The organism is Pseudoalteromonas sp. CNC9-20 (assembly GCF_022347875.1).
GTDB classification, from domain to species: Bacteria; Pseudomonadota; Gammaproteobacteria; order Enterobacterales; family Alteromonadaceae; genus Pseudoalteromonas; species Pseudoalteromonas ruthenica.
In genome coordinates this window covers 1-56,675 of record NZ_JAKRFS010000008.1, presented here as the reverse complement: position 1 = coordinate 56,675, position 56,675 = coordinate 1, and the positions used below count along the sequence as shown (strand labels likewise).

At 47.6% G+C, this 56,675-nt stretch carries 60 protein-coding genes (1 of these 60 running past the window's edge); 38 read left to right on the top strand and 22 right to left on the bottom strand.

Annotation, left to right across the window (positions count from 1 at the left end; translation table 11 throughout):
* From MHM89_RS17770 to MHM89_RS17725, 10 genes are all read right to left on the bottom strand, one after another.
* Positions 1-1,239 carry the 5' portion of a sensor domain-containing diguanylate cyclase gene (locus MHM89_RS17770; protein ID WP_239409382.1) on the bottom strand. It extends 549 nt beyond the left edge of the window, so the window shows 1,239 of its 1,788 coding nt (coding positions 1-1,239); the start codon lies at positions 1,237-1,239; its stop codon lies beyond the left edge, outside the window.
* A gap of 2 nt (positions 1,240-1,241) precedes the next feature.
* Positions 1,242-2,015 carry a TatD family hydrolase gene (locus MHM89_RS17765; RefSeq protein ID WP_239409381.1) on the bottom strand — a complete coding sequence of 258 codons (774 nt, stop codon included), beginning with the start codon at positions 2,013-2,015 and terminating at the stop codon, positions 1,242-1,244.
* A 9-nt stretch (positions 2,016-2,024) separates the two neighbouring features.
* Positions 2,025-2,576 carry a hypothetical protein gene (locus MHM89_RS17760; protein WP_045980264.1) on the bottom strand — a complete coding sequence of 184 codons (552 nt, stop codon included), beginning with the start codon at positions 2,574-2,576 and terminating at the stop codon, positions 2,025-2,027.
* A complete protein-coding gene (gene tatC, locus MHM89_RS17755; RefSeq protein WP_022943903.1) occupies positions 2,573-3,313 on the bottom strand; it encodes a twin-arginine translocase subunit TatC in 741 nt (246 codons plus the stop codon). Before tatC ends, MHM89_RS17760 begins: the two co-directional genes overlap by 4 nt.
* Complete coding sequence (gene tatB, locus MHM89_RS17750) at positions 3,306-3,626, bottom strand: Sec-independent protein translocase protein TatB (RefSeq protein ID WP_022943904.1); 321 nt, start codon at positions 3,624-3,626, stop codon at positions 3,306-3,308. Before tatB ends, tatC begins: the two co-directional genes overlap by 8 nt.
* Before the next feature lie 6 nt (positions 3,627-3,632).
* Entirely contained in the window at positions 3,633-3,875 is a 243-nt protein-coding gene (gene tatA, locus MHM89_RS17745) for a Sec-independent protein translocase subunit TatA (protein ID WP_138510096.1), read from the bottom strand.
* A 70-nt stretch (positions 3,876-3,945) separates the two neighbouring features.
* A complete protein-coding gene (gene ubiB, locus MHM89_RS17740) occupies positions 3,946-5,544 on the bottom strand; it encodes a ubiquinone biosynthesis regulatory protein kinase UbiB (protein ID WP_022943906.1) in 1,599 nt (532 codons plus the stop codon).
* A gap of 11 nt (positions 5,545-5,555) precedes the next feature.
* Positions 5,556-6,179 (bottom strand): SCP2 sterol-binding domain-containing protein, encoded by a 624-nt coding sequence (locus tag MHM89_RS17735; protein WP_053911686.1) that lies wholly within the window; start codon positions 6,177-6,179, stop codon positions 5,556-5,558.
* Positions 6,180-6,188: 9 nt separating this feature from the next.
* Positions 6,189-6,944: a bifunctional demethylmenaquinone methyltransferase/2-methoxy-6-polyprenyl-1,4-benzoquinol methylase UbiE gene (gene ubiE, locus MHM89_RS17730; protein ID WP_022943908.1), complete on the bottom strand. Its 756-nt coding sequence runs from the start codon at positions 6,942-6,944 to the stop codon at positions 6,189-6,191.
* A 90-nt stretch (positions 6,945-7,034) separates the two neighbouring features.
* Positions 7,035-7,985: a diguanylate cyclase gene (locus MHM89_RS17725; protein ID WP_130145027.1), complete on the bottom strand. Its 951-nt coding sequence runs from the start codon at positions 7,983-7,985 to the stop codon at positions 7,035-7,037.
* 232 nt (positions 7,986-8,217) lie between these two features.
* On the opposite strand from MHM89_RS17725, the gene MHM89_RS17720 reads away from it, so the two are divergent.
* From MHM89_RS17720 to MHM89_RS17705, 4 genes are all read left to right on the top strand, one after another.
* A complete protein-coding gene (locus tag MHM89_RS17720; RefSeq protein ID WP_239409380.1) occupies positions 8,218-10,005 on the top strand; it encodes a DUF885 domain-containing protein in 1,788 nt (595 codons plus the stop codon).
* Between the two features lie 45 nt (positions 10,006-10,050).
* Positions 10,051-11,106, top strand: coding sequence for a potassium channel family protein (locus MHM89_RS17715; protein WP_138547900.1), 1,056 nt, complete (start codon positions 10,051-10,053; stop codon positions 11,104-11,106).
* 403 nt (positions 11,107-11,509) lie between these two features.
* Entirely contained in the window at positions 11,510-12,022 is a 513-nt protein-coding gene (locus MHM89_RS17710; protein WP_130145033.1) for an RNA polymerase sigma factor, read from the top strand.
* 11 nt (positions 12,023-12,033) lie between these two features.
* Positions 12,034-12,414, top strand: a complete 381-nt coding sequence (locus tag MHM89_RS17705) for a DUF6768 family protein (RefSeq protein WP_022943914.1) — start codon at positions 12,034-12,036, stop codon at positions 12,412-12,414.
* Positions 12,415-12,494: 80 nt separating this feature from the next.
* On the opposite strand, the gene MHM89_RS17700 is transcribed toward MHM89_RS17705, so the two are convergent.
* Together MHM89_RS17700 and speE are read right to left on the bottom strand one after the other, a co-directional pair.
* Positions 12,495-14,528, bottom strand: coding sequence for a glycoside hydrolase family 97 protein (locus tag MHM89_RS17700; protein WP_239409379.1), 2,034 nt, complete (start codon positions 14,526-14,528; stop codon positions 12,495-12,497).
* Between the two features lie 185 nt (positions 14,529-14,713).
* Positions 14,714-15,574, bottom strand: coding sequence for a polyamine aminopropyltransferase (speE, locus tag MHM89_RS17695; protein WP_239409378.1), 861 nt, complete (start codon positions 15,572-15,574; stop codon positions 14,714-14,716).
* 160 nt (positions 15,575-15,734) lie between these two features.
* On the opposite strand from speE, the gene speA reads away from it, so the two are divergent.
* The 4 genes from speA to MHM89_RS17675 all read left to right on the top strand — a co-directional run bounded on the left by speA (position 15,735) and on the right by MHM89_RS17675 (position 20,718).
* Positions 15,735-17,615 (top strand): biosynthetic arginine decarboxylase, encoded by a 1,881-nt coding sequence (gene speA, locus MHM89_RS17690; protein ID WP_045980273.1) that lies wholly within the window; start codon positions 15,735-15,737, stop codon positions 17,613-17,615.
* Between the two features lie 96 nt (positions 17,616-17,711).
* Positions 17,712-18,605, top strand: a complete 894-nt coding sequence (locus MHM89_RS17685; protein WP_053911680.1) for an acyltransferase — start codon at positions 17,712-17,714, stop codon at positions 18,603-18,605.
* Between the two features lie 2 nt (positions 18,606-18,607).
* On the top strand, positions 18,608-19,528 hold the full coding sequence (locus tag MHM89_RS17680) for an acyltransferase (protein WP_053911679.1): 921 nt from the start codon (positions 18,608-18,610) through the stop codon (positions 19,526-19,528).
* Positions 19,525-20,718 carry a mechanosensitive ion channel domain-containing protein gene (locus tag MHM89_RS17675; protein WP_045980275.1) on the top strand — a complete coding sequence of 398 codons (1,194 nt, stop codon included), beginning with the start codon at positions 19,525-19,527 and terminating at the stop codon, positions 20,716-20,718. Before MHM89_RS17680 ends, MHM89_RS17675 begins: the two co-directional genes overlap by 4 nt.
* A 7-nt stretch (positions 20,719-20,725) precedes the next feature.
* On the opposite strand, the gene chrA is transcribed toward MHM89_RS17675, so the two are convergent.
* Positions 20,726-21,865, bottom strand: a complete 1,140-nt coding sequence (chrA, locus tag MHM89_RS17670; protein ID WP_235420072.1) for a chromate efflux transporter — start codon at positions 21,863-21,865, stop codon at positions 20,726-20,728.
* 33 nt (positions 21,866-21,898) lie between these two features.
* Between chrA and MHM89_RS17665 the strand changes: the two genes are divergently transcribed.
* Positions 21,899-22,723, top strand: a complete 825-nt coding sequence (locus MHM89_RS17665) for a transporter substrate-binding domain-containing protein (RefSeq protein ID WP_082342272.1) — start codon at positions 21,899-21,901, stop codon at positions 22,721-22,723.
* Positions 22,724-22,806: 83 nt separating this feature from the next.
* Entirely contained in the window at positions 22,807-23,439 is a 633-nt protein-coding gene (locus MHM89_RS17660) for an OmpA family protein (protein ID WP_045980297.1), read from the top strand.
* On the opposite strand, the gene MHM89_RS17655 is transcribed toward MHM89_RS17660, so the two are convergent.
* The gene (locus MHM89_RS17655) at positions 23,429-25,216 is read right to left on the bottom strand and encodes an ABC transporter transmembrane domain-containing protein (RefSeq protein WP_239409377.1); all 1,788 of its coding nucleotides are present in this window, start codon (positions 25,214-25,216) and stop codon (positions 23,429-23,431) included. The genes MHM89_RS17660 and MHM89_RS17655 overlap by 11 nt on opposite strands.
* Before the next feature lie 139 nt (positions 25,217-25,355).
* On the opposite strand from MHM89_RS17655, the gene MHM89_RS17650 reads away from it, so the two are divergent.
* Complete coding sequence (locus MHM89_RS17650; RefSeq protein ID WP_130145051.1) at positions 25,356-25,760, top strand: DUF3224 domain-containing protein; 405 nt, start codon at positions 25,356-25,358, stop codon at positions 25,758-25,760.
* Positions 25,753-26,298 carry a PH domain-containing protein gene (locus MHM89_RS17645; protein ID WP_022943927.1) on the top strand — a complete coding sequence of 182 codons (546 nt, stop codon included), beginning with the start codon at positions 25,753-25,755 and terminating at the stop codon, positions 26,296-26,298. The genes MHM89_RS17650 and MHM89_RS17645 overlap by 8 nt, the downstream gene beginning before the upstream one ends.
* On the opposite strand, the gene MHM89_RS17640 is transcribed toward MHM89_RS17645, so the two are convergent.
* The 3 genes from MHM89_RS17640 to MHM89_RS17630 are packed head-to-tail and all read right to left on the bottom strand — an operon-like array spanning position 26,295 to position 28,666.
* The gene (locus MHM89_RS17640; protein ID WP_239409376.1) at positions 26,295-28,073 is read right to left on the bottom strand and encodes an alkaline phosphatase D family protein; all 1,779 of its coding nucleotides are present in this window, start codon (positions 28,071-28,073) and stop codon (positions 26,295-26,297) included. The genes MHM89_RS17645 and MHM89_RS17640 overlap by 4 nt on opposite strands.
* Positions 28,074-28,131: 58 nt before the next feature.
* The gene (locus tag MHM89_RS17635) at positions 28,132-28,476 is read right to left on the bottom strand and encodes a rhodanese-like domain-containing protein (protein WP_138510120.1); all 345 of its coding nucleotides are present in this window, start codon (positions 28,474-28,476) and stop codon (positions 28,132-28,134) included.
* Position 28,477: 1 nt separating this feature from the next.
* Positions 28,478-28,666 (bottom strand): DUF2892 domain-containing protein, encoded by a 189-nt coding sequence (locus tag MHM89_RS17630; RefSeq protein WP_239409375.1) that lies wholly within the window; start codon positions 28,664-28,666, stop codon positions 28,478-28,480.
* Positions 28,667-28,802: 136 nt separating this feature from the next.
* On the opposite strand from MHM89_RS17630, the gene MHM89_RS17625 reads away from it, so the two are divergent.
* Genes MHM89_RS17625 through MHM89_RS17615 form a run of 3 tightly spaced genes read left to right on the top strand, consistent with a single transcriptional unit; the run spans position 28,803 to position 33,417 of the window.
* Positions 28,803-29,099 carry a metalloregulator ArsR/SmtB family transcription factor gene (locus tag MHM89_RS17625; protein ID WP_022943931.1) on the top strand — a complete coding sequence of 99 codons (297 nt, stop codon included), beginning with the start codon at positions 28,803-28,805 and terminating at the stop codon, positions 29,097-29,099.
* Positions 29,100-29,102: 3 nt separating this feature from the next.
* Entirely contained in the window at positions 29,103-32,372 is a 3,270-nt protein-coding gene (locus MHM89_RS17620; RefSeq protein WP_239409374.1) for an efflux RND transporter permease subunit, read from the top strand.
* A complete protein-coding gene (locus MHM89_RS17615) occupies positions 32,362-33,417 on the top strand; it encodes an efflux RND transporter periplasmic adaptor subunit (protein ID WP_239409373.1) in 1,056 nt (351 codons plus the stop codon). The genes MHM89_RS17620 and MHM89_RS17615 overlap by 11 nt, the downstream gene beginning before the upstream one ends.
* Here the strand turns inward: MHM89_RS17615 and MHM89_RS17610 are convergent.
* On the bottom strand, positions 33,412-34,098 hold the full coding sequence (locus tag MHM89_RS17610; protein WP_239409372.1) for a nitroreductase family protein: 687 nt from the start codon (positions 34,096-34,098) through the stop codon (positions 33,412-33,414). The two genes, MHM89_RS17615 and MHM89_RS17610, sit on opposite strands and share 6 nt — an antisense overlap.
* Before the next feature lie 162 nt (positions 34,099-34,260).
* Between MHM89_RS17610 and MHM89_RS17605 the strand changes: the two genes are divergently transcribed.
* Both MHM89_RS17605 and MHM89_RS17600 read left to right on the top strand, forming a co-directional pair.
* The gene (locus MHM89_RS17605) at positions 34,261-35,145 is read left to right on the top strand and encodes an ABC transporter ATP-binding protein (protein WP_239409371.1); all 885 of its coding nucleotides are present in this window, start codon (positions 34,261-34,263) and stop codon (positions 35,143-35,145) included.
* A gap of 8 nt (positions 35,146-35,153) precedes the next feature.
* A complete protein-coding gene (locus tag MHM89_RS17600) occupies positions 35,154-38,738 on the top strand; it encodes a M1 family aminopeptidase (RefSeq protein WP_239409370.1) in 3,585 nt (1,194 codons plus the stop codon).
* Here MHM89_RS17600 and MHM89_RS17595 read toward each other — a convergent pair.
* Positions 38,733-39,542, bottom strand: a complete 810-nt coding sequence (locus MHM89_RS17595) for an endonuclease/exonuclease/phosphatase family protein (protein WP_239409369.1) — start codon at positions 39,540-39,542, stop codon at positions 38,733-38,735. The genes MHM89_RS17600 and MHM89_RS17595 overlap by 6 nt on opposite strands.
* 71 nt (positions 39,543-39,613) lie before the next feature.
* Here MHM89_RS17595 and MHM89_RS17590 point away from each other — a divergent pair, with 71 nt between their 5' ends.
* Positions 39,614-40,501 (top strand): aldo/keto reductase, encoded by an 888-nt coding sequence (locus MHM89_RS17590; protein ID WP_053911666.1) that lies wholly within the window; start codon positions 39,614-39,616, stop codon positions 40,499-40,501.
* Positions 40,488-41,213, top strand: a complete 726-nt coding sequence (locus MHM89_RS17585) for a transporter substrate-binding domain-containing protein (RefSeq protein ID WP_239409368.1) — start codon at positions 40,488-40,490, stop codon at positions 41,211-41,213. Before MHM89_RS17590 ends, MHM89_RS17585 begins: the two co-directional genes overlap by 14 nt.
* Positions 41,214-41,260: 47 nt before the next feature.
* On the opposite strand, the gene MHM89_RS17580 is transcribed toward MHM89_RS17585, so the two are convergent.
* The 3 genes from MHM89_RS17580 to MHM89_RS17570 all read right to left on the bottom strand — a co-directional run bounded on the left by MHM89_RS17580 (position 41,261) and on the right by MHM89_RS17570 (position 44,035).
* Positions 41,261-41,947 (bottom strand): TorF family putative porin, encoded by a 687-nt coding sequence (locus tag MHM89_RS17580; RefSeq protein WP_152440104.1) that lies wholly within the window; start codon positions 41,945-41,947, stop codon positions 41,261-41,263.
* A gap of 288 nt (positions 41,948-42,235) precedes the next feature.
* Positions 42,236-43,393, bottom strand: a complete 1,158-nt coding sequence (locus tag MHM89_RS17575; RefSeq protein ID WP_045980287.1) for a hypothetical protein — start codon at positions 43,391-43,393, stop codon at positions 42,236-42,238.
* A 117-nt stretch (positions 43,394-43,510) separates the two neighbouring features.
* Positions 43,511-44,035, bottom strand: a complete 525-nt coding sequence (locus tag MHM89_RS17570; RefSeq protein WP_239409367.1) for a GNAT family N-acetyltransferase — start codon at positions 44,033-44,035, stop codon at positions 43,511-43,513.
* An 86-nt stretch (positions 44,036-44,121) separates the two neighbouring features.
* On the opposite strand from MHM89_RS17570, the gene MHM89_RS17565 reads away from it, so the two are divergent.
* From MHM89_RS17565 to rplQ, 19 genes are all read left to right on the top strand, one after another.
* Positions 44,122-45,546 carry a PLP-dependent aminotransferase family protein gene (locus MHM89_RS17565; protein WP_239409366.1) on the top strand — a complete coding sequence of 475 codons (1,425 nt, stop codon included), beginning with the start codon at positions 44,122-44,124 and terminating at the stop codon, positions 45,544-45,546.
* Between the two features lie 68 nt (positions 45,547-45,614).
* Complete coding sequence (locus tag MHM89_RS17560; RefSeq protein ID WP_239409365.1) at positions 45,615-47,552, top strand: AsmA family protein; 1,938 nt, start codon at positions 45,615-45,617, stop codon at positions 47,550-47,552.
* 318 nt (positions 47,553-47,870) lie between these two features.
* Complete coding sequence (gene rplN, locus MHM89_RS17555) at positions 47,871-48,239, top strand: 50S ribosomal protein L14 (protein WP_022943945.1); 369 nt, start codon at positions 47,871-47,873, stop codon at positions 48,237-48,239.
* Positions 48,240-48,249: 10 nt separating this feature from the next.
* Positions 48,250-48,564 carry a 50S ribosomal protein L24 gene (rplX, locus tag MHM89_RS17550; RefSeq protein WP_022943946.1) on the top strand — a complete coding sequence of 105 codons (315 nt, stop codon included), beginning with the start codon at positions 48,250-48,252 and terminating at the stop codon, positions 48,562-48,564.
* Positions 48,565-48,579: 15 nt separating this feature from the next.
* Entirely contained in the window at positions 48,580-49,119 is a 540-nt protein-coding gene (gene rplE / locus MHM89_RS17545) for a 50S ribosomal protein L5 (protein WP_045980290.1), read from the top strand.
* 10 nt (positions 49,120-49,129) lie between these two features.
* Positions 49,130-49,435 (top strand): 30S ribosomal protein S14, encoded by a 306-nt coding sequence (gene rpsN, locus MHM89_RS17540; protein WP_022943948.1) that lies wholly within the window; start codon positions 49,130-49,132, stop codon positions 49,433-49,435.
* Positions 49,436-49,456: 21 nt separating this feature from the next.
* On the top strand, positions 49,457-49,849 hold the full coding sequence (rpsH, locus tag MHM89_RS17535; protein WP_022943949.1) for a 30S ribosomal protein S8: 393 nt from the start codon (positions 49,457-49,459) through the stop codon (positions 49,847-49,849).
* Between the two features lie 12 nt (positions 49,850-49,861).
* Positions 49,862-50,395, top strand: a complete 534-nt coding sequence (gene rplF / locus MHM89_RS17530) for a 50S ribosomal protein L6 (RefSeq protein WP_022943950.1) — start codon at positions 49,862-49,864, stop codon at positions 50,393-50,395.
* A gap of 9 nt (positions 50,396-50,404) precedes the next feature.
* A complete protein-coding gene (gene rplR / locus MHM89_RS17525; RefSeq protein WP_022943951.1) occupies positions 50,405-50,758 on the top strand; it encodes a 50S ribosomal protein L18 in 354 nt (117 codons plus the stop codon).
* Positions 50,759-50,767: 9 nt separating this feature from the next.
* The gene (gene rpsE / locus MHM89_RS17520; protein ID WP_022943952.1) at positions 50,768-51,274 is read left to right on the top strand and encodes a 30S ribosomal protein S5; all 507 of its coding nucleotides are present in this window, start codon (positions 50,768-50,770) and stop codon (positions 51,272-51,274) included.
* Positions 51,275-51,280: 6 nt separating this feature from the next.
* Complete coding sequence (gene rpmD, locus MHM89_RS17515; protein WP_081604373.1) at positions 51,281-51,460, top strand: 50S ribosomal protein L30; 180 nt, start codon at positions 51,281-51,283, stop codon at positions 51,458-51,460.
* 5 nt (positions 51,461-51,465) lie between these two features.
* Entirely contained in the window at positions 51,466-51,900 is a 435-nt protein-coding gene (gene rplO, locus MHM89_RS17510) for a 50S ribosomal protein L15 (RefSeq protein WP_022943953.1), read from the top strand.
* Between the two features lie 11 nt (positions 51,901-51,911).
* The gene (secY, locus tag MHM89_RS17505) at positions 51,912-53,240 is read left to right on the top strand and encodes a preprotein translocase subunit SecY (RefSeq protein ID WP_022943954.1); all 1,329 of its coding nucleotides are present in this window, start codon (positions 51,912-51,914) and stop codon (positions 53,238-53,240) included.
* Positions 53,241-53,262: 22 nt separating this feature from the next.
* Positions 53,263-53,376, top strand: a complete 114-nt coding sequence (gene rpmJ, locus MHM89_RS17500) for a 50S ribosomal protein L36 (protein ID WP_002959476.1) — start codon at positions 53,263-53,265, stop codon at positions 53,374-53,376.
* Positions 53,377-53,506: 130 nt separating this feature from the next.
* Positions 53,507-53,863, top strand: coding sequence for a 30S ribosomal protein S13 (rpsM, locus tag MHM89_RS17495; protein WP_022943955.1), 357 nt, complete (start codon positions 53,507-53,509; stop codon positions 53,861-53,863).
* Positions 53,864-53,876: 13 nt separating this feature from the next.
* Positions 53,877-54,263 carry a 30S ribosomal protein S11 gene (gene rpsK, locus MHM89_RS17490; protein ID WP_022943956.1) on the top strand — a complete coding sequence of 129 codons (387 nt, stop codon included), beginning with the start codon at positions 53,877-53,879 and terminating at the stop codon, positions 54,261-54,263.
* A gap of 21 nt (positions 54,264-54,284) precedes the next feature.
* Positions 54,285-54,905 carry a 30S ribosomal protein S4 gene (rpsD, locus tag MHM89_RS17485; protein ID WP_022943957.1) on the top strand — a complete coding sequence of 207 codons (621 nt, stop codon included), beginning with the start codon at positions 54,285-54,287 and terminating at the stop codon, positions 54,903-54,905.
* 24 nt (positions 54,906-54,929) lie between these two features.
* Complete coding sequence (gene rpoA / locus MHM89_RS17480) at positions 54,930-55,916, top strand: DNA-directed RNA polymerase subunit alpha (protein WP_022943958.1); 987 nt, start codon at positions 54,930-54,932, stop codon at positions 55,914-55,916.
* A gap of 40 nt (positions 55,917-55,956) precedes the next feature.
* Positions 55,957-56,358, top strand: a complete 402-nt coding sequence (gene rplQ, locus MHM89_RS17475) for a 50S ribosomal protein L17 (RefSeq protein ID WP_022943959.1) — start codon at positions 55,957-55,959, stop codon at positions 56,356-56,358.
* The last annotated feature ends 317 nt before the right edge of the window (positions 56,359-56,675 follow it).

Genomic DNA, 56,675 nt, shown 5'->3' with positions numbered 1-56,675 from the left:
GGTAATTTGTAGCTCTATGGTGCGCTCTTCTACTTTATTTTCTAGTTCTTCTTTAGTTTGTTCCTCTAGTGCCAGCTGCTGAGCCAGTAATTGGTCTCGTGTTTGCTGCTCCGCCAGTGCTTGTTGCTGCGCGCGCATGCGTTCACTGTGCTGGCTTAACAAGTTGCGAATAACTACAAAACAGACAAGTAAGGCACTGCTCGCAGGGGGCAAGAAAAGCCACCAACTGGTTTTGTTAATCGGCAATGCGAAACCAAAATAGTTGAGACAAAAATAGCCCATCAGCGCGAGTAACATCAGATTGGCAATACTGAGTACCCATAACTGTTGTTGTTGCTTACGATACCCCTGCCAAGCACTATAGACCGCGCCGAATAAACAAAATAAGGTACTCGCAACAACTACGATCGGGTCGGCAATAGCGGCAGGTAATAGGTTTGGAAGTAGGCCGATAACCACAGTAATGAGCATGACAGTAATCGACGTTTTACGTTTTATTGGCGCTATCAGTGTTTGATTCAAAGCAACTAAGAGGCTTGGTGCAGCTATCAGTAGTAGGGGCAGCACCGCCGTTTGTAGCCAAGGTGTATCGGGGTGCAAATAGCGATAGCCATAGCCAAATACGTAAATACCTATCAGTGCCAAAGCACTAATGTATGCCGTGGCCAATAAAAAGCGGGCTTGTCGTGACAGAATAAAAAAGAATAAGGTGGTCAATATCAGCGTTGCCGCGAGGCCCATCACCGCCCCGAATAGGCTATTGAAGCTGCTTTTGTATTCAAAGTAGCTCTTCAGAGTATGCACCTGAACCGGCATTCTAAAGCCGTCACTGGCGATCACTTCGATGTAGACCCAGTGCTCCCCAGGGCTACGGGTATCAATATAAAAGGACAGTGATTCATCTTTAAAAAGTCGATCTGCACTATCAACTTGACTACCTATAGTACGCGTATTGATTAGCTTATTATCACGTAAATGAAACGCTTTGAGGCTATCTATTAATGGGTTATCGATGGCAATAATATATACGCTGGGTGGGTGTTGGTGAGAGCTTAAATTCACCCGCAGCCAGCCATAACGCACTTTGTTGCCCAAGTTGATAAACGGCTTATTAAGGGGTTGCCAATGGGGTGAATTTTGCGCTGTTGCTAAGGAGTCTGCTTCGGTATTGATACTCATGCTTGAGGCGAGCGCTGAGCACGACCACAGCAGCATCATCGCCCAAGCAAGCACACGCATAACTAACGCAGCTCCACATTAAACAATTGGCTAAAATTATGTTTGGTCTGCGCGATGATCTCTGCCTCAGTGCATGCGTAGCGTTGAGCTAAGTGGGTGACTACGTAGCCAAGGTGATGGGGTTCACAGCGCCGTGACTTTGGTTTTGGCCGTATTGTCCGAGGCAGGAGGTAAGGAGCGTCAGTCTCAACTAGTAATCGCTCCCTAGGAATATGCGCCAAGGCTTCATTGAGCGCTTGCGAGCGACGTTCATCACATACCCAGCCTGTGATCCCTAAATACAGGCCCAACTCAAGATAGTGCTGAGCCTGTTCAGCATTGCCGGTAAAGCAGTGCACAATTCCACGCGGTTGGTACTCTCGCAGCAGTGCTAGCATATCCGCACTGGCATCACGTTCATGTAAATACACGGACAGCGCTAATTCATTTGCCAAAGCTAGCTGGCGAGCAAAAATCTCGCGCTGTACAGGTCGCGGTGAGAAGTCGCGGTTGTAGTCGAGGCCGCATTCACCAATAGCCAGTACTTCACTTTGACTGGCTAGCCGGGCGATAACTTGCTCGAACTCGGCGCTTGCATCTTTTGCATTGTGGGGATGAATACCGGCGGTGCAAAACAACTGATGGCGACGTGCCAGCTCAACTGCATGCTGGCTATCGCGCTCGTCACAACCAATCACTACCATATTGGTGATACCTGCGTCGCGCGCACGAGCAACCACAGCGTCAGTATCTGCTGCAAATTGGCTGCTTGTGAGATTGACTCCGATATCTATCATGGCAGCTACTTAATCAACGCGTTTAACACGGATAGACTTATTTGCACCTTGTTTTTTCAGTAGGAAAGAGTTGAACATGCCACGGCTAATAATCACTGTATCATTGCTATTCAAACGAAAATGTTCGGTGCCAATTTGGCGCCATTTTTGGCCGTTGTCTAGAGTCAAAATAAGCTCACCATAAGGGGCTTCATCAACTTGGCTTACACGCGCGCGAAGCTCGTTATTATCGTCTTTTTGTTCTTTTTCTTTTTTATGCTCTAGGCCAAAGTCTGCTTTATTGGCTTTGCTATGTTTTGCTGGCGCACCGGCAACACTTGCGGCTTGCGCTTTTTTATTACTTTGCGGTGCAGCGTTGGTGTTTTTCACTTCGCCTTTAGGCATAGCATCAATAGGTTTGCCGGCCATGATGTTGTCGTAGCACAGCAGGCGACGAAAATCATTTTCAATAAAGCTACAGGCCTTTAGCGCTTGAATATTCACGCCGTCATTGGCTATGGCTGCGGGAGAAAGTGTTCCCACCCAAGCGGTGAGCACGGCGGATACTAAATATTTTTTCATTGTTTTTCTTCCTGTGGTGATTTAGCGCTATAAAAGGCGGCCAAAATCAGGCCGAGCTCAAATAATAACAGCATCGGTAAGGCGAGCAAGGTCTGTGATAACACATCGGGGGGCGTTAGAAACATCGCGACCACAAAAGCCCCAACCACGATATAAGGGCGCTTTTGCTTTAAACTCGCGGTGGTCGTTGCCCCACTCCAACAAAGCAGCATGATGGCTACCGGGATTTCAAAGGCAATACCAAAGGCGAAAAATAGCTTTAATGCAAACCCTAAATAGCTGCTGATGTCTGGCGTAAGCGTCATAACCTCAGGGCCAATACCGGTAAAGAAGCTGAGTACGATGGGGAGGACAACGAAGTAACAAAAAGCGATACCACCGTAAAAAAGTAAGACGCTTGAAAGCAAGATAGGGATCAGCATGCGCTTTTCGTGTTGATACAGTCCCGGCGCAATAAAAGACCATACTTGATGCAAGATAAAGGGGATGGCAGCAAATATGGCAACAAAAAGTGTAAGCTTAAAAGGCGTAAAAAACGGTGCGGTAACATCGGTGGCGATCATCTGGCTGTTTGCTGGCAAATGTGCAAGCAGAGGCGCTGCAACAAAGGCGTAAATGTCGTTAGCAAAATACACGAGCGCAACAAACACCAACAATACGCAAAGCAATGAGCGCATCAAGCGATTACGTAATTCGACCAAGTGGGCAATAAAGCCGCTCTGTTGGGGTTCACTCATCTTTGTTACTGCTGTCTTTTTTTGGTGCGTTGTCATAACTGCGAGTGACTGATTGCGCCGCTTTATGCAGCTCTGCCACCGAGTCTTTTACATCGTCAGGAAGGTTTTCCATATTTTGCTGCTCAGCCTTTTTAAGGTTCTGATGTAGCTCATGTACACGCAGTTCCTCGTTGACCTGTGCAGAAATATTGTTGGCCATGCCTTTGGCTGTTTTTACCCAGCGGCTTACCGTTCGAATGGCCACAGGTAAGCGTTCGGGGCCAAGTACAATAAGACCTACAACGAACACCACCAATAATTCCCACATGCCCATGGGTGGCTACACCTTATCTTTGTCTTTTTGACTTGGGTTTTCTTCAGCCTGTTGTTTCGATTCAGAAATTTTAGCGTCATCTGACTTTGCATCGGGCTTATTATCGTCATCCGATACCGCTTTTTTAAAGCCTTTTACTGCATTACCTAAATCACCGCCTATATTACGCAGCTTTTTAGTGCCAAAAAGTAGCACGATGATCGCCAATACGATCAACAACTGCCAAATACTAATACCGCCAAAACCCATAACTGTCTCCGAAATGTCCTACTAAACTGTGGCGAAGTATACCGCGCACAAAGATGATGTCATAGTGCTGTTAGCCTTTACGCCAAGCAGCAAACAGCGCTGCAAACCCGGCGACGGCACTGACTGCTGAAAATACGGGATGTTGCGCAAGCGCGACTAAACAAGCAACGATCAGTCCTGTGCAGCCAGCTAACGCTAAAATAATCGCTTTGTGATTGGCCGCTGGTGGCGCAGGAGGATGCTGTTGACGCCTCAAATTATGGTAGATCAGATCCGGTAGCTCAGGAAACTTCTCTGCCCAAAATGGTAAGTTGGCGTACATTTGTTTGGCGACTGCCCAAGGCCCTACTTGCTGTTTAACCCAGTCTTCTAAGAAGGGTTTGGCGGTTTTCCACAGATCTAGCTGAGGGTAAAGCTGTCGCCCTAATCCTTCGACATAAAGCAGTGTTTTTTGCAGTAGTACGAGCTGTGGCTGCACTTCCATATTAAAACGTCGAGCGGTATTGAATAAATTAACCAATACATGACCAAACGAAATTTCCGCTAGCGGCTTGTTAAATATGGGTTCGCAAACAGTGCGAATAGCGAATTCAAACTCTTCAATACTGGTATCGGCAGGGACCCAGCCGGAATCCACATGCAGCTCAGCAACCTTACGATAATCACGATTGAAAAAGGCGATAAAGTTTTCCGCTAAATAGCGTTTATCTTCTTTATTTAAGGTACCAACAATGCCACAGTCGATGCCGATATATTGCGGGTTATGAGGGTTATCAAAGGAGACAAAGATATTGCCAGGGTGCATATCCGCATGGAAGAAGCTATCGCGAAAAACTTGCGTAAAAAAGACCTCAACGCCACGTTCCGCCAATAACTTCATATTGGTACCTTGCTTTAATAAGGCATCGGTGTCGGATACGGGAATGCCATATATACGTTCCATAACCAGCACATTGGTGCGGCTAAAGTCGCTATACACAAAGGGGATATAAAGTGATTCCGAGTCTTCAAAATTACGTCGTAGCTGAATCGCATTGGCGCCTTCGCGCATCAGATCGAGTTCATCGAGAAGGGTTTTCTTATACTCCTTAACAACCTCCACCGGACGTAAACGGCGGCCTTCTTTAAGCAGTTTGGCGACAACTCGGGCGCATTGCTGCATCAGCGCTAAATCGGCATCTATTTGCTTTTTGATGTTAGGACGAATGACTTTAACGACCACATCTTGGTGGTCACCGTCGTTGTCAATGAGAGTGGCCGTATGCACCTGCGCAATTGATGCGGAAGCCAAGGGAGTCACATCAAACTCACTGAACACGTCGCTGATATCATTAACTTCCAGTGCTTGCTCGATAATGGCTTTGGCCTGATCACCTGCAAAAGGAGGAACTTGGTCTTGTAGCAGAGCCAGCTCACTGGCGATTTCCGGTGGTAGCAAGTCACGACGGGTAGAGAGCATTTGCCCAAACTTAATCCACACCGGCCCTAATGTTTGTAGCGCTAAACGTAAACGCACGCCTGCGGGTTTATCCTTATGGCGATTACGTAACCAAAAAATACTGCGTCGAGCCAATTTGGCAAACCAAGGAAGCTTCTGCTGTGGCAGCAGTTCATCGATGCCATACTGCAATAAGGTTTTAGTGATGAAATACAGTCTTGCCGCAGACAAAGGGCACCTCTTTACTGTGTTTGCTGAACGTGCGTCAACAACGCATCTATACGTTGTTCAAGATGCTGGACGTCGGATTTTAGCTGGCGACTCTGGCGCGTGAATTGTTCTAATTCTAGCGGGTGAATACTCACTTTAAGCTCATCCTGCAAGAGCGTGAGCACGATATGGTCGAGTTTAGTGAGGCTCTGCTGAGCTTGCGCTTTACCTTTACTGAGAGTTTGCCATAGCAACTGTGCTGGAGCATCACCGATATATTTAGACCAGTGCTCGGGCCAATCAATATCCAAATCATTAAAGGCTTGGCTGTAGGCTTGGGCCAGATGAATATCGCCTTCAAGGTCGAGCTTATCTTGGCGGATAAGCTGGGTGAGCAAAGAGGGATCCTTTAGCTTCATTAATGTATCAGTATCAGCGCTAATAAAGCATTGGTGTTGCTCGGGTGCTTCATTATGGGCTTGCAGCATTAGCCCTGCATCACCATAGTGAACACTTACATACTGCTGCCAGTCACGAATGTGCAGTACCAGCACTTGAGTGTTTATCTGTTGCAGCCTTTGCTGCAACTGCGGATCAAGCAGTATCAGTCGATTAGCCAGCTTTTCAGCGCTGGCTACAGCAAAGTGAGAGAGCATATTTGCCTCTTAAAATTTAAAGCCACGGTGGAGGGCAACAATGCCCCCGGTCATATTTTGATAACTGGTTTGCTCAAAGCCCACTTCTTTCATCATGGCTTCCAAGGTGTCTTGGTCCGGGTGCATACGGATTGATTCTGCTAGATACTTGTATGACTCACTGTCATTGAGTACCGCTTTACCGACCTGCGGTAAAATGTTGAATGAGTACATATCATACAGTTTAGTAAGCACTTCATGTTCAGGCTTGGAAAACTCAAGAATCAGTAATCGTCCACCGGGTTTTAATACGCGAAACATCGAAGCGAGGGCTTTGCTCTGATCAGTCACATTACGTAAACCAAACGCAATGGTGATCACATCTATGCTGTTATCGGGAAATGGCAGCGCTTCGGCGTTCATTTGTACATATTCAATGTTGCTGACTAGGCCTCGGTCGCGCAGTTTATCGCGACCCACTTTAAGCATCGAGTCATTGATGTCGCCGAGAATCACCTTGCCAGTCTCTCCCACTAGTTGGCTAAACTTAGCGGTTAAATCGCCTGTACCACCGGCCAAATCTAGTATGGTTTGCCCTTTGCGGGCTCCTGAACTGGCAATGGTAACCCGTTTCCACAAGCGGTGGATGCCAAAAGAGAGCAAGTCATTCATTAAATCGTATTTGGCAGCAACAGAGTGGAAGACATCCGCTACATGGTTAACTTTGTCGCTTGTAGCAACCGTTTTATAGCCAAAGTGGGTGGTTTTTTGCTCAGCTTCTTTCATCTAATTTAAGCCCAGAGGGAGAGTTTGCCATAGTGTACTTGAGGCCCTGTAACAGCTCAAGGATTAAGCCGTTTTTAGCAAGCGCAGAAGCTAATGAGTGGATGAGACGAGGGCGCTAAAGTTAGGTTCTTGCTGGCGATGTATGGTTTGGCATTGAAACGCCACACCAGGGAGCTGTTTACCACTGCGTGAACTTACAAAGCGAAGCTTACTGATGCCGGCTTGTACTTTTTCGGCAATGAGGTCCACGGTTTGTGCCTCGACGTCGGCCATCATAATGGTAAACTGCTCATTTTGGGTGCGCCCGCAAAAACCACTTTCTTTGACATATTTGTCTATTTTGGTGGCCACTTTTTCGAGCATTAAATTACCAATGCTGTCGCCGTAGTCATGACAAAACTGTTGATAGTTTTCGACATCAATACGGATCAAAGAGATTTGATGCTGCTTCTTGGCCCAATACTGAAATTTTTTATCGAGATAATGACGGTGATAAAGGCCGGTGAGTGGGTCGAGATGGTGTTTGTCTTTAAGGCGTTTTAGTTGCGATTTAGTACTAAGGTATTGCTGTTTTATTTGCTCCAGTAGTTGCTTAAACTTTTGCATTTGCCCTTTTAACACTAGGGTATGCTCGGCTAACTTACGCAGCTGGTGTCGGCTTTTATCAACATCATGTTCATCTAAAGCGCGAGCACAACGATCAATTTCGAGGTGGTAATGGTCGATGTGTTTTTGATTGCTTTTGCTATTGCGCTCTAGATTACCTATCAATTCGCTAATACGTTCAACCATAGCGGTCTGCTTTTGATGATCCGGTGTGAGATGTTGTATATACAACTCTTCCATTAACACTGAATCAATGATGCGGCCTTCGGTTACAGCAGCTTGTAAGGCCTCACTCAGTGCACTTTCGCCTTCACTCACATGCTGGTACAGCACATGGTAATTTAAAGGTGTTGGCGGCAGCGCATGCAGTTCGAGCAAATGACAGACTTGGGTCATTTTCTCTTGCGCGTTGGCCATGGAGTCATGGAACATCATAATCACAATCACCAGGTTGAAATAGAGGTGCAGCCAATCCTAGCTTGCTTATACATCCCTTGGCGGTATTAAAAAGCAAATTGTTCTCTTTTGGAATACTCTGGTTACATAATTGCGACCAAGCGCCCACTTTATGCGCAGAACCGACATTTGGACGCTGGTCGCAAGCGGTTGGCTCGCGCGCTGTGGTAGGCTAGAGTATGGCGAAATGCACAATCAATGAGAATAAAGCATGAACCTAGGAACACATATTAAGCAACTGGCATTGGCCTGTGCGATTCCCCTTGCTTTGGGTGGCTGCGCAAGCTCAGCACACAAGACCAACACCAATAACCAGTTCACCACATTGGCTGAGCAGGTTGTCAGTTATCGAGAAAGCGTCAACCCGTATAAGCAAGAGGTTGACGGGTATTTGCTCCCCAATTTATCGCCTGAATTCTTAGAGCAGCAATACCAAGATAAAACAGCATTATTGAATAAGCTTAAAGCTATCGATAAAAGCACGCTCAGTGAAGAGAATCAGATCAATCTGCAAATTTTGACTGCGCAGGTGCAAAACAGTGTCGATGAGTATGTGTTCAATACGCACTATATGCCCCTTACCTCCGAATATGGTTTTCACTCATCCTTGTCATTTATGGTGCAGCGTGGAGATTACAGTTCTGCTCAAGGGTTTGAAACCTACTTAGCGCGCCTGCGCCAAGTGCCTCGGTTCTTTGAGCAAAACATCTATTGGATGAAAAAAGGGCTCGAAACAGGGTTAACGCAACCTAAAGCCGTGCTTGCCGGCTATGAGGAGTCGATAAGCGCGTACTTGGTCGATGATGTCACCGAGTCTGCGTTTTATGCTCCTTTCAAGCGTAACACCGCAGGGGTGAGTGATGAGGCCTTTGCTGAGCTGCAAGCCCAAGCTAAGCGCGTTATCGGTGAACAGGTACTGCCAGCATACCAAGGCTATTACGATTTCTTTACGCAAACCTATCAGCCAGGTGCACGTGAATCGATAGGGATTTCTGAAGTGCCAAATGGCAAAGCTTATTATGCTAATCGAGCGCGTCATTACACCACCACGCAGATGACTGCGAAAGAAATTCATGAACTCGGTCTGCAAGAAGTGGCTCGTATTCGCGGCGAAATGCAGGCGATTATTGATGATTTAGGATTCGAGGGCAGTTTTGCTGAGTTTATTGAATTTTTACGTACCGACCCTCAATTTTACGCTAAAACACCGGAAGAGCTATTGAAAGAAGCCTCATTCATCGCCAAAAAGATGGATGCGCAGCTGCCTAAACTATTCAAGCAGTTACCACGCAAACCTTACGGTGTCGCTCCGGTGCCAGCGAGTATTGCGCCAAAATACACCACAGGTCGTTATGTGGGGGCAAGCAAAGAGGATGAGCCTGGTTACTATTGGGTTAATACCTATGCACTGGATAAGCGGCCATTATATGTTTTAGAAGCTTTGACCCTACACGAAGCCGTACCGGGGCACCATCTACAAATTGCCCTCAATGCTGAGCTTGATTATCTACCTAGCTATCGACGCGACGCCTATCTATCGGCCTTTGGCGAAGGTTGGGGGCTGTACAGTGAGTATTTAGGCTTAGAAGCGGGCTTCTATCAAGATCCATACAGTAATTTTGGTCGTCTTACTTATGAAATGTGGCGTGCAGCGCGTTTAGTGGTCGATACAGGCATGCACATGTTCGGTTGGAGCCGTGATAAAGCGCTGAACTTTATGCGTGATAATACCGCGCTGTCGCTGCATAATGTGAAAACCGAGACTGATCGCTATATCTCATGGCCGGCCCAGGCGCTGTCATACAAAATTGGTGAGCTCACCATTAAGCGCTTGCGCGCTAAAGCGGAAAACGCTTTAGGCCATGATTTTGACTTGCGCGAGTTCCACTATCAGGTCTTGCGCCATGGCTCAATTCCTCTTAATGTACTGGAACAACAAATAGATAACTATATCGACGAGGCACTTGCTAACAACCAAAACGGTGCCAAAGCGAAGTAAGGGAAGGGCGCAACTGCGCCCATAAGTATACTAATAAGGCGAGCTATGCCGATTATTTTAAAGCGTGTGCTACTGACGATACGCAATCATATTGACCAACTTAGTTGGCAGGTTGTGGTGTTTGTCACCTTGGCACATATGGCACTCACTTGGGTGCTATTGTCAATTGCTGGGGAGCATGCGCTTACCTCTGCGAATACCTTTTTTTATTATTATGTCGTGACTACCTCAACGGTGGGTTACGGCGACTTTAGTCCGACTACAGAGATGGGCCGCTTATTGGTGGCTTTGGTTCAGATCCCCTTCGGTTTGGCCTTGTTCGGCATGTTGCTGGGTAAAGCAGGGCAGTCCATCACACATTTAATAAGGCGCGCTATGACAGGTGAAAAAGACGTGACTCATTTTGCTAATCACATCATTATTTTTGGTTGGCACCCAGTGCGTACCAGAAAAATGGTGCGCTATATTCTTGCTGATGAAAAACGGGTAAAGCGTGAAATTGTACTCGCGGTAACCGATGATATGGAGCACCCGTTTTTCTCTGAGCCCGATGTCAGCTTTGTTAAGCTCAGTAGTTACACCGATGAAGAGCAACTTAAACGCGTAGGCATTGCCACAGCAGATAAAATAATTGTTGAGGGAGCCGATGATAACCAAAGCTTCACTACGGCGCTAAAGATTAGCAAGCTGGTAAAGGAAAGTGCCCATATTTGTGCTTATTTTGATGATGAAAGCAAGGCACAGATGCTAGGTGAACATTGTGCTAATGTGGAGTGCAGCTCTAACCGCACAGCGGAAGTCTTAGTGCGCTCTATGGAGGACCCAGGGGCGAGTCGGGTGCAACAGGAAATTATGTCTAGCCTGCATGGGGATACCCACTTTTCTATGATGATCCCCAATGATGTCGGCCAGTTTACCTACAACGATATTTTTACGGTATTCAAACACCAATACGACGCCACTATTTTAGGGATTGCTCATAATCGCAGCGCCTTAGATATGGATTTAAATCCGCCGTTGGATTATGCCATCCAAGGTGGCGATATCATTCACTACATTGCCCCCGAGCGGGTGTTGGCATCCGAGGTTAAGTGGCCTTAACGATTGCTTTGTACTCATAGCAGTTCTCGCTGTTGTACAAGTAAATAGCTGCCAATATTGGACTGCGGGCCCGGCCCCATGGGCTCGCGGTTGACGCTCTTTCCCCTAATGCGCTGAGCTGTATCGCTTGCTGTGAGAAGGGATGTATTTTCATCGCGGTGATAAAGCTCACTGCAACTCGCACTTTCGCTAAATAAAATGATGTCTACGAATACCGATATTAGCCCTGCACCCCATGCTTTGTTAGCTGAGTGGGCCGACATGGCTGATGTGCGTGCGTCCTATTGGCTTTTGCGCTACACGTTTATATGAGCGATAGCGGCAATCAAGTGTTATTTATTTTCAATATACGTGAACCTTTGTAAGTCATAGCGCGTCTTGCTAATAAACACCTGGAAAGGCTATGAAACAATCCTATACGGCATTGCTGGTCTTGGCGGCGCAGGGCGGTGATAAGCAGGCGTTTAACCAATTATGCGAGCTACACTATCAAGCGAGTTATCGTTTTGCTTATAAGCTGTGCCAATCTCCCCAAGATGCTGGTGATATTACTCAGGAAGTATGGAGTAAGGTAGCCAAAGATATACGTTCGTTGCTGGAGCCCGGAGCATTTAAAGCTTGGTTATTTCGTGCTATTTACCGGCGCTTTATTGATGTAATACGGCGTCAGTACAAAGAGCAGGGTATAGCCGAAGCACCGTTAGTAGCGGCGCAACCTATAAGTTTGGAGCAAAGCCTAGATATGTTGAGTCTGATAGCCAGACTGCCTTGGGGGGAGCGTCATACAGTGTATTTGTTTTACCTTGAAGAGCTAGCCATTAGCGACATTGCTGTGGTGTTGGATATTCCTCAAGGCACAGTGAAGTCACGCTTGCACAAGGCCAGAAAAAGATTAAGCCAATGGGCACAGCAATAGGAGAGAGCGTTATGAGTGTTGAGCAACAAATTAAAGCGAGTTTACACAGTGAGCAAGCACAGTTAGATCAGATTTTATCTCGTGAACAGGGCTTATTTAATCGCCTTGGGCACATCTATAGCGGCTCTATGCGCCGCTGGGTTTGGCTTTCGACGTTGCTTGCACTACTCGCGACGGCGGCTTTTATTTATGCTGGTTACCGATTCTACATGGCCACCGTTATCAACGAGCAGGTATTTTGGGGAGTGTGGTTTATCGCTGGGCTGTTGGTACAAATAGCCATCAAATTGTGGCTATTTATGGAAATGAACCGCACTTCAATATTACGTGAAATAAAGCGCAGCGAGTTAAACTTGCAGAGCGCGGGCGCGGCGTCGCGACAATCAAGCTAATCACTATGCATGCGTCGGCAGGGCATGTGTGAACGGTTCAGGTAATACAGGCCGACCGGGGCGTCGGCCTGTGAGTGCGGTTAGTCTAGTGCTTTAAAGCGAATGGCGGTGCCGCCGCTTGGCGCCAAGCGCAGGGTTAAGCTATCTTGGCTGCTCACGTTTTCGGTGTGAATGTCCATGCTGTAGGGGTTGTTTACCCACTCGGCATCTTCACCATCGGCATATATCTGCGCTTCAAAACGCTTTCCTGGCTCGAGGAAGTCAAGTTTAATGGTGATGTCTCGAGCTTGCCCATCGGTGATAGCACCGAGGTACCAATCCTTGCCAGAGTAGTTATCGCGTTGACGCTCTTTACGAGCAAAAACCACATATTCACCCATTTCGCCAGCAATGGCTTGGCTCTTTTCCCAGTCGGTTGGTACATCTTGGATAAATTGAAATGCTGCTGGTTTGGCGAGATAGTTCCGTGGCAAATCGGCGGCCATTTGAATCGGGCTGTATAACACCACATACAGTGCTAACTGCTTTGCCAGCGTTGTTTGCGGACGATTAGTGTCAGCCCCTAAGCCGTTGAAGCCCATATCGAAAATGCCCGGTGTAAAATCCATAGGTCCGGCGAGCATACGCGTATAAGCCAGCATCGGCGTGTGCGCGGGGGGGTTGGGCGGCGTTCCCCAGGCATTAAACTCTTGGCCTCGGGCTCCTTCGCGAGTGATCCAGTTTGGGTAGGTACGGCGCAAGCCGGTTGCTTTAATTGGCTCATGGGTATTGATACTGAGCTGATACTCGGCGGCAAGTTTAATATTGTGGAGATATTCATTGACCATAAATTGGCCGTCATGCCACTCATAGCGAGCAATGCCTTGTTCATCAAGGCGCTTGATATTGCCACCATCGGCAACATAACCGGTTTTGATCTGGCTAACACCATGGCGCTGATAGAGGGCGAAGGCGGCGTCCATTTGTTGGCGATAGTTACTGACATTGCCGGAGGTTTCATGGTGACCAATTAATTTTACGCCACGCTTTTCGCCGTATTTGGCAATGGCCTCAATGTCAAAATCATCGTAGCTCTCGGTAAAGCTAAATAAGTCACCGTTATAGAACCAATCACCATCCCAGCCTTGGTTCCAGCCCTCAACCAACACTCCATCAAAGCCATACTCACTGGCGAAGTCCATATATTTGCGGGTGTTTTCGGTGGTGGCTCCGTGCTTGTCGCCACTGCCCCAGGTGTTTTCATTGATGTGCATGCCCCACCAAATACCGACATATTTACCGGGTTTAACCCAAGACACATCACCGAGTTTATTGGGCTCATTGAGGTTTAAAATCAGGTGTGAGTTGAGTAGTCCAGTGGCTTTATCAGCAATTTGGATGGTCCGCCAAGGAGTGGTGAAACCATTTTTTGTTTTCACAGCGATGCCATCGGACCAAGGAGTTAAATCGGCCTTGAACGTGCCTGGTCGACGCTGGTTTAAAGTCATGCCCGCGTAGTCGACCAGTGCTGCCTCGTGAATACTGATGTGAACACCGTTTTGCATTTTTACGGTAAAGGGGGTGTGTACATGGGCGGCTTCAGCAGTGTTAGTGCGGTTGTAAACATATTCATAGCGATTCCAGCCTCGAGCTGGGATCCACAGCGCTTCATTGTCTTGGCCAGCAAGGGCAAATTCGGTGAGCTCATCGGTAATACGGTAATCGGGGCGCTCTTTACCGGTAAGCTCATAGCGAAATCCAAGGCCGTCATTAAACACCTTTACGCGCACGGTATAAGACTGCTCAGCTGCTTCTGGGTCGCTAAAAGTAACCGCCAACTCATTATGATGATCGCGAATTAAACGTTGCTCACCCCAGGGTTGTTGCCAGGTGATGTCGGCACTGTGGCGTTCGCTGTGGCTAATAGTTAAGTCATCACCTAGCGGGGCGGCATGGGCAAAATAAAAACCCAGTTTAGATGGGTTAATCACCGCTTTGCCAGCGTAACTCACATGATAATGTGGCGCCCCTTCGTCGCTTAGTGTAAGCGTGATTTTGCCATCGGGAGAGCTAACATCGACTGTTTTTGCCAACGCCAAAGGTGAGGCCAGTAGTAAGGGAAGTAATAATCGCATCAACCTATCCTGCTTGTTATACCCGAGGCTAAAGCGATGGCTGTCACGTGTGCTGGCAAACGCAGGCCTACAGGTACTTGTATTGGAAGCATTAAGAGTAAGGGGGTTAGCGATGAAATACACGACTCTGCATACGTATTCACATATTACATAGCGAGAGTCAGGGCGAATAGTCGCCCATCTGATTAGACTTGCTGATTGAAGGCCTTGGTCATAAAAGGTGGCTCCGCGAGCGCACCTTGGTGTACGCCCGGCGTGTAATATAAGGTGTTGAGGGCGTCAGGGTCACAGGCTCTAAAGCCGTCAAAACCCAGGCCTTTGCGTGCTAAGGTGACTGACCACAGCCCCGATGGGTAAATCGGCTGTGGAAAAGGCAAGGTTTGCAACGCGCCGAAACCAACCTGCTTGATGGCCGCTCGCATTTCCAGCAGCAATGGCATATGCATAAGCGGGCTTTCACTTTGTTGCACCAGCACACCGCCTGGACGTAATGCTGCGAGGCAACTTTGATAAAAAGCATGATTAAACAAGCCTTCGCCGGGGCCTACAGGATCAGTGCCATCGACAATAATGACATCAATCGACTCGGCTTGCGCATCGCGCATGTATTTGATGCCATCATCAAAGAGCAAGGTGGCACGGGGGTCATCATTGGCACTGCACAACTCAGGGAAATATTTCAGCGACATCTCAGTGACAACTTGGTCAATGTCGATTTGCGTGACAGTTTCAACACTGTCGTGTTTTAGCACTTCGCGCAGGGTTCCGCAGTCGCCACCGCCGATAATCACTACGTTTTTTGGGTTCGGGTGGCTAAATAGCGCTGGGTGGGCGATCATTTCATGATAAAAGAAGTTTTCTCGGCTACTGACCATAGTGCAGCCGTCGATCACCATCAGGTTACCAAAATCGGTGGTTTCATACATTGCCACGTGTTGAAACGGAGACTGTTGCTGTTCAAGCAACTTATTAATACGCAGTGAGAATGCGCTACCGTCACGGTCGCTTACCTCGGTAAACCAGTGGTTTTTATCTAAACTTGTCATGTGCTCAATAATCGCCAGTAAAGTGGAGGGACAATTTTGCCAGTGAGCGTCATAATGCTCAATGAAATTTTAGCCCAATCCGTACGATTTTCTATTCGCTAGGAACACTTTAAGGTATTACACTAGCGGCAAATTCACAGGTCAATATTGAGAGTGCTTTATGCAATGGGGTTACCAGGCTGCTCAGGCCGTATATAACGTAAGTCACTGGAGCGACGGTTACTTTGATATTAATCCGCAGGGCGAGCTCGTGGCGTACCCGGATGGCGATCATAGTCGCCCAGGTTTGCCTTTAAATAAGCTGGTGGAAAGCTTTAAAGAGCAAGGTCTGACGTTACCGGTATTAGTGCGCTTCACCGATATTCTGCAGCACCGAGCCTCACGGCTTATTGGTGCATTTGCTAAGGCGAATGAGGCGAAGCAGTATCAAGGCGGCTATACCTGTGTTTACCCAATTAAAGTGAATCAACAGCGCTCGGTGGTGCATAAGTTATTGGCCCATGATAGCAACCAAGTCGGTTTAGAGGCGGGCTCTAAGCCAGAGTTAATGGCGATATTGGGACTGGCACAAAAAAATATCACCATAGTGTGTAATGGCTATAAAGATAGTGAGTTTTTGCGTCTCGCATTAATTGGTCAAGCCATGGGCCACAAGGTTAATATTGTTATCGAAAAGCTCTCTGAATTGGATGCCTTACTCAAAGAAATGGCGGCCATGAACCTAGAAGCAGCAATAGGTATACGTATTCGCCTCAACTCTGTGGGTAAGGGCAAGTGGCAAAATACCGGCGGCGAAAAAGGCAAGTTTGGCCTGACCGCCTCGCAGGTACTGCAAGCTGTCGAACTGCTACGTCAACAAAGCAAGTTACATTTGCTGGAACTCGTGCATTTTCATATTGGCTCACAGGTTGCCAATATTCGCGACATTCAACGCGCGCTCAAAGAGTGTGCACGCCACTACGCGCAACTATCGCAAATGGGCGTACCGCTACAAACGGTTGATGTCGGTGGTGGTCTAGGTGTGGACTACGAAGGTTCGGGGTCGCGCAGCAGCTGTTCTATGAACTACACCGTGGAAGAATACGCGCGCAATGTGGTGGCCGCATTTAGTGAGGTAAGCGACAGCCATGATTTAGCACATCCACATATCATTACCGAGTCAGGACGAGCGCTGACGGCTCATCATGCCGTGCTGATTACCGATGTGGTGGATGTGGAGCGCATCCCAAATAACGATGTAGCCATCGACCAGTACCAAAATTTGCCTTCTGTAGTGATAGAAATGCGGCACACTTGTGAAGCGGTGAGCAGTCGTATGGCGTTGGAGAGCTATCACGATGCCATGCACTTATTTAGTGAGGCTCATAGCCAGTATGTTCATGGCATGTTGGGTATTATGCAATGGTCGTTAGTGGAGCAGCTTTACTTCCGCACCTTACATAAGGTACGTGATTGTTTGCGGGATTCGGTGCGTGCCCATCGCGAGGTATTGGACGACCTTAACGAAAAGCTCGCTGATAAGCTATTTGTGAATTTCTCGCTGTTCCAATCACTGCCCGATGTCTGGGGGATTGGCCAATTATTCCCGGTACTACCCATAGAAAACTTAGATAAGCCATTGGAGCAGCGTGTGATTATCCAAGACATCACTTGTGATTCCGATGGTCAAATTCGTGATTATGTTGACGGGGCGGGGATTGAAACGAGCCTGCCGATACCGCGTTATGAATTCGGCCAACAGTATCATGTCGCTATGTTTATGGTGGGTGCGTATCAAGAGATTCTTGGCGATCTCCATAACCTTTTCGGTGATACCGACTCGGTGCATGTGCACAGTGATAATGGCGAGTTTAAATTAAGTCATAAACTCAAGGGCGACAGTGTTCAGGACGTATTAAAATTTGTGCATTACGATAGCGATGACTTAGCAGCAGTCTATCACCAGCGTATCAACGCGCTTGATATCGATAGTGACATCAAAAAGGCGTATATTGAACAGCTACAACAAGGCTTGAGCGGATACACCTATTTCGAAGATTAACTTTGTTGTTAGTAACATCAACAGATCGGTTTTCTGTTGTCGATAAAAAGCGCTATTATTAGCGCTTGTTTTTTATACCTATATAGGAAAGTCGTTTTGCGCGCTGTAGTAGCTGTAGTTAGGCAAGTTTTAAGTGTTAGTTTGTACACGATTAACACCCTGTTTTGGTTTTTCCCCATCGTGCTTTGCGGGTTACTGAAATTATTGCCAATCAAGCCTTGGCAAAAGTTAATGAGTGCGGCGGCAAAAGCCATGGCAGGGTTATGGGTGGGTGGTAACTCATTGAATCAAAAATTGCTCACTCCCTATAAGATGACAGTGAGTGGCCTTGATAAGCTACGCAAAAAAGATTGGTATCTCGTGATTGCCAACCATCAAAGTTGGGTCGATATTTTGGTGATGCAGCGCATCTTTCGGGGCCGCATTCCATTTTTGAATTTCTTTTTGAAAAAAGAGCTACTGTACGTGCCTTTTTTAGGCCTAGCTTGGTGGGCATTAGATTTTCCTTTTATGAAACGCACCAGCAAGTCGCAATTAAAGAAAAACCCTAAACTACGTGGCAAAGACATCGAAACCACACGCAAAGCCTGCGAAAAGTTTAAAGAAATGCCGGTGTCTATTGTCAACTTCGTAGAGGGAACGCGCTATACCGAGGACAAGCATCAGCGCCAACGCAGTCCGTTTAAGCATTTACTGAAGCCTAAAGCGGGTGGTGTCGCGTTTGTGCTGCAAGCGATGGGAGAGCAGATCAGCAAGATAGTGAATGTGACCATTCATTACCCCGGCGGCATCCCCACATTTTTGGACTTGGCTGCAGGCAAAGTGAAAGAGGTTGCTGTGCATGTTGAGGTACTCCCGCTTGATAAAAAGTTGGTGGGCGACTACAGCAATGACAATGAATTTCGGGTATCTTTTCAGCAGCAACTTAATGATATGTGGCATGACAAAGACCGTGTATTTGACGATTTAGCAAAGCATAACAGGAGTTAACTATGCTCAAGCGATTTCTACCCAATTGGTTAGCAGGGATTTTAGCTGGCTGTGTGTTACTAGTGAATACACTGGTGTGGGGAGTAATCGTATTCCTCTTAGGCTTAGTGAAGTTAGTGTTGCCTCTGCATGTAGTGACCGTCTTATTACATAGCGCCTACAATGGCTGGCGTGGTGGTAATCGTTTAGGGTTAAAGATCGGCTGTGAGAACTTTGATGTGTCGTTCAACGGTGAAGTGCAAAAAGGCGCTTGGTATTTACTGATATCTAATCACCTCAGCTGGCTTGATATCGTTGTTCTTAGTGCGGTGAATGAGCTACCCGCACCGAAGTTCTTCCTCAAAGATGAGTTAAAATATGTGCCACTCATTGGCAGCGGTGCATGGGCTATGGGTATGCCCTTTATGAAGCGTGCTAGCAAAGAGCAAATAGCCAAGAACCCAAAGCTCAAAGGTATGGACGTAGAGCGAACCAAACGCAGTTGCCATAACTTTAAACAGTATCCATCGTGTATCGTTAATTTTGTCGAGGGTTCACGTTTCACGGCCAGTAAACATCAACGCCAAGAGAGTCCATTTCGCCATTTGCTCAAGCCCAAGGCTGGCGGTATCGCCTTTGCACTGCAAGTGCTAGGGGAGCAATTTGACGGTCTCTTAGATGCAACGTTGCACTACCAATCACAGGGCAGCCATATCTGTCGCGACTTTTTAACTGGCCGACTTACTCATATTGAACTCTCCGTAGAGGTGCGAGAAATTGCGCCACAACTAGTGGGGGATTATCAGCAAGACAAAGCCTTTCGCGTTGAGTTTCAAAAACACCTCAATGTTATGTGGCATCAGAAAGATGCGTTGATTGCTCACAATCATGCACCTGTCACTGAGGTGTGTTCTGACGTTGCGAATTCAACAGGTGAACTATGAATGAGAGCCAGTTACAAACCCTAGTCGAGCCTTGGTTTGAGGGCATGGAGCAAGCCAGTTTATTCAGTGCGATTACCGCGACAGGTTTGGGGATGCTGGCGATTCTGTTGCTGTATTTTTTCCTGCGCAGCTTGATGTTGCCAGGTGTACAGTCGCTGGCCGCCAAGTTATCACCAGAGCGCATTACTATGCTGGCGCCGTTGCTACAAAAGCTGAATCGTCGCGTCGCCGGTATTATTTGCTGTGTGGTGTTTTTAGCCTTTTTCCAGAACGTTTTTCCAAGCACCGAGCTGGTGGGTGGCGTTGTACGGACCTTAGCGCAAATAGCGCTTATTGTGTATGGCGGCTTTATCGTCAGTAGTGTCGTCAGTGTTGGTGGTGCTATCTATAATCAGTTTGAGTTTGCCCGAGAAGTCCCGATTCAAGGCCTTATCCAGCTGGTAAAGCTGGTGACTTTTATAATCTGCGCCATCTTAATCTTCTCATTACTGCTGGAGAAGTCTCCCACCTATATTATCTCTGGTTTTGGTGCTATTGCAGCGGTCACTATGTTGGTGTTTAAAGACACGATTTTGGGCTTCGTTGCCAGTATTCAAATTGCCGCTAATCGCTTGGTTACCTACGGAGATTGGATTCAGGTTGATAACTACGGCGCTGACGGTGAAGTAATCGATCTTGGCCTGAACACCGTTAAAGTGCGCAATTGGGATAACACTATCACCACAATTCCAACTTATATGCTGGTGGCCGGCTCATTTAAGAATTGGCGCGGTATGCAAGAGTCTGGTGGTCGCCGGATAAAGCGCTCGCTGAATATCGATATGAACAGTATTCGCCTCGCCGACGAGGCATTGCAGCAACGTATCAGCGACAGCATTAATATTGATGATTATGTCAAAGCCAGTAACTTGCCGGAGCAGGTCACTAACCTCGGGTTATTTCGCCGCTATGCCGAGGGCTACTTGAAGCAGCATGAGCGCATCAACAATGAGCTGACCTTAATGGTGCGCGAGATGCAGCCACTAAACCACGGTCTGCCTATTGAATTTTACTGCTTCAGTGCCGATAAACGCTGGATCTCTTATGAGCACTTGCAGGCTGAGATTATGGATCATCTGCTCGCGATGCTGCCTGTGTTCGAATTACGCCCATATCAGAGTATTACTGGGCAAATGAGTAGCCCTAACTAATCGGCGGTTAGGGCAACTTTGCCAGCAGTAGCCCTAGCGCTGCAAAACTGGCGATTACCATAAGTATTGGCGGTTTATACTGGCGCAACACCCACAGCCCGATAATGGCAACAAGACCATACCACCATTGGCTTACGCCTGCGGGGATGATCGGGTTGTATAAAGCGGCAGCAATAAAGCCCACCACTGCAGCATTAATGGCTTTACTCACGCCAGCAACGAGTGGGTTGCTCAATAACGACTGCCAGTGGCGATGAAAGCCGATAACCAACAAAAAACCAGGCGTAAAAATGGCTAAGGTGGCTAAGGTAGCACCTAGCAAAGGCGCATGCGGTGTCATGATAGCACCAAGGTACGTAGCAAAGGTAAACATCGGCCCAGGAATAGCCTGAGCGGCTGCATAGCCGGATAAAAATGCATCGCTGTCAACATCCGTCAGAATAGTGTCTAACAGCGGTAACACCACATGGCCGCCGCCAAATACCAAAGATCCCGCTTGATAGAACTGCCCAGCCAGTTGCCAATAGCCAGAAGCAGCGCTAAAGGTAAGTAAAAACAGCACTGAAAAGAGCAGTAAAGCCGGCCAGTTAAGTCGTGTAGGTGACTCGGACTCGGCGCACTCCATCGGTTTTAATAACCAAGCACCGGTTACGCCAGCTACGGCTAAAATGGCCAGTTGAGTGTAAAGGGAAGGAACAAAAATAAGTGCCAAGGCACTGAGCAATGCTAACGCTTTTGTTTGCCAGTTAGGGCAAAAGCTTTTAGTCATCGTTATCAGTGCATCAGTAACAATGACGACTGCGAAAAGTTTTAGGCCAATGATCAACCCAGACAGCCCCCAGCCTAATTGCTGCGCGCCAACAGCCAATAACACCATAATCAACATAGAGGGCAAGGTGAAGCCAACAAAAGCAACGATGCCACCAAGCACGCCCGCATGGTGTAAGCCAATTGCGAAGCCTACCTGCGAACTGCCGGGACCTGGTAATAGCTGGCTGAGCGAGATCAAGTGCCCGTACTGCTGCTGTGATAACCATTGCTTGTTTTCAACGAAGTGGCGTTGAAAGTAACCTAAATGTGCTGCTGGGCCACCAAAGCTAGTGCAGCCGAGGAGGAAAAACTGGTAAAATAACGATAAAAGTTTCATCGCTAAACTATACTTCGATTAGTTGTCATTAATATGACAGTACAGGCACAGCGGTGTTGGTTGCAAGGGGCACAGGTGGTAGTAAGAGCACGCGTCTTTTTTTTGCTGATAGTTACGTTGGTATATTCGCTTTGTGCCAGTGCTCGCACGGTTGTTAGTGTGGCCGTCGATCATGCGCCGCCGTATAGCAATACCGAATCGAGCGCACCTAAAGGGCTGATTATTGATATCCTGCGCCCGATAGCACAAGAGCTAAACTTCGATATCAACGTAATTGCATGCCCGTTTTCTCGCTGTGTTTACTTACTCACTCATAATGAAGTCGATATAATGGGCGGGCTAATACGTACCCCTGCTCGTGAACAACAACTGCAGTTTGTCACGCCAGCTTATATGGCATTGCACTCATCATTTAGCTTTTATTCACTAAAGACACCCAGCTTTAACATTGAGCACTACAACGACTTGTATGGGAAACGTATTGCGGTGATGCGCGGAGCGGCGCACTTTGCGCGCTTTGACAATGATGAAAAGCTGATAAAAGTACCAGTGACGTCAGAGCAAATCGCTTTAGATATGTTACTTAAAGACCGCGTAGACCTGTTTATTGGCGTCGAAGCGACGGCAGAACATGCCATGGGCGTACTGCAACGTCCGGCACATCAACTTATGAAGCACCCATATAGGTACCAAGACGCCATTTATGGTCATATGGCGTTTGCATCGCGTTTTGCTGGCAGCACACTGGCTGAGAAAATTAATCAGCAGTACCAGAAAATGCTTAACAGTGGCGAGTTAAGTGCGTTGGTCAAACCTTATGCGCTACCTCCAGTGATGCCTCAAAACGGAATTAATTAGCACGGTTTTAACCTCTAGTTCATTAATCTTTGCTAGTATCACCTGCATACTCAACTATTTAGGAATTCACAATGGTTAAACGTATGACTCGTTTTTCTACAGTGGCTACAGCAGTAGCGGTAACAGTGGTGTTGTCAGGTTGCCAAGCAACCAATACACAAAAAGGTGCAGGTATCGGTGCCGGTATTGGCGCCGTACTAGGTAAAGCGACGGGCGATCATGACGACAAGCGTATTTTTATCGGTGCCGCCATTGGCGCCTTAGCGGGTGCTGCGGTAGGTGACTACATGGATAAGCAGGAGCAGGCTTTTCGAGATGAATTAGCGGGCTCGGGCGTGGAAGTGGTACGCGAGGGCGATAACATCCGTTTAGTGATGCCTTCAAATATTACCTTTGCCACCGATCAATCTTATATCTCTAGTGGTTTCCACCGTACTTTAGACGCAATTGCCAGTGTTATGAACAAGTACGAGAAAACCTACCTGAGCGTTCAAGGTCATACCGACAGCACCGGCGCCAGTGATTATAACCAACGTTTATCTGAGCAGCGTGCTCAGAGCGTTAAAAATTACTTGGTGAACAAGCAAATTTTAGCGGCGCGTGTGAGCACTCAAGGCTTTGGCGAAAGTCGCCCGGTTGCGGATAATTCCACGGCTAACGGTCGCGCCTTGAACCGTCGTGTAGAAATCCAAATCGTGCCTAACGTTAAGAACTAGATAACTGCGAAGGCTGATTAAATTGCAACTCGCATAGGCGCTGATACAGCGCCGATTGTTGCAATAATGTCGGGTGGTCACCAACGGCCACCACTTTACCTTGGTCCATGACCACGATGCGATCCGCATGCATCACCGTACTTAAACGATGGGCAATAATTAGCGTTGTGCGGGATTGCATGAGTCGGGTCAGCGCGGCTTGCACATGAAACTCACTTTCGGCGTCTAAAGCGCTGGTCGCTTCGTCTAAAAGTAAAATATTAGGGTCTTTTAAAATCGCACGAGCAATGGCAATGCGCTGTTTTTGCCCTCCCGATAGGCGCACCCCCCGCTCCCCCAAAAAGCTACTGTAGCCATCAGGTAAGTCGTTTATAAATTCATGTGCATAGGCTTGTTTCGCGGCAGCGATAACTTGGGCTTGTGTGGCGTCTTCGCGCGCATACGCGATATTGTGATAAACATCGGCGCTAAACAGCACTGGATGCTGGGCCACCATAGCCATTTCGTCACGAAGCGCGTGTAAAGACAAAGTGCTAAGTTCTTTGTTGTGCAACTTAATTTGGCCACTGCTCACGTCATAGAAACGCTGTAACAACTCAAACAAGGTGCTTTTCCCCGCCCCCGAAGGGCCGACAATTGCAATGGTCTCGCCAGCGTTAATGGTTAGGTTAAATCCATTAAGGGCGGGTTTATCTGGTCGCGAGGGGTAGCAAAAACTCACCTCATTAAAAGCTAAAATGGCCGTTTCGCTTTGGTTGTTGTCAAAGCGGGCCGGATTCGTTGGGTCGATTATATCGCTGCGTACTTGCAGTAGCTCTACTAGGCGCTTAGCGGCCCCTGCCGCGCGTTGCAGTTCGCCATATATTTCCGCCACTGTGCCTACCGACATCGCCACCACCACAGCATAAAAAACAAAGGCTGCCAGCTCACCGCCAGTCATAGCGCCATTGAGAACATCCACGCCGCCGCTGTAGAGCATAAAACTGATCCCCGAGAAGGTGATAAAAATCACGAGGGCTATCAGGATGGCGCGCTGAAGTATTCGTCGTTTGGCGACTGAGAAAGCTTTATCTACCTCACCATTAAAAGCGTTTTGCTCCATCGCTTGGCGGTTAAAACTGTGAACAGTTTTGATGTTTTGCATGACCTCGCCAGCATAGGTGCTGATATCAGCGATAGCGTCTTGGGAGCTACTTGCTAACGTGCGTACGCGGCGGCCGAATAACTTCATAGGTAAGAGCACCAGCGGTACACACAGCAGTACGATCAACGTCAGCTTCACATTAGTGATAAACAACATAATGATGCCGCCGACAAGCATCAACGCACTGCGCAGTGCCATGGATAAAGACGAGCCGACGATGCTTTGCAATAGGGTGGTATCGGTGGTTAGGCGCGACATAATTTCGCCGCTGCGATTCTCTTCAAAGTAACTTGGGTGCAGGGAGACGATACGCGCGAACACCGCCTTGCGAATATCGTTACTAACGCGCTCACCTAGCCACGACATCATGTAAAAGCGGCAGAAAATTCCCACCGCCATGATCGCGATTAGCGCAATAAGCACCATCACAGATTGTCGTAGCTGAGTAATTGAACCAGCAATAAAGCCGTCATCAATCACTTGCTTGAGCCCCTGTCCCAACGAGAGGTTAATACCTGCGGTCAGTAGTAGCGCTGCGAGGGCGGCGATAACCACCCACTTATAAGGCCACACAAATTTAAAAATAGGGCGGAGGTAGCGCAAAGCGCTTTTTTCGTTACCGGCTGTGTTCATATGCGTACTTTGCTGCGGATTAAGTGCTCAGTGTATCAAACCTATGCACTGGCGCCATGGTTGCTATGATACCAACGTTGCGTTGTTGGTGGTTTTTCTATACAACTAGAGTACAAGGACTAACCAACAGGAAGCCACCATGCAAGCAACAGGAACTTTTACCGTTAAATTAAACCCGCAACAAAGTTATGCCACTGGGGTAGACGGTATTGATTTAGGAAGAATGTCGATAGATAAAACCTTTAGTGGTGAGCTCCACGGTATTAGTCAAGGTGAAATGCTCAGTGCCCGCACGCCAGTGCAAGGCTCCGCTGGTTATGTTGCCTTGGAGCAGGTCACTGGGACACTGGGTGACAAAAAAGGCAGCTTCGTACTCCAGCACTTCGGTACCATGAACCAAGGCAAAGATACACTGATCCTTGAGGTGGTGCCGGATTCAGGTAGCGGCGAATTGCGAGGCTTGAGTGGGAAAATGACCATCAATATGGACAATGGTGCTCACCATTACGTATTTGACTACCAGCTAGGTAGTACTAATGAGTAGTGAAACGATTTTACACAGCGCGCAATTTAACCCCAAAGTGAAACAATACTGGTTGGTCTTGTGGTTATTGGTTGCTACCGTGACCTTGTTTGGTATTGTTTTTATCCCCGTTATTGCCATTGTTGTGTGGCTTGTATCAGGGCGTATGTTGGCGGCCATGTCGGCAACCTTGAGTGAAAAAAAGCTGTTTGTTAAACGCGGTATTTTGGTACGCACTGAAAAAACCATTCCCCTTGATAAAATTACCGATGTGGGGTTAACGCAAGGGCCATTGATGCGACTGTTTGGTATTCATCAATTGAGCTTTGAAACAGCGGGCCAGTCGGGTACCGGTGCGTTAGTGTCACTCATTGGAGTAGTGGATGCACAGCAGTTCCGTGAGGCCATTTTGGCGCAAAAAGAGCGGTTAGCTGAGCACCAACAAACACAATCAGAGTCTATGTCACAACCTAGCGACCAAGCGCTGTTGGCACGCTTGGTCGAAGTTGTAGAACGGATTGATACGCGACTCAAGCATCTCGAGCAGCGTTCAGATTAACTTATCAGCTGACGACTACCGGCATTCACCGATAACTGCTTTGAACGTGTTGAAAGCACTTGATAATTGTTGTCTTTTACCGTGTTGATGTAATGCCACTGCGCCTGTGCCTGCTCGGCGGTGAACGTCACCGTAAGATAACCCCGATCCACTAAGTTATTATAGGTAAGGTCGTCAATCAGCAAGGTGATGACCTGCTCTATTTGTGCTACTGCCTGCGGATCCTGAGTGTTCAGGGATAAATAACTTTCAAGTCCAGGGGAAGAAACCGAAGCGGTGGCAAACTCAACGCCAGCCGCTTGGTTAGCAGCAATGGGATTAGTGGCGTCGGTTCGCAATTGACCTGCCCAACCATTATGGGTATCGCCAGCAAGTACAACTAAATCCTTTTGCGCAGCTACGGCGCTGGCGAGCAACATCTCGCGCTCATAAGCGTAACCGTCCCAGGCATCAAGGTTGTAGGGTACTTTGGTTTCTACCCAGGCGCGCTCGTTGGCACTGACAGTGGGATCCCCGGCTAGTATGCGTGTTTTTATTTGCGCCAACTCAGCGAACAATGCATTGGCTTGGGTGAGCAGGGCGCTTGTATCTTCACCACTAGCCAAGGCTACTTGCAGGCTCCCGAGCAGCTGTAATACTTCCACCGGCATATGCATCTTCGTCATCAGTACCTGCTGTGCGAGTACTTGCCATTGGCAGTCAGAGGTCATAATGCCATCTTGTAGCCAAGTTAATTGCTCACTACCTAAAAGAGCCCGTGATGAGGAGCTAATAGCACTGGCAAACTGCGCTTGTCCTGGGGCGCTAGCAAGATCAAAATCAGCAAAGCTAAGTTGCTCATCGCGGGCCAGTACGCGGGTATCCAGCATGTACAAAGACACTAGGTTAGCAAAATCAAAACGACGATAAATACGCTCTTTGTCGGCCACATTACGTATGGGCATCCATTCGAAGTAAGCTTGTAAGGCATAAAGCTTACGTTGAGTGAAATCCCCTTCGTCCTCACTATGATTTTGGGCACCATCACGCCAGGTATCATTGGTTATTTCATGGTCGTCCCACACCACAATAAATGGACAATGGCTGTGCGCTGCTTGCAGGTCGGTATCTGTGCGGTAATGTGCATAACGTTTACGGTAATCTTCAAGCGATAACATTTCTGTGCTGTTATCTTGCGGTAGTAGGCGCCCAAGGGCCGCTGCATCGGCAGTGGCATAACCGTCATTACCGTACTCATAGAGGTAATCGCCAAGGTGTAATACCGCGTCTAAGTCGGGTTGTTTGGCAACCTCGCCGTATACATGAAAATAGCCAGCAGGGTAGTTTGCGCATGAAAGCACGGCGAACTTAACTTGCTCGATATTGCCTGTTGGCAGCGTTTTCCCCTTACCCGTTGGGGAGGTTTTGCCATATGCCTTGAAGCGGTAGTAGTACTGAGTGTTCGCATCGAGACCTTGTAAGTCCACTTTCAATGTAAAATCACTGTCGGCACTTACCTGCGCCTCGCCATCATGGCTGATGTTGATAAATTCGGGATCGGTCGCCGCCTGCCATTGCACTTTGAGGCTGCTAACTGGCTGTTGCGGTGTTACTCGAGTCCAAATAATGAGGGCATCGCTGAGTGGGTCGCCGCTGGCGACACCGTGATCAAAGCTCACATCGACGCTATCGTCATCGTCACTATCGAATACACAGCCACTGAGGCCGAGCGATAAAACGGCAGCACCAAACCCGGCTGCCGATGCCTTTAAAAAACTTCTCCGCGTTAACGTCATTACTCTGTACCCATTAACCTAAAAATACAGAGCATATCGGAGTCATGTTACTGTTAGGTTAAAACACCTGACAAATATGATCGGCCTTACAGGTTATGACGGTGACATTTTTGTAGCCAACGCGCGTGAGCTGCTCGGCACTTAGTGTCGCCCGCGCACTGCTGGCACAGTGTAAGTAGATAGGGCGGTTGGCGTCTTTTTCAATTTCCATCAGCTTCATTTCCAATAGCCCCCGAGGAATATTAATAGCGCCAGTGGCGGCTTTGGTTGCATGCTCGGCGGGTTCGCGTACATCAATCAATAAGCCATGATTATCACTTAGCTCCGCTTTCGCTTGCTCGGCGCTAATGCGGCGTTGATTAGGGGTGATGGTTTTCAGTAAATCTGGGATTGGGGTCAGCATATTATTCCTCCATGCCTAGCTTTTTTAATATATACATCATAGGACACCAACCGCTAAATGCTGATTGGATAAGATTAAGGGCAATAAATACAGTAAAAAATAGCCAGTTAGAGTCGACGAAATGCGCCAGCAGTAAGGATATCAGGATCATAACGCCAGCAATCAGTCGCAGCGCAGCAGATATATTCATAGCAATACACCTTGTTAGAGATGAGAGACTATATTCAGTATATTAGTAAAATCTAAATTAGCAACAATTAATATTAGACAAGGCTAATATTCCTTTCTATACTTCTGCCATTCTCAGTTCACAACAAGAGCGACACGTGGATTTCAGTAAAATAGCCGACAGCGCTGAGCAGGCACAAAGCCTGCTGAAGATTCTGGCAAATAAAAACCGTCTAATGATCCTATGCAGTTTGCAGCAGGGTGAACTCAGCGTATCCCAGCTCAATGATGCAGTGCCGTTAAGTCAGTCGGCATTATCACAGCACCTCGCTGTATTGCGTAACGAAAACATGGTGACCACGCGGCGTGAGAGTCAGACCATTTACTACCAGTTGTGTGATGATAACGCTAAGGCCATTTTGCAGACTTTATACACGCTATTTTGTCAGGAGTAGGCTGTGAACGCCTTGGATAAAACAGTAAAAGCGAGTTTGAACGGCCCTTTTGCGTTGGTGGCTTTCATTGTGGCCTTGGTGCTTGGTGCCTTAGCCTTAAGCTATACCCCGCGTGAGGAAGAGCCACAGATCACCGTGCCTATGCTTGATATCACGGTGGCCGTGCCCGGAATTGAGGCGCCACAAGTCGAACGGCTGGTGACCATCAAACTAGAGAAGCTGCTGGCGCAAATTCCAGGGGTTGAACACATCTATTCCACCACGGCTAATGAGCAATTAGTGACCACACTGCGTTTCGAGGTAGGTCATTCCCGCGAGCAAGCTTTGATAGACACTTATGCAAAATTATATGCCTATCAAGACACCATGCCTCAGGTGGTTAAGCAGTGGCAGATTAAGCCCATATCGGTCGATGATGTGGCCATTGTGATGTTGGGCTTGTATAGCGAGGCACCGCAGCTCTACAACGATTATGACCTCACCCGCATGGCCCAGGAGTTAGCCACCAATTTACAACGCTTGGCGGATACGAGCGAGGTAAAGGTGGTCGCCGGGCGTAAACGCAGCGCCTATGTTTATCTCGATATCAGCGCACTCAATGCCCATCAAACCACGGTACAAGATGTTCTCTATGCGCTGGAGGTATCAAATCAGTTGCATGAAGTGGGTCGAGTCAACGATGCTCAAGGCCCATGGCGGGTGCATGTCCAAGCCGGTGATGCATTACGTGATCAAGCGCAGCTCAGTGAGTTAGTGGTTAATGTTGTCAATGGTCAGGCAGTGCGCTTAGATAGCGTCGCCGAGATCACCGTCGGCCCCAGTGAGCCCAGTCATTACCAGTGGTTACAACACGGCGATCACCAGCAGCTGCCCTTAGTGACTTTAAGCGTGGCAAAGCAAGGGGGTAGTAATGCGGTAGCGGTTGCCGATGCGGTGCATCGAGAAATGGCGCGGTTGCAACAACAGCTGTTGCCGCCGGAAGTCAAAGTGGTGACGCTACGCGACTATGGCCAAACAGCGAATGACAAAGTCAATAACCTCGGCGCCAGCCTGGCTTTTGCCATTATTACCGTGGTGCTCTTTATTGGCGTGTTTCTAGGGTGGCGTCCAGCGATCGTGATCGCCTTGGCCTTGCCTATTTGCTATGGCCTCACCCTCACCTTAGATTGGGCATTTGGTTACACCATTAACCGCGTCACCTTGTTCGCGCTCATTTTAGCCTTGGGGCTATTAGTCGATGACCCAATCACCGGCATAGACAATATCAGTCGCTACCTTAATCGCTCTGGTGATCGAAAAGATAACATCGTCGCTGCCATCAGCGAAATTCGCACGCCGCTGTTGATGTCAACATTGACCATTATGGTGGCCTTCTTTCCACTTGCCTTTATTACCGGAATGATGGGTCCCTATATGGCGCCCATGGCGTTTAACGTGCCAATCAGTGTCGCGCTATCGACGCTGGTGGCATTTTTCGTAACGCCATGGCTAGCTATGCGTATCCTCAAGCCAGAGCAAGGTCTGGCGCTCAGGGAGCCAAGCAAAGCGATGCAGAAATACACCCAATTGCTGGGTTACATCCTTAGCCAACCACGCAGAGCCAAATGGGTGCTGTATACGGTTTTAGCGTTATTTGTATTCAGTGCCAGCTTACCAGTGATGCGTGCCGTACCGCTGAAGTTACTGCCCTATGATAATAAAAGTGAGGTGCAGGTGCTCATTGACATGCCCGAAGGGACGGCATTGGAGCATACAGCGGCATTGACCCGGCAGGTTCAGCACAAGGTGTGGCAGCTTAATGAGGTCAAGGCCATTGCCGCGTACGTCGGCCAGCCTTCGAGTATGGACTTTAATGGTATGGTGCGAGGTTATTACCGCCGCGTTGGCGAGCATCAGGGGGAGTTACGGGTATTACTACACGATAAATCGCAACGCCAGCATCAGTCCCATGCCGTGGTGTTACGGCTGCGTGATAAGCTGGCCGAATTTAATCAAGATGGGATCACTATTAAAGTGATTGAGGTGCCGCCCGGACCTCCGGTGCTGAGCACTTTGGTCGCCGAGGTCTATGCCAAACCGTTTATTGATGCGCAACAGCACCGTGAGGCCGCACGCCAAGTGATGGCGCGGCTGCGCCAAGAGCCCCATGTTGTTGAAGTTGACAGCTCCATGGCCGCCGCGCAAACACAGCTGCGCTTTGTTACCAACACCAGCAAAGCGGCACTGTCGGCGGTAGCCAGCGCCGATATCGCCACGGCGCTAAGGGTGGCATTAAAAGGTCAGCAGGTCGGTCAACTTTATGTTGATGATGAAATCAACCCGCTGCCTATCGAGGTGACGCTGCCATATCGCCACCGTACGCAAACACATGTTGGCGCCCTGCAGGTGAAAGGTCAGCGCAATATTAGCCAAAGTAGCTCGGAGCTTGGTTTATCTAGCGCTCCTCAGCCTATGGTGGCGCTGTCCGAGTTGGGCGAGTTTAACTCATTAGCGCGACCCCAGCCCATTGTGCGCAAAGACTTACAACGGGTTATCTATGTTATGGCTGAGCTCAATGGCCGTACCCCGGCGGAAGTGATTGCCGATGTCAGTGCCGATAAGGGCGTGGCAGAATTGCAAAACACCCCTTGGCAGCAGCGTACTTTTGTTGATTCGGGTGGCACTCAAGCATGGCACCTTGGCGAGGGGATTGATGTATCTTTTAGCGGCGAAGGGGAGTGGCGCATCACCATTGATGTGTTTCGCGATATGGGCATTGCCTTTGCCTTTGCGTTGGCGGCCATTTTAGTGTTGTTGCGGGTGCAAACAAAATCCATGAGCTTGGCATTAATTATTATGTCGGCCATTCCGCTTACCATTATTGGGATTATGCCCGGCTTTTGGTTACTGAATCAATTGGGTGAGCGCGCTATTGCCGGCGCGCCGGAGCCGGTGTTATTTACCGCCACGGCGATGATTGGCATGATTGCCCTGGCCGGTATCGTCATACGTAATTCACTGATCCTCGTGGAGTTTATTGAACAATCACGACGCCAAGGTGAAGCCATTAAAACGGCGCTTATTAACGCTGTGCAGGTACGTATGCGACCAGTGCTGTTAACCGCTGGGACCACCCTGCTGGGCAATATAATGATCATTTTTGATCCCGTCTTTAGCGGTCTCGCAATCGCGATTATTTTCGGCATTCTCGCCTCAACCCTATTCACTTTGCTGGTCGTGCCTTTGGTGTATTACCTGGTCTTTGCAAAAGAGGAAGCAAACAATGCGAACTAAGTTAACAGCGGCGCTCGTCATAGCTATTTTAGCCGCCGTAATAGTGTGGTTTTCTGGGGTGCTTACTCAGCATATTGCGCCAGGAGTTAAAACCGATGAACAATCATACCGAGGCGCCACCCATCAGGTTGAGCTTAGTGCCATAAATGTGGCAGAAGTGGTGCCAGGGCAGGTTATTGCCAAGCAAAATACCCAAGTTTCAGCACGGGTATTAGCACAGATTGAGCGCTTTTTAGTACGTGCAGGCGATACCGTAAAGCAAGGACAAGTGGTGATTGAGCTTGATAAACAAGCGCTACAAAGCCAAGTGCAGCAAGCCCAAGCGCAGGTAAATGCATTGCAAGCGTCATTGACGCAGGCCAGTAAACAGCTTCGCCGTGCTAACGAGCTATTTGCACAAGGGTTGATTTCGCAAAACGATATTGATGTAGCTACCGCCAACCATGACAACCTCAAAGCCAGTGTTGAGCAGGCCCAACAAGCGTTGCAACAAGCGCAGATTGCCTTACAGTACGCCACCATTAAAGCACCTATTGCTGGGCGCGTGGTCGAGCGTTTCGCTGAGCCGGGCGATACTGCCAGCCCAGGGCAGGCGCTACTGGCCATTTACAACCCGCAGCAACTACAGCTTGAGTTTGCGGTGCGTGAAGGCCAGGCATTAACCTTGGATATTGGCACACAGCGACGAGTTTCAATCGCCGCGTTAGCGCTACACGCAGACGTGCCGTTGGTGGAGGTGGTCCCCGCAGCGGACAGTGGTTCGCGCTCACTGTTGATGCGCTTTGCGGCGCCACAAAGTGCGAAGCTGCTGCCAGGCTTGTATGCGCAGCTGGAGCTGCCAGCGTCTTCACGCCAAGGAGTGCTGGTGGCCCGCGAGTGGGTGCACCAACATGGTCAGCTGGACATGGTCATGGTGGTAAAGCAAGGACAATTGCAGCGCCGTTATGTTCGTTTGGGGCAAATTGTGGATGATCAGGTCGAGGTGCTTTCAGGGCTGAGCCCCGGTGAGATAATAGCCACCGAAGCGCAGCCCGCAGCGCTATAAAAATGTTGCTATCTCAGTCAGCGATTTTTTCTGTAAAGCGTGGTTAGGCACCGTGGCATCGTCACTTGGGTAGCCAACCACGATAAGCATATAGGGACGTTCATTGTCCTTGTTACGGCCGCAAATTTCGCTCAGGAAGCTCATCGGCTTGGGAGTGTGCGTGAGGGTGGCTAGCCCGGCGCGATGTAAGCCTTGAATTAAAAAGCCTGTAGCGAGCCCAACAGACTCGTGAACATAATAATTGGGTTGCTGCTCATCGGTGTGTAAACCGCCTTTTTTCTGGCTAAATACCGCGATTAACCAAGGCGCATGTTGTAAATATGGCTTTTGCGCATCGGTGCCCAAAGGTTTGAGTGCATCTAGCCACTGCTGCCCAGCGCGGCCCTCATAAAACGAGCGCTCTAATTGCTCTAATTGCTCTGCTTGCTCGCGAATTTGCTTTTTTACGGCTTCGGAATTGATAGCGACAAAGTGCCAGGGTTGGTGGTTAGCTCCACTCGGCGCTGTGCCTGCCGCCTGAATACAGGTTTCGATAATGCGCTTATCAACCGCACGGTCGCTAAAACTACGAATACTGTGGCGACGTTTGGCGGTGTCTAAAAACTCCTGCGCACGCGTCAGCATTTGCGCGGCAGGGTACTCAATAAAGTCGGTTAACGGGGTATTTTGGTGGGGCTGCATAGTGTACTCGCTCAATGGTGGTGGTGATTTTAGCCTAGGTCCGAATGGTATTTCTGTCTACATCATATTTACTTACATATTAACGTCGCGTTCATCTTTGTACCCGCTTTCCCCTGTGGTATAACCCTAGGCACTAATAATAAATATAAAAAGGAATACCCCGTGCTTTCGATTCAAGGCCTTACCAAAACATATGGCAATGGCGTGCAAGCGCTCAAAGGAGTGAATTTAACAATCCCTAAAGGCATGTTTGGGCTCCTTGGGCCGAACGGTGCCGGAAAGTCATCATTGATGCGCACCATTGCAACCTTGCAAACAGCGGATAGCGGCACCATCGAATTTGATGGACTGGATGTATTTAAACAGCCGCAGGAAGTGCGCCGCCGCCTGGGTTATCTGCCACAAGATTTTGGCGTCTATCCCCGAGTTAGTGCAGCAGATTTGCTCGATCATATGGCGATATTAAAAGGGTTAGACAACGCCAAAGAGCGTAAAGAAGTGGTCGATGGCCTACTTGCGCACACCAATTTGTATGAGCATAAACTGAAAGCAGTGAGTGGTTTTTCAGGAGGCATGCGCCAACGCTTTGGCATTGCTCAAGCGCTGCTTGGCGACCCTGACCTACTGATAGTCGATGAGCCGACTGCGGGCTTAGACCCTGAAGAGCGGAATCGCTTTCACAACCTATTAGTTAGTTTGGGTGAGCAAAAAGTGGTGATCTTATCGACTCACATTGTTGATGATGTCAGTGAGTTATGCCCTAACATGGCGGTGCTGGCGGGTGGTGAAATTCTCCTGCAAGGCAACCCTATCGATTTGACCCATCAGCTTAATGGCCAGATTTGGCGTAAAGAAGTGGCCAATCAGCAGCAGGCGTTAGAGCTTGAGCAGCACCTACCGGTGATTTCTAAACGCTTGTTTGCTGGCAATACTATTTTGCATGTATTTGCCGATGCGCCGCCGGAAGGATTTGAGGCCGTGCCCAGTAACTTAGAAGACGTGTATTTCTCGACTTTATACCAGCAACGTGCAGCGGCACAGGTGTAGGAGGGCATATGTTACTTAAAATGCTCGCCTTTGAGCTGCGCTATTTTTTGCGCCAGCCATCTTTTTACGTTTGTAGTTTATTGTTTTTCCTACTTTCGTTTGCCATGACCATGAGCGATAACCTCCCGTTGTGGGGTTCTAACGTGCATCTCAACGGCCCGTTTGTGAATGCGTTTGTGCAAGTTGTGGCGTTGAATTTCGTGCTTTTTGCGGTGGTGAACTTTGTCGCTTCATCCAGCTTACGCAACGATACTGAAAACATGCTAGAGCTGGTGTACACCAAGCCCTTTAATAAGCAGGCTTACACCTTGGGTCACTTTTTAGGCTCTTTTGTGGTGACTGCGGTGGTAATGCTGTTTGTACCTTTAGGTGTATTTGCGGGGAGCGCTTTTGGCGTCATGCTTGGTTGGTCGCCAGCCGAGCTGCTGGGCGAGCAGCATTTATCTCACTACCTGCAGCCTTATCTGGTTCTCGCTTTGCCCACTTTGTTTGTGATTGCGGTGTTTTGTCATGTAGCGGCGCTGCGTTTTCGTACCATGATGGCTGTATATATTGCCGCTGTGATTCTATTTCTCACTTATTCGACTCTTTCGGTGTATTTTGAAGAGCCGTCGGTACGGGTGTGGGCGGCATTATTAGACCCCTTTGGTTATGGTGCATTTGCAGATGTAACGCGTTACTGGACCACGGTTGAGAAGAATGAACTGTTATTACCTTTTTCCAGCTACCTACTGTATAACCGCGTGCTATGGCTCGCTGTCGCAGGAGTCGTGTTTGCGCTGCTAGGACTCAAAAGTGGTTATCAGAGCCAAGGTAAAGATAAAAAGCGCCCAGGTGTATCGCAATCAATGCGTAAGCGCGCGCAACAAGCATTAGCCAACAATATCTCTGTGCGAGTACAGAGCATTAATACTCGCAGTCAGTTTATGATGCGCACCCGTCTTGAGTTTGCTCAGGTATTAATGAGCCCAGCGTTTTTGATTTTAGCGACCATCACGTTGTTTATGCTGATTGCTCCGCTACTCGCACCAGGGGTCAGTTATGGCGTATCCAACTGGCCGCTGACACAAACTATGGTTCCGCTTATTCAAGGGGCCATGGGCGTGTTGATGGTCATTGTGTTGGTGTACTACTCTGCTGAAGTGGTATGGCGTGAGCGCAACTCAAAGTTTGGCGATATCATCGATTCTTACCCAGCACATAACTTAGTGTTTTGGGGCTCGAAGTTAACCGCTGTGACCGCTGTATTAGTGATGTTATATGTAGTGGGGATGGCGCTCACTATTAGTTATCAGCTGATCAAAGGTCACTTTAATATCGAACTGGGTCAATACTTATTCCGCTTGGGTTACTTAACCTTAGTGCCTTTATTTATGACCACAGTGTTGGCCTTCTTCTTCCAAGTGATCAGCCCCAATAAATATGTGGGCATGGTACTGTTTATTGTCTATTACGCCGTAAGCTTGATCCTTAACAACTATGGCTTTAGTCATAACATGTATGACTTTGCCGGCTCCCCAGCCGCGCCTTATTCTGATTTGAATACTTACGGTCACTTTCTTAATGCAGTGCATTGGTACAATGTGTATTGGTTAGGTATGACCTTAGCTTTGGCAGCATTAGGCTACGGCTTATGGCACCGAGGTCCGCAACAAAGCCTATTGGCGCGTATACGACTGCTCAGTTATAACTTAGGCGGTAAAGGGCAAGTATTGGCAGTCTGTGGGTTGGTGATGTTTGTCGCCAGTGGCGCGTGGATATACCACAACACGCGGGTACTGAACGAATTTCACACCAAAGACGATATTCAAGCTCTGCAGGTGCAATACGAAAAGCAATTGGGCCAATATAAAGAAGCGCCTGTGCCTATGTTAACTAAGGTGGATATTACCGCTGATATCTATCCGCAGCGCCGACGTATTGAAGCACAAGCCGATATCACGTTCACCAACCCAACTGAGCAAGTGATTGAACGTTTCTTGGTGAGTAAACCGCAGTACAGTGAACAATGGCAGGTGCAACTAGAAGGCGGTGCCTTAGGTGAAAAGATTGATGACTTAAACACTTGGTGGTTTGAGTTCGAAAAACCTTTGCAGCCAGGGGAGGTGCGTCAAGGCACTTTAACTGTGGTACGTGCCCACCAAGGCTTTAAAGATAGCGGCTTTGATACCAGCTTGGTTGAAAATGGCACCTTTATTAATAACGCGGAACTATTACCGGTATTTGGCTATCGCCTTGATTACCAGTTATGGGATCGTAACGAGCGTCGCAAGCGTGATTTACCCGAGCTTGAGCGTGCCAATGACCTCGAGGATAGTCGCTATTATGGGCAAAATTTCTTTGGTGCCAACGTCGGTTTTATTGATTTCAGCGCCACGGTGAGCACTGATATTGACCAATTTGCTATCGCCCCAGGTTATTTGCAAAGTGAGCAAGTAGATGAAGAACGCGGACGCCGGACTTATCGCTATGAGATGGATGCGCCTATGGTGGACTTCTACAATATTATGTCGGCCCGCTTAGAGGTGAAGAAAGAGCGTTACAAAGGCATCAATATTGAAGTTTATTATCATCGTGACCACCCGTGGAATGTCGATACGATGATCCAGTCTACTAAGGACTCGATCGATTATTTCACCAAAGAGTTTGGTCCTTACCAGCATAAACAGCTACGAATCCTCGAGTTCCCGGGTTACCGTGGCTTTGCGCAGAGCTTCGCAAACACCGTTCCTTATTCTGAACGTATTGGCTTCATCACCGATTTGCGAGACCCAGATGATATTAACCTGCCTTATTATGTAACCGCTCACGAGGTTGCGCACCAGTGGTGGGGGCATCAAGTTGGTGCCGCTAATGTGCAGGGGTCGGCGGTCATATCTGAAACCTTATCTCAGTACAGTGCACTGCAAGTGATGGCGGAAAAATATGGCGAGCAGAAGCTGCGTAAGTTCCTCAAGTATGAGTTAGATCGCTATTTACAGGGCCGCACTATGGAAAGTTATCGCGAGATGCCGTTATATCGCTCTGAAAATCAGCAATATTTGCACTATCGTAAAGGCTCGGTAGTGATGATGGCGGTTGCTGATAGGTTAGGCGATAAGCGCACCAATACGGCATTGCGGCACTTTTTACAGGAGTTTAAGTACCAAACGAACCCTTACCCCACAACTCTTGACCTGTTGCGTCACCTCAAAGCGCAAGCGAATGAGCAAGAACAGGCCTTTATTGATGATCAGTTTAAACGCATCACTTTGTATGAGCTAGCGCTAGAAGATGTAGTCGTGAGTGAAACAAATGAGCAAAGCGGTAAGTTTAAAGTGACCTTGAGCATTGATGCCAAAAAAGTATATGCCAATGGTGAGGGGGTCGAGACAGAAGAGCCCATGCAGCAGCTGGTAGATATCGGCTTGTTCCACTTTGACCCTGAACAGTTAAGTGCCAATGATTCAGTAATTTACTTACAAAAGCATGAGCTGGTCTCAGGCGCCAATACACTAGAGCTGTACGTTGATGAGCGGCCAAGTTTTGCAGGTGTCGACCCACTCATTAAATTAGTCGATCGTGATAGCGCTAATAACGTGAAAAAGCTATAAGCTTAACGACACCAATATCGGGTTATGATCTGAGCTCTCGCGTGCCAACGCTTGAGCTCTTTTTATTTCTACCCCTCGGGTCCACACTTGATCCAGAGCATAGCCAAAAAAACGCGTGCGCTGGTCAGGGGATAAGGTCACCGGTGCTAACTGCAAAGGAGTTAATAGCTGCTGTACTAATTGTTGACGGGCGTGGCTCCAGGTATTGAAATCGCCAGCAAAAATAACAGGCCCGTTATGCTGAGCGATGAGCAGGGTTAAGGTTTTTAGTTGGCGTTGATAGTCTTCGGTGCCCCAGGTAAAGTTGATACCGTGGAGGTTCACCACAAGTAAACTGCCCCCCTGCGCTAGCGCATAACGGCTTATACTTGATGCCTTCGGTGTTCGCAGCCAGGGTTCGCGTTGGTAAAAGCGACAATAGAGCTGTGGCTGAAAATCACTGAGCAATAAGGTACCGGTTTGTTTTGACCACCCCCGGAAGCCGGGGGAAAAGCGTGCATAAGGCTTAATAGCAAAGAGTTGTTGGTCGCGAAACGCCTCCTGTAAAAGCACAAAGTCAACGCCCTGAGACAGTGCTCTTAAATCCGGTAGCAGCTGTTCATGTTGTGCTTTATAAATATTCCAACTGAGGACTTCAATACGCTGTGGTAGGACGTCAGTGTGCGTGGTGATTGGTTTTCTGAGTTGCTGCGCGCATTGCCGTGGCGTTGAGACAATGCCCTGGATGTCTTCACTGGCAGCTGGTAACACCCACTGTTGCCAAAGTAGAAATGCGCTGTAAAACACCAAATATAAACTGATCACGACAATGATGTACCTTGAAGGGCTGCCAATGGGCTGTGCTATAGTGGCAAAAAAATATCAGGTTGCAAAGTATGGCACACAGAACAATTTCGCCTTTAGTGTTAGGGTTTTGGCGCATGCTCGATTGGCAGCGCAGCGCCCAACAAAACCTCGCGTTTGTAGAGCAATGTATTGAGCAGGGCATTGTTGATACAGATCATGCTGACATTTATGGTCAATATCGCTGTGAGGCGGCGTTCGGAGAGTTATTAAAGCTCAAACCCAGCGTACGTGAACAAATTCGTATCATCACCAAGTGCGGCATTGCGCTGCAGCAGGGTAAGCGCGCTGTGCCCGGGCATGTTAATCACTATAATTCCAGCCGTGAGCATATTATCGCCAGTGCTGAAAAGTCACTGCAGCATTTTCACACCGATCGTTTAGATTGCTTGTTGATCCACCGCCCAGACTACTTAATGCAGGCAGATGAAGTGGCTGAAGCATTCAATACCTTGAGAGCGCGTGGTGATGTATTGCACTTCGGCGTTTCTAACTTTACCACCAGTCAGTTTGAGTTATTGCAGTCGCGGTTGGATTTCCCGCTGCAAACCAACCAAATTGAGTTCTCTCCCTATCAGATGAATGCGTTAGATGAGGGTACTTTAGATCAGTGTCAACGTTGGCGCATAAACCCGATGTGTTGGTCGCCGCTGGCGGGCGGCGAGATATTTACGAGTATGACTGAAAAGGCACAAAGGTTACGGCAAACACTAGAGCAAATCGCACAGGAAATCGGGGCAAGCGGCCTAGATCAAGTGGTATATGCGTGGTTGTTGAAGCACCCAAGCCAGCCTGCTGTGGTGTTAGGTACGGGGAATATTGAGCGTATTCGCAGTGCAATTGGCGCTCAGCTGCTAGAATTAAGCCATGAGCAATGGTATCGAATATGGCAGGCATCTAAAGGCCATGCAGTACCTTAAATATCACATCTATGTGTGGCTAATTGCAATGAGTCTTAGCTTTAGCGTCGTTGCGCAGCCCCAGCTACAGCTTTATACCGAGCACTGGCCGCCCTACAACTACCTTAATGAGCAGGGTCAGGTGGTTGGCCGGGCAACACAAGCTGTACGTGGGGCTTTAGAGGCCGCCAATATCGATGCTGATATTCACCTTACTACTTGGGCGCGAGCCTATAATTTAGCTAAAACTCGCGCTAACCACGGTATATTCGCAATTTATAAAACCGCACAGCGGCACCAGTTATTTCACTGGTTTTGTCCCATCAGTGCGCCCACTCCTATGTTTATCTACAAGCGCAGTGATGATCAGCGCATAAAAGTGCATTCATTGGCTGATGTGAAGCAGTATACGCTCGCAGTGAGTCGAGACGGCTGGACTCATCAGCATTTGCGGCAACAGGGGTTTAGTGATGAGCGGCACTTAGATGTGGCGGCTAGTATTGAGGTCAGCATGACTAAATTTCTAGCTGGAAGGTTAGATTTAATTTTAAATACAGAAGCTGCGATGACCTTAGCGCTGCGCCAAAGGGAGTTATCGGCCAATACAGTAATCAAGGTGTGGGAGTTACAGCAAAGTCAACGAACGCCATTATGCTTGGCAGTGAATAAACACTCTGATCCTCAATTAGTGCAAGCTCTAAAGCAGGTTTTTGATGAGAAAAATATAAGATAAAGGGCCTGACGGCCCCTGGTTTGCAGCAACAATAAGTCGGTAAATACCTACAAATCAAAGTCCATACTGTAGGACACGTAGGCTTTCAAATCGTCATCGGCATCAAGATCAGTTTGCAACAGGCCAAGTGTGAACCCGGCTTTACTGATGCTAACGCCATAATCTAAGTAACTATCATCTTCACCATACCACTCCCGAACGGTGTCACCACTTGAATGGCCTAGGTGAAATGCGAGCTCAGTGTCGGTGAAAACTGGAAAACTAGCATTGAGCTCTAAATAAAGCATATCTTCTTCACTGGTGGCATCGTCTTCGGCATTAAGTAGGTAGCTAGCTCCTGCGCTCAGCCATTGCCAGCTTAGTGAACCATAAACCTCACCAAACCCAATATCGTCAGCGGCATCAGGGTAGGCATAATAGATATAGCCAACGTCGTAATCGATTTCTCCCGCTGTGCCACCAAAGCCAGCGTACAAATCCATTTCATAACTAGTGCTTGCGGCTTCGCCGAAATCAATATTGGATAGCCAAGTCCCCATATAGAAGCCACTGTCCGTAGCATAATCTAAGCCGCCCGATACTGCGGCTTGATCATCACTTTGTGTGATCCCTCGCCAATAATAGTTTGAACTAGCCGCCACATTCGCAGTTAGACTGTTCTTAGCATGACCTGTAATAGGCAACAGGGCGAGACAGAGTAGCCCCGAGACTTGCCAGCGTGTTGTTTTTATCATTGTTTCATTCCCGTTTTCGCGCTGTGTTGGCATAAACAGGGCAAAGGCTATGCCAGAGTATGAAATAAATTAATAATTAAATATTTTTCAACAGCTTGGTATTGATTTTTGGAAATGGCCAGATTTCACAAAGTGAGCTGTTGCACGACCCTGGTGCATATTTTATGCGGATGCACCGAGATAATTCACACCACCGTGACTCGTTATGCGCTGGTACTGTTGCTGCAAACCAGAGGGAGGCGCTTGATAAGCTGGAGCGCCGAGCGGCGCTCTGTATGGGATGAGGGGTTAACCGAAAATGGTGCGCATCAAGGTGAGGGTATCATTGATGCTGCGGCCTTTCTCCACTTCGGCGATGATAGAGTCGCGCTTGGCACGAATATGCTCTGGGATATCATCTTCGGCTAAAGCTCTATCTACCAGCGTTGCTGCAGACTCTTTGCTGCGTCTAGGTGCTTTGCTGGAAGATGAACGCTTCGGCTTATGGAGCAGCTTGTAGTAGTTTGATTGCTGTGCACTATCCTCGGCGAAATAGAAAAATAAGCATGGTAAAAGTGCCTTGTTGGCACACAAGCGTTGCTCTAGGTCATTGTCGCCGCTGGCCATAGTGTACCAGGGTAGGCGAGTTATAGTGCATACCAGTTCCTGCCAATATCGCTCGAAGTCGCGGTTACTCAATTTGGCAACACCTAGCGCAGCGCACAAAGTATCTAATTTAGCTTGGCTGGCAGGAGTGAATACATCGGGTCGGCGCATGGCTAACAGGCGCGTTGCCGGAGCAAGTGTAGGCTTTTCATCGGCATCGATGAAGATGCTTTGATAGGCTGTAACAAAGGCACTGTAATGCTCGCGCGTTACCTCTCCTTGTAGTGGAATGTGCGCCAAAGCCTGATCAAAAAGAGCTGGGAAATCAGCCAGCAATTGGTGAAATGCTTTATTGCTTCTCGTTGCAGCAAAGAGCTCGACATCAAAGCGGTAGACTGCTGGGTCATGGCTGTTGAGGTGTTTACCCGCGACTACAAGGCGGTCCTCTTTACTGAGTTCAGCTAACGACTGTTCCCGCAACCTGTCGATGTAGTCACATAAGGCTAAGTGTTCATCTAATAAAACGCGTGATTGCTGCTGTTGCAGGTATTCACATAGCACTGGCCAGGGAGTAATACGCAAGGCCTTCAGTTGCAAAAAGCTAATGGCTTCAGTAAGCAGTGTGTGTAGCTTCTTTACACAAGGGAGCTGCTGAGGCTCTAGTAACTCGTAGTTTAGGCGGTTATTGAGTGCGTCAAGTAACTCATAACACCAACCTAAGAACTCGTCTGGGTGGTTTTCAACCTTCACCGCCATTAGATTTAGGCTGATATCGGTCGCCTGTTTTAAAATATTTTGATAAATCTGACTTTCTTGTTCACCCAGCGCCATTTTTGATGGGGATATAAGCAACTTCTTCATGCTTGGTACTACAACTCCACTTGATACAACACAGCCCACTTTAAGCGGGGCTGTGCATCATACTGACATTGTGTGTTGATGCAATATTGACTTTGCTGTTTTAAGTAGCTTGGAGGCTTATCTACTATAGGGAACACACATATAATCATAGCGTTGTAGGTTGAGCCCCCATTGACGATATGAATTCGTGTGCGTAAAACCAAGTTTTTGCAAAATGCGTACAGAGCTCGTATTGGCACTATCTACTTCGGCATAAATTCCTGGTAATGCGAGGGTGTTTAGCCCATATGTCATGACGCTTTGTGCCGCCTCATAGCCAAGACCCTGTTGCCAATACTGAGGAAGCATGCGGTAGCCTAAATCAGCAAGCTGTTGTTGTGGGTTGAACTTAAAACCACAAAATCCAATTAACTTGTTGTGTTGCTTGTGTATCAAGGCATAACGAGCGTAACCATAACGTTTGTATTCGTGTAACCAAACGTCTTTGATGAGGCGCCGAGCCTGTTCGCTGGTGCTTATCTGAGCGGGGTCTCCGGTATACCGAGTGACTTCGGTGTTGGCATTAAATGCGCGCACTGCTTCGGCATCAGCAAGCCGGAAATGACGCATCTGCAGCCTTGGTGTGTCTATTAATAGGGTCATGTTAGCTCCTTTTCGTTTGACAACCAGTGTAATGGCACGTAAAAAAACAAAACAGACACAATAAAAATGAAAAATAAGCAATACAGATGCCCAGTTTTATCTATCAGCGAGAGGCCGAGGTACTAGCTAAGTCAATTAATAATGGCCAATTAAAACAGGGTGATAGGCTTCTTTCTGTCCGGGATTTCGCTCGTGAAAGAAAAGTTGGGATATCGACAGCTGCTAAAATTTATGAACATTTGCAAAGACAACAACTCATTGAGGCCCGGCCGCGCAGTGGTTATTACGTTTGTGCTCGTCAACAAAGCACTGCGCAACAAAACTTTGGTGATAAATTAATCCCAAGTGAGCTGATTTCCATGCCGTTACACAAAGCGGTGCAATACAGTTTTAACGACGCAGATATAGTGCCGCTATCCTGCACTGGGCCAAGTACGGTATTAGACAACGAAGCGCTACTCACGCGGGCGCAAAAGCGTGTGCGCAGGCAGCGTCCATTTAAATTACTCCAAGACAATCGCGAAGCCGGTATTGATTCGCTGCGTCAAGAAATTGCGACACATTATGCGTTGAGTCAGCAGCTTATAAATCCAGCCGAGGTCGTCATTACCCATGGACGCAGTTCGGCACTTACTTTGGCGTTAAAGGGGTTAGGGTTGAGTGAGCATAAGGTGGCAGTTGAGTCTCCAAGCTCATTTTTTATATTGGCGCATTTGCACCACAGCGCTCAAGCTTATGTGGGTGTCCCTATACAGCCGGACTTCGAAACCGAATTGGCATTATTGGAGCAGGCTCGACAAGAGCATGACATTCGCGCTTATATTTTTAACCCTAATTATCAAGATCCGACAGGGCGCCTGCTGAGCGAACAACAAAAACGTGCATTGTTGGCTTGGGCGCAGCGCCATGATGTTGCGCTAATCGAATATGACCGTGGTGAGCTTAGTTTTAGTGAGTTTCGACCTCCGTCAATTGCGAGCCTCTTAGATGAAGATAGCTCTCTAGCGGTGATCAGCATATGTGACTACAGTGATACATTGTCGTTTGCTCTAACCTTGGGGTATATGCTCTGCCGTAATTGCGTTGCTGATATTATTTTGACTAAATCAGTGCTTAGTGAGGCGAGCGACATCGCGAGCCAAGAGCTGGTTACTCATTTGTATCGCAGTGGTGACTATCGACGTTTAACCCGACGTTTACGAGCGCAACTATTAAGGCAGTACCAGCAGGTTGATGAAATTTTCAATCACTTTGGCGTTGCGCATTTGTACCAAGATATCGGTGGTGGGCCAAGTTTATGGTTTGAGCTTCCTCAAGGGGGCTGCAGTGATGAGCTATGGCAACGGTTGATTACTCGGCGTATCGCCATTGCGCCTGGCGAACTCTTTATGCCACAAATCGATTATGCGCGTTTTTTTCGTATGACCTTCGCCCTACCTTGGGAGAAAACCATGGCGCAAGCAGTGCATACACTGGCTCAGCAACTATCATCCTATATTCATGAACTTTAACTACAATTACACAGATAACTACTTTAGGTTATGCTAAACACATTTGCTTTAATGGAACGAGGTTCACCATGAAGACCCTAGCCAAGGTTTTGGGCGTAATCATAGTCGTAATTATCGGCTTACTCATCGCCATTCCTTTCTTTATTCCTGTCGATGCCATCTTCAATAAAGTGTCAGAGCAGGTACAAAACACCACTGGGCGCACACTGACGATTGCCGGCGATAAAGACTTAGCGATTTTCCCTTCACTGCGATTAGAGCTTAATGATGTTAGCTTTAGCAATATGGAAGGGGGATCGCGAGCCAATATGGCGACGATGAAACAATTGGATGTGCATATCCCCTGGAGCACCTTATTCTCTGGCGAAGTGAAGCTGGATAAGTTTGTTATCCGTGAGCCGGATGTGTTGCTGGAAACAAATGCCCAAGGCCAAGGTAATTGGCAGCTCTTTGATAAGGTCGCAACTGAGCAATCGCAACAAAGCACTGAGCAAGGCCAAGTCAAGCTGCCAGACAACTTTGATATTGAGCTTGGAGAAGTGGCTATTTATGGTGGTCAGTTCACCTATCTGGACGGGCAAACTGGAAGTAAACAACAAATTAGCGACTTGGAATTAGCGATATTACTTAAATCGTTACGCCAACCTTTAGAACTAGAAGGGGGTATAACGTACATGGGTGAGCGGTTTAACCTTGATATAGAATTGGATAACCCAATCAAAGCCATCGAAGGTCGACCATTTACGCTTACGCAAAACTTAACATCTACGCTTGTTGATATGGAATTTAAAGGCAACATTGCTGAGCAGGGTGGAAATATTAGCGGCACCTTGATGTTGCAAGGGGATTCGGTGAAGCGCATTGCCAAGTGGCAAGGCGTTGAGCTCAATGCCAAAGACAACGCGTTTAATGATTTCCGTTTAGAGGGCAGTATGCAGCTGCAAGGGCAGGCTTTTACTATTAATAAGCTCGTGGCGACGTTAGATCAGCTTGCCATTGAAGGTATGAGTACGATTCACCTTGGCGAGCGTTTAGCGCTTACTGCCAATGTAGATTTGGGCATGCTAGATTTAAACCCTTACTTACCGGAGCCTGCCGCGAATACCGAGCAACCAAGTAACGATGATTCTCAGGCTCAACCCTTAGAGTGGGATGATACGCCGATAGACCTTTCTGCCCTGAATGCCCTTGATGCCGATATTGTGGTTCGCTCAAGTGGCTTAAAAGCGCGTGATATTACACTCGGTGAGAACCAATTCAGTATTAAGCTTGATAATGCCGTAGCCACTCTCAGTATGGATAAATTCGCTGCCTATGAAGGTCAGGGAACCGGCGAAGTAACGCTGAACGCAGCGCGACAGCCTTACCACATCGATACTCAGTTTGACCTCAGTGGTATAAATGCTGAGCCTCTTCTTAGCGATGCGGTGAAGTTTGATAAGTTAATGGGTAAAGGGGCGCTCAATTGGCAACTGACTACCGAAGGGCAAAGCCAACAAGACTTCGTTGATGCGCTGGCTGGCAAATTAGCATTCAGTTTTGCCGATGGTGCTGTTAAAGGAGCGAACATTGCTGAATTGGTGCGAAAGGCGAAGGAACTCATTAAGGGAAATACATCCGCACTTTCACAAGGCCTTAATACTGGCTTTGATAAGTCACAGCAGACAGACTTTACCGCTTTAACGGGGAGTATGAACTTTACCAAAGGCGTTGGCGTCAACTCAGATTTATCGTTGCTAAGCCCGCTCATTCGTATTACTGGTGAAGGCCAAGTGGATCTCCCCGCGACCAAGGTAAACTACCGCTTAGTAACGGGGATTGTGGATTCAATCGAAGGTCAAGGCACCACCGATGACAGTACCGGTTTCAAAATTCCGGTTCGTATAAAAGGTCCTTTCCATGACGTGGCGGTTAACTTGGACGTTGGTGAGGCAGCCAAAGAGGAAGTGAAAGAAAAAGCCAAAGAAAAAGTAAAAGACAAACTCAAAGGCTTGTTTGGCGGCTAATCCCCCCCATATATACATGCAGCATCAAGGCACTTTTGTGCCTTGATGCTTTTATAAGCAATTGATGGTGCGAAAAATAGCCTGTTTTCGATAATTTTCTGTTCTCACCTTGGGGCTCTCAGAGCCTTTATTAACCGAGCTAAGTAAAGAAATTAATTAAAAATTAGCCTACCTTTTGCCCGCCATTACTGATACAATTGCCCGCCCTCAGCACACAAGTAACCGAAAAGTTGCCTGTTAATTGAGCGGATAATTTATTTAATGCCTTAATTTCTAACGGAATTATGGCGAGTTGTAACTACACCGGAGCACATTAAGATGATCCAAATGCAAACTCAGCTGGACGTTGCAGATAACAGCGGCGCCCGCAAAGTGCAGTGTATTAAAGTCCTTGGCGGTTCACACCGTCGTTACGCATCGGTTGGTGACATCATTAAAGTTGCTGTTAAGGAAGCGATTCCTCGCGGCAAAGTTAAAAAAGGTGATGTTAAAAACGCGGTTGTTGTGCGTACCAAAAAAGGCGTTCGTCGTCCAGACGGCTCTTTGATCCGTTTCGATAGCAATGCGGCTGTTATCTTAAACGATAGCAACCAGCCAATCGGAACCCGTATCTTCGGCCCTGTGACTCGTGAACTTCGTACTGAAAAGTTCATGAAGATCGTTTCACTAGCACCAGAAGTACTATAAGGAGTCGATCATGGCAGCAAAAATCCGTCGTGATGACGAAGTAATCGTACTGGCCGGTAAAGACAAAGGTAAGCGCGGTAAAGTGCTTTCAGTTGTTACTGAAACTGGTCGAGTATTTGTTGAAGGCGTAAACCTTATCAAGAAGCACCAAAAGCCTGTTCCTCAGTTGAACCAAGCTGGCGGTATTGTTGAGAAAGAAGCGTCTATCGACGTATCAAACGTTGCGATCTACAACTCGGAAACGGGTAAAGCAGATCGTGTAGGTTTCAAGATTGAAGACGGTAAGAAATTACGTATCTTCAAATCTACTGGTAAAACTATTTAATAGTTGGAGTAGACGATGGCGAAACTGCATGAAGTATATAAAGACAAAGTAGTCGCTGAACTTCAAAAGAAGTTTGGTTTCAGCTCTGTCATGCAAGTCCCTCAGATCGAAAAGATCACATTAAACATGGGTGTGGGCGAAGCCCTAGCTGACAAGAAAATTCTAGAAAACGCTGTTGCTGATCTAGAAGCAATCTCTGGTCAGAAGCCTCTTATCACGAAAGCACGCAAATCAGTTGCTGGCTTTAAGATCCGTGAAGGCTACCCAATTGGTTGTAAAGTAACCCTACGTGGCGAGCGTATGTGGGACTTTTTTGAGCGTTTGGTTTCAATCGCTATCCCGCGTATTCGCGATTTCCGTGGTGTAAGCGCTAAGTCTTTCGACGGTCGCGGCAACTACAGCATGGGCGTACGTGAACAAATCATCTTCCCAGAAATCGATTATGACCGTGTAGACCGTGTACGTGGCCTAGACATCACTATCACTACTTCTGCGCAGAATGATGAGGAAGGCCGTGCGTTGTTAGAAGCGTTTAACTTCCCATTCAAGAAATAAGGGTAGGGTTATGGCAAAGAATTCAATGAAAGCGCGCGAAGCAAAGCGCACTAAACTAGTTGCCCAATACGCTGAAAAGCGTGCGGCACTAAAAGCTATCATCAGCGATGTTAATTCATCAGATGAAGAGCGTTGGGACGCGGTTCTGAAGCTTCAGACTCTTCCGCGTGATTCAAGCCCTGCACGTCAACGTAATCGTTGTAACATCACGGGCCGCCCACATGGTTACCTTCGCAAGTTCGGCCTAAGCCGTATCAAAGTTCGCGAAGCAGCTATGCGCGGTGAAATTCCTGGCCTTAAAAAGGCTAGTTGGTAATAGAATCACGGGAGTAAGACAATGAGCTTGCAAGATCCTATTGCGGATTTGTTCACACGTATCCGTAACGGCCAGACTGCGAAGAAGGTTTCTATCTCAATGCCATCTTCAAAGCTGAAAATAGCAGTTGCTAAAGTACTAACTGATGAAGGTTATGTTTCTGGTTACTCAGTAACAGAAGGCGCTAAACCTGAACTAAACATCGAGCTTAAGTACTTCGAAGGCAAAGCTGTAATCGAAAACATCCAGCGTGTTAGCCGCCCTGGTCTACGTATCTATAAGAAACGTGACGCATTACCTAAGGTAATGGGTGGTCTAGGTATCGCTATCGTATCAACTTCTAAAGGCCTGATGACTGACCGTGCTGCGCGTAGCGCTGGCGTGGGCGGTGAAATCATTGGCTTTGTAGCGTAATCGGAGGGGACTATGTCGCGTATAGCAAAGGCACCTATTAATGTTCCAGCCGGTGTAGAAATCACGCTTAAAGGCCAGGACATCACAGTTAAAGGTAAGAATGGTGAACTTAGCCGTGCTATCAACGAAGCGGTTGAAGTTTCATTCGAAGACAATGTAATCACCACTAAACCTGTAGAAGGCGTTGCTAACGCTTGGGCTCAAGCTGGTACTGCACGTGCACTTATCAACAACATGATTGTTGGTGTGAACGACGGTTACGAGAAGAAGCTACAGCTAGTTGGTGTTGGTTACCGTGCTGCGGTGAAAGGTAAAGTACTAGATTTAACGCTAGGCTTCTCACACCCAGTCAACTTCGAGATCCCAGAGGGCATCACGATTGAAGCTCCGAGCCAAACTGAGATCGTTGTTAAGGGCGCAGACAAGCAGCTAGTTGGTCAAACTGCTGCAAACATTCGCGCATACCGTGAGCCAGAGCCTTATAAAGGTAAAGGTGTTCGCTATGCTGACGAATACGTGCGTCGTAAAGAGGCTAAGAAGAAGTAAGGTAGGACGATGGATAAGAGAACAGCACGTCTACGTCGCGCTAAGCGCTCACGTAGAAATTTTATTGAACAGGGCAAAATCCGCCTTGTTATCCACCGCACGCCACGTCACATCTATGCTCAGGTTATTAGTGCTGAGGGTAGTGTACTGGCTGCTGCTTCTACTGTTGAGAAAGCAATTGCTGAAACAGTTAAAGGCACTGGCAACATCGAAGCTGCTCAAGCAGTGGGTAAAGCAGTTGCAGAACGTGCGGCTGAAAAAGGCGTTAACGAAAGTATCGCTTTTGACCGCAGTGGCTTTAAATATCACGGCCGTGTGAAGGCGCTTGCGGATGCAGCGCGTGAAGCCGGTCTGCAATTCTAGGAGTAGACAATGGCTAACGTAGAAGCAAAGCAACAACAGCCTGATTTGGCTGAAAAGCTAATCGCGGTAAACCGTGTGTCTAAGGTGGTTAAAGGTGGTCGTATCTTTAGCTTCACTGCACTTACAGTAGTAGGTGACGGCGCAGGTAAAGTAGGTTTTGGTTATGGTAAAGCACGTGAAGTTCCAGCTGCTATTCAAAAAGCAATGGAAAAAGCACGTCGTAACATGATCAAGGTAGAGCTTAAAGGCAATACACTTCAGCACCCTATCAAGGGTCGTCACGCTGGTTCTAAAGTGTACATGCAACCAGCATCTGAAGGTACTGGTATCATCGCCGGTGGTGCGATGCGTGCAGTACTAGAAGTAGCTGGTGTACAAAACGTATTGTCAAAAGCCTACGGTTCGACTAACCCGATCAACGTTGTTCGCGCAACTATCTCAGCACTAGAGAACATGAAGTCTCCAGAAGCAGTTGCTGCGAAGCGTGGTCTTAGCGTTGAAGAAATTTTGGGGTAAGACACCATGGCAAATACAGTAAAAGTAACTCAAGTACGTAGTTCAATCGGCCGCTTGCCGAAGCATAGAGCTACATTACGTGGCCTTGGTTTACGTCGTATCAACCACACTGTAGAGCTAGAAGATACGCCTTCAGTACGTGGTATGATCAACCAAGTTTCTTACATGGTTAAGGTTGAGGGGTAATTCGAATGAATTTGAATACACTTTCACCTGCTGCAGGTGCAAAATCAGCCGGCAAACGTGTGGGCCGTGGTATCGGTTCTGGCCTAGGTAAAACTGGTGGCCGTGGTCACAAAGGTCAAAAATCACGTTCTGGTGGTAAAGTACGCGTTGGTTTCGAAGGCGGTCAAATGCCTATGCAACGTCGTCTACCTAAGTTTGGTTTCACTTCACGCAAGTCTCTTGCGACTAAAGAAGTGAATCTATTCGAAATCGCTAAAGTTGAAGGCGATGTGGTAGATCTAAACGCGTTACAAGCAGCTGGTCTGGTTAAGAAGAACATCCAGTTCGTTAAAGTAGTTAAATCTGGTGAAGTTTCTCGCGCCGTCACTGTTAAAGGTCTTAAAGTGACCAAAGGTGCACGCGAAGCGATTGAAGCTGCCGGAGGCAAGGTAGAAGAGTAAGGAAGTACTTTATGGCTAAACCAGGTCACGATATGCAAAGTGCACAAAGCGGGCTTGCGGAGTTGAAGCGTCGTTTACTATTTGTACTCGGTGCTATCATTATTTACCGTTTAGGTTCATTCGTGCCGATCCCTGGGATTGACGCCGCTGTACTTGCCGAATTCTTCGAGCAACAGAAGGGCACCATTGTTGAAATGTTCAACATGTTCAGCGGTGGTGCGCTTGAGCGTGCTTCGGTACTTGCACTGGGTATTATGCCCTATATTTCGGCCTCAATTATCATGCAGCTACTAACGCATATACATCCTGCGATGGTAGAGCTGAAAAAAGAGGGTGAACAGGGGCGTAAGAAAATCAGTCAGTACACGCGTTATGGTACGCTCGTGCTTGCTACGTTCCAATCAATCGGTATTGCTACTGGCTTACCGAACATGATGGACGGGTTAGTTGTTAACCCCGGCTTTGGTTTCTACTTCACTGCTGTAGTGAGCTTAGTAACCGGCTGTATGTTCTTAATGTGGTTGGGCGAACAAATTACAGAGCGTGGTATCGGTAACGGTATCTCAGTTCTGATTTTTGTTGGTATCGTAGCTAACCTGCCGTCTGCTATTGGTTCGACAGCCGAAATGGCGCGCCAAGGTGAATTGAACATTTTGGTACTGGTATTGATTGCGGTAATCGTGTTTGCCGTTACTTACTTGGTGGTTTTCTTTGAACGTGGTCAACGTCGTATTGTTGTTAACTACGCAAAGCGCCAACAAGGTCGTCAGGTGTACGCTGCTCAAAGCACACACTTGCCGTTGAAAGTAAATATGGCTGGGGTTATTCCACCAATCTTTGCTAGTAGTATCATTCTGTTCCCTGGTACAATTGCAAGCTGGTTCGGCCAGGGTGAAGGTCCTGTAGCTGACGTGTTACAAGCCATTTCCACAGCATTGACTCCGGGTCAACCGCTGTACGCAATGGTCTTGGCTGCTGCTATTATCTTTTTCTGCTTTTTCTACACTGCGTTGGTTTTCAACCCGCGTGAAACTGCAGACAACCTGAAAAAATCTGGAGCTTTCATTCCAGGTATTCGTCCAGGTGAGCAGACATCGAAATACATTGATAAAGTAATGACACGCCTGACATTGGCAGGTGCCTTGTACATTACCTTTATCTGTCTAGTGCCCGAGTTTATGACCATGGCATGGCAAACGCCATTCTACTTCGGCGGTACATCAATCTTGATTATCGTTGTTGTGATCATGGACTTTATGGCACAAGTACAGACCCATCTGATGTCACATCAGTATGATTCTGTGCTGAAAAAAGCAAACCTTAAAGGCTATGGCCGATAAGGTCGGTTTACGGAGTTGAGTAATGAAAGTACGTGCTTCCGTTAAGAAAATCTGCCGTAACTGCAAAGTAATCAAACGTGCCGGCGTTGTACGTGTGATTTGCAGTGAGCCTAAGCACAAGCAAAGGCAAGGCTAATTAAACAAGTCATGCAGGCTGAGTGGTATGCTCGGCCTGTGTTTTTCATTGTAGTTTGGTCATCACTTGAGTATCCTAACGGGCTTTTCGAGAAGATGATTACCAAATTTAAACTATAGGAGATGTGTTAGTGGCCCGTATAGCTGGCATTAACGTTCCTGATCATAAACATGCGGTTATTGGCTTAACCTCAATTTATGGTGTAGGTAAAACCCGCGCTAAGGCGATCTTGGCAGCGGTAGGTATCGCAGAAGATACTAAAATCGGTGAACTAAATGACGAAACTCTTGACACGCTTCGTGAAGAAGTTGGCAAGTACACTGTAGAAGGTGATCTTCGTCGTGAAGTTACTTTGAACATCAAGCGTCTTATGGACCTTGGTTGCTTCCGTGGTTTACGTCACCGTCGTTCGCTACCACTACGTGGTCAGCGTACTAAGACTAACGCGCGTACTCGTAAGGGTCCTCGCAAGCCTATCAAGAAATAAGGTGGGGTAAATTATGGCTAAAGCACCAATTCGTCGTAAGAAGGTCAAAAAGCAAGTTGCTGATGGCATGGCTCACGTTCATGCGTCTTTCAACAACACTATTGTTACGATTACAGACCGTCAAGGTAATGCACTTTCTTGGGCAACTGCCGGTGGTTCAGGTTTCCGTGGTTCACGTAAATCTACACCATTCGCTGCTCAGGTAGCTGCAGAGCGTGCAGGTACTGCTGCACAAGAATACGGTTTGAAGAACTTAGAAGTATTCATTAAAGGTCCAGGTCCAGGCCGTGAGTCTGCTGTACGTGCATTGAATGCTGCTGGTTTCCGTATCACAAACATCACTGACGTGACGCCAATTCCACACAATGGTTGTCGTCCACCGAAGAAACGTCGCGTATAACAATAGGTTAGGAGAAAGAACATGGCAAGATATTTGGGCCCTAAGCTCAAGCTAAGTCGTCGTGAAGGTACTGACCTGTTCCTTAAGAGCGGCGTACGAGCTATCGACTCTAAGTGTAAACTTGAGACAGCACCTGGTCAGCACGGCGCCCGTAAGGGTCGTTTATCTGACTACGGTCTACAGCTACGTGAAAAGCAAAAGGTTCGTCGTATGTACGGCATCCTTGAAAAGCAATTCCGTAACTACTACAAAGAAGCTGCTCGCCTTAAAGGCAATACAGGTGAAAACCTACTTCAGCTTCTAGAGCAACGTCTAGACAATGTTGTATATCGCATGGGTTTTGCAAGCACACGTGCTGAAGCGCGTCAGCTAGTAAGTCACAAAGCGATTATGGTTAATGGTCGTGTTGTAAACATTCCTTCTTTCAACGTTACTCCTGAAGATCAGGTAGAAATTCGTGAGAAGTCGAAGAAGCAAGCACGTATCGTTGGAGCTCTAGAATTGGCTGAGCAACGTGAGAAGCCAACTTGGGTTGAAGTTGACGGTAAGAAAATGGAAGGTACTTTTAAGCGCCTACCTGAGCGTTCTGATCTGTCTGCGGACATTAACGAACAACTAATCGTCGAACTTTACTCGAAGTAAAGTTAAGAGTTAAGAGAGGATAAAATGCAGGGTTCTGTAACCGAATTCCTAAAACCAAGGTTAGTCGATATCGACGCTATCAACCCAACTCGTTCAAAAGTGGTACTAGAGCCGCTTGAGCGTGGTTTTGGTCACACTCTAGGAAACGCTCTACGTCGTATTCTGTTGTCATCTATGCCTGGATGCGCAGTTACTGAGGTAGAAATTGATGGCGTTTTACATGAGTACAGCGCGAAAGAAGGCGTACAAGAAGACATCATTGAAATCCTGTTAAACCTTAAAGGTCTAGCAGTTAATATCGAAGGCAAAGATGAAGTTTTTCTGACCCTGACTAAATCTGGTGTAGGCCCTGTGACTGCGGCAGATATCCAGCACGATGGTGATGTAACAATCAGCAATCCTGATCACGTAATTTGTCATTTAACAACTGACAATAGCGAGATCAGTATGCGCATCCGTGTTGAGCGTGGTCGTGGTTATGTACCAGCTTCTAGCCGCGTATCCTCTGAAGACGATGAGCGCCCAATCGGCCGTTTGTTGCTTGATGCATCATTCAGCCCAGTTGAGCGTATTGCGTACTCGGTCGAATCAGCACGTGTTGAACAACGTACTGACTTAGACAAGTTAATCATTGATATGGAAACAAACGGCACTTTAGATCCTGAAGAAGCGATCCGCCGTGCGTCGACCATTCTTGCTGAGCAATTAGAAGCATTCGTAGACTTACGTGATGTTTCTGAGCCAGAAGAGAAGGAAGAGAAGCCAGAATTCGATCCTATTCTGCTTCGTCCAGTTGATGATCTTGAGCTAACAGTTCGTTCAGCAAACTGCTTGAAAGCCGAGCAAATTCAATATATCGGTGATTTAGTACAGCGTACCGAAGTTGAGCTTCTGAAAACACCTAACTTAGGTAAGAAGTCTCTAACTGAGATCAAAGACGTGCTTGCATCACGTGGTCTGTCTCTAGGCATGCGCCTAGAAAACTGGCCGCCAGCAAGCTTAGCTGAGTAATCTAAATCACTATATTTAGTTTAGTTAGAAGGATAGGGTCATGCGCCATCGTAAGAGTGGTCGTCAATTAAACCGTAACAGCAGCCATCGCAAAGCGATGTTCAGCAATATGGCTGGTTCTTTGGTGAAGCACGAAATCATCAAAACAACATTGCCTAAAGCGAAAGAGCTGCGCCGTGTAATTGAACCTTTAATCACACTGGCTAAGACTGATAGCGTTGCAAATCGCCGTTTAGCATTTGCTCGCACGCGTGATAAAGAAGTTGTTGGTAAGTTGTTTAGCGAGATTGGTCCTCGCTACGAAGGCCGTCCTGGTGGTTACACTCGTATTTTGAAGTGTGGCTTCCGTGCAGGCGACAACGCACCAATGGCTTACATTGAACTAGTAGATCGCCCAGTTGCGAGCGAAGACGTTCAAGAAGACGCACAGTCTGCAGAGTAAGTCGTAAAAGACACAAAAAGCCGAGCTTATGCTCGGCTTTTTCTTTTTATGGCCAAAATTAAATTTCAGCTCTTCTATATATAGCTATTTAGCTAAACCCTTCTCTATATAAAACATCTTAAATGTAGCAATTTAGATCTTAAATAGATCTATAACTGTTAAATACAGTAGTTTTAGTTTTATTTTTGTTCAAACGATCCGTTTTTTGCAGTTTTCTTTAAAAAAGGGGTTGCGTGGAAATCGAATCTCCCTATAATGCGCATCCACCGACACGGCGGACTGCTTACAAACAAGCACTTCAACGAGTTGGGTGAGTC

Excerpts from the sequence above, each read along its gene's own strand:
- MHM89_RS17765 (WP_239409381.1), bottom strand. The coding sequence starts at position 2,015 with ATGATAGATATCGGAGTCAATCTCACAAGCAGCCAATTTGCAGCAGAT.
- MHM89_RS17760 (WP_045980264.1), bottom strand. The coding sequence starts at position 2,576 with ATGAAAAAATATTTAGTATCCGCCGTGCTCACCGCTTGGGTGGGAACA.
- tatC (WP_022943903.1), bottom strand. The coding sequence starts at position 3,313 with ATGAGTGAACCCCAACAGAGCGGCTTTATTGCCCACTTGGTCGAATTA.
- tatB (WP_022943904.1), bottom strand. The coding sequence starts at position 3,626 with ATGGGCATGTGGGAATTATTGGTGGTGTTCGTTGTAGGTCTTATTGTA.
- tatA (WP_138510096.1), bottom strand. The coding sequence starts at position 3,875 with ATGGGTTTTGGCGGTATTAGTATTTGGCAGTTGTTGATCGTATTGGCG.
- MHM89_RS17735 (WP_053911686.1), bottom strand. The coding sequence starts at position 6,179 with ATGCTCTCTCACTTTGCTGTAGCCAGCGCTGAAAAGCTGGCTAATCGA.
- ubiE (WP_022943908.1), bottom strand. The coding sequence starts at position 6,944 with ATGAAAGAAGCTGAGCAAAAAACCACCCACTTTGGCTATAAAACGGTT.
- MHM89_RS17725 (WP_130145027.1), bottom strand. The coding sequence starts at position 7,985 with ATGATGTTCCATGACTCCATGGCCAACGCGCAAGAGAAAATGACCCAA.
- MHM89_RS17720 (WP_239409380.1), top strand. The coding sequence starts at position 8,218 with ATGAACCTAGGAACACATATTAAGCAACTGGCATTGGCCTGTGCGATT.
- MHM89_RS17715 (WP_138547900.1), top strand. The coding sequence starts at position 10,051 with ATGCCGATTATTTTAAAGCGTGTGCTACTGACGATACGCAATCATATT.
- MHM89_RS17710 (WP_130145033.1), top strand. The coding sequence starts at position 11,510 with ATGAAACAATCCTATACGGCATTGCTGGTCTTGGCGGCGCAGGGCGGT.
- MHM89_RS17705 (WP_022943914.1), top strand. The coding sequence starts at position 12,034 with ATGAGTGTTGAGCAACAAATTAAAGCGAGTTTACACAGTGAGCAAGCA.
- MHM89_RS17700 (WP_239409379.1), bottom strand. The coding sequence starts at position 14,528 with ATGCGATTATTACTTCCCTTACTACTGGCCTCACCTTTGGCGTTGGCA.
- speE (WP_239409378.1), bottom strand. The coding sequence starts at position 15,574 with ATGACAAGTTTAGATAAAAACCACTGGTTTACCGAGGTAAGCGACCGT.
- speA (WP_045980273.1), top strand. The coding sequence starts at position 15,735 with ATGCAATGGGGTTACCAGGCTGCTCAGGCCGTATATAACGTAAGTCAC.
- MHM89_RS17680 (WP_053911679.1), top strand. The coding sequence starts at position 18,608 with ATGCTCAAGCGATTTCTACCCAATTGGTTAGCAGGGATTTTAGCTGGC.
- MHM89_RS17675 (WP_045980275.1), top strand. The coding sequence starts at position 19,525 with ATGAATGAGAGCCAGTTACAAACCCTAGTCGAGCCTTGGTTTGAGGGC.
- chrA (WP_235420072.1), bottom strand. The coding sequence starts at position 21,865 with ATGAAACTTTTATCGTTATTTTACCAGTTTTTCCTCCTCGGCTGCACT.
- MHM89_RS17665 (WP_082342272.1), top strand. The coding sequence starts at position 21,899 with ATGACAGTACAGGCACAGCGGTGTTGGTTGCAAGGGGCACAGGTGGTA.
- MHM89_RS17660 (WP_045980297.1), top strand. The coding sequence starts at position 22,807 with ATGACTCGTTTTTCTACAGTGGCTACAGCAGTAGCGGTAACAGTGGTG.
- MHM89_RS17655 (WP_239409377.1), bottom strand. The coding sequence starts at position 25,216 with ATGAACACAGCCGGTAACGAAAAAAGCGCTTTGCGCTACCTCCGCCCT.
- MHM89_RS17650 (WP_130145051.1), top strand. The coding sequence starts at position 25,356 with ATGCAAGCAACAGGAACTTTTACCGTTAAATTAAACCCGCAACAAAGT.
- MHM89_RS17645 (WP_022943927.1), top strand. The coding sequence starts at position 25,753 with ATGAGTAGTGAAACGATTTTACACAGCGCGCAATTTAACCCCAAAGTG.
- MHM89_RS17640 (WP_239409376.1), bottom strand. The coding sequence starts at position 28,073 with ATGACGTTAACGCGGAGAAGTTTTTTAAAGGCATCGGCAGCCGGGTTT.
- MHM89_RS17635 (WP_138510120.1), bottom strand. The coding sequence starts at position 28,476 with ATGCTGACCCCAATCCCAGATTTACTGAAAACCATCACCCCTAATCAA.
- MHM89_RS17630 (WP_239409375.1), bottom strand. The coding sequence starts at position 28,666 with ATGAATATATCTGCTGCGCTGCGACTGATTGCTGGCGTTATGATCCTG.
- MHM89_RS17615 (WP_239409373.1), top strand. The coding sequence starts at position 32,362 with ATGCGAACTAAGTTAACAGCGGCGCTCGTCATAGCTATTTTAGCCGCC.
- MHM89_RS17610 (WP_239409372.1), bottom strand. The coding sequence starts at position 34,098 with ATGCAGCCCCACCAAAATACCCCGTTAACCGACTTTATTGAGTACCCT.
- MHM89_RS17600 (WP_239409370.1), top strand. The coding sequence starts at position 35,154 with ATGTTACTTAAAATGCTCGCCTTTGAGCTGCGCTATTTTTTGCGCCAG.
- MHM89_RS17590 (WP_053911666.1), top strand. The coding sequence starts at position 39,614 with ATGGCACACAGAACAATTTCGCCTTTAGTGTTAGGGTTTTGGCGCATG.
- MHM89_RS17585 (WP_239409368.1), top strand. The coding sequence starts at position 40,488 with ATGCAGTACCTTAAATATCACATCTATGTGTGGCTAATTGCAATGAGT.
- MHM89_RS17580 (WP_152440104.1), bottom strand. The coding sequence starts at position 41,947 with ATGATAAAAACAACACGCTGGCAAGTCTCGGGGCTACTCTGTCTCGCC.
- MHM89_RS17575 (WP_045980287.1), bottom strand. The coding sequence starts at position 43,393 with ATGAAGAAGTTGCTTATATCCCCATCAAAAATGGCGCTGGGTGAACAA.
- MHM89_RS17570 (WP_239409367.1), bottom strand. The coding sequence starts at position 44,035 with ATGACCCTATTAATAGACACACCAAGGCTGCAGATGCGTCATTTCCGG.
- MHM89_RS17565 (WP_239409366.1), top strand. The coding sequence starts at position 44,122 with ATGCCCAGTTTTATCTATCAGCGAGAGGCCGAGGTACTAGCTAAGTCA.
- MHM89_RS17560 (WP_239409365.1), top strand. The coding sequence starts at position 45,615 with ATGAAGACCCTAGCCAAGGTTTTGGGCGTAATCATAGTCGTAATTATC.
- rplN (WP_022943945.1), top strand. The coding sequence starts at position 47,871 with ATGATCCAAATGCAAACTCAGCTGGACGTTGCAGATAACAGCGGCGCC.
- rplX (WP_022943946.1), top strand. The coding sequence starts at position 48,250 with ATGGCAGCAAAAATCCGTCGTGATGACGAAGTAATCGTACTGGCCGGT.
- rplE (WP_045980290.1), top strand. The coding sequence starts at position 48,580 with ATGGCGAAACTGCATGAAGTATATAAAGACAAAGTAGTCGCTGAACTT.
- rpsN (WP_022943948.1), top strand. The coding sequence starts at position 49,130 with ATGGCAAAGAATTCAATGAAAGCGCGCGAAGCAAAGCGCACTAAACTA.
- rpsH (WP_022943949.1), top strand. The coding sequence starts at position 49,457 with ATGAGCTTGCAAGATCCTATTGCGGATTTGTTCACACGTATCCGTAAC.
- rplF (WP_022943950.1), top strand. The coding sequence starts at position 49,862 with ATGTCGCGTATAGCAAAGGCACCTATTAATGTTCCAGCCGGTGTAGAA.
- rplR (WP_022943951.1), top strand. The coding sequence starts at position 50,405 with ATGGATAAGAGAACAGCACGTCTACGTCGCGCTAAGCGCTCACGTAGA.
- rpsE (WP_022943952.1), top strand. The coding sequence starts at position 50,768 with ATGGCTAACGTAGAAGCAAAGCAACAACAGCCTGATTTGGCTGAAAAG.
- rpmD (WP_081604373.1), top strand. The coding sequence starts at position 51,281 with ATGGCAAATACAGTAAAAGTAACTCAAGTACGTAGTTCAATCGGCCGC.
- rplO (WP_022943953.1), top strand. The coding sequence starts at position 51,466 with ATGAATTTGAATACACTTTCACCTGCTGCAGGTGCAAAATCAGCCGGC.
- secY (WP_022943954.1), top strand. The coding sequence starts at position 51,912 with ATGGCTAAACCAGGTCACGATATGCAAAGTGCACAAAGCGGGCTTGCG.
- rpmJ (WP_002959476.1), top strand. The coding sequence starts at position 53,263 with ATGAAAGTACGTGCTTCCGTTAAGAAAATCTGCCGTAACTGCAAAGTA.
- rpsK (WP_022943956.1), top strand. The coding sequence starts at position 53,877 with ATGGCTAAAGCACCAATTCGTCGTAAGAAGGTCAAAAAGCAAGTTGCT.
- rpsD (WP_022943957.1), top strand. The coding sequence starts at position 54,285 with ATGGCAAGATATTTGGGCCCTAAGCTCAAGCTAAGTCGTCGTGAAGGT.
- rpoA (WP_022943958.1), top strand. The coding sequence starts at position 54,930 with ATGCAGGGTTCTGTAACCGAATTCCTAAAACCAAGGTTAGTCGATATC.
- rplQ (WP_022943959.1), top strand. The coding sequence starts at position 55,957 with ATGCGCCATCGTAAGAGTGGTCGTCAATTAAACCGTAACAGCAGCCAT.